Annotated in this window: 58 protein-coding genes and 1 riboswitch (1 of these 59 only partly in view); of the genes, 32 read left to right on the top strand and 26 right to left on the bottom strand. The window is 38.2% G+C overall.

Features of this window, described 5'->3' with window-relative positions; all coding sequences use genetic code 11:
- Positions 1-1186 carry the 3' portion of an outer membrane beta-barrel protein gene (locus R2R28_RS15975; RefSeq protein WP_316826686.1) on the top strand. It extends 1193 nt beyond the left edge of the window, so the window shows 1186 of its 2379 coding nt (coding positions 1194-2379); the start codon falls outside the window, past its left edge; the stop codon is at positions 1184-1186.
- A gap of 9 nt (positions 1187-1195) precedes the next feature.
- Here the strand turns inward: R2R28_RS15975 and R2R28_RS15980 are convergent, their stop codons facing one another.
- The 3 genes from R2R28_RS15980 to panC form a co-directional block, all read right to left on the bottom strand.
- Positions 1196-2176: a lysylphosphatidylglycerol synthase transmembrane domain-containing protein gene (locus tag R2R28_RS15980; RefSeq protein WP_316826687.1), complete on the bottom strand. Its 981-nt coding sequence runs from the start codon at positions 2174-2176 to the stop codon at positions 1196-1198.
- A gap of 3 nt (positions 2177-2179) precedes the next feature.
- The gene (gene panD / locus R2R28_RS15985) at positions 2180-2530 is read right to left on the bottom strand and encodes an aspartate 1-decarboxylase (RefSeq protein ID WP_316762775.1); all 351 of its coding nucleotides are present in this window, start codon (positions 2528-2530) and stop codon (positions 2180-2182) included.
- Positions 2531-2710: 180 nt separating this feature from the next.
- The gene (gene panC / locus R2R28_RS15990) at positions 2711-3556 is read right to left on the bottom strand and encodes a pantoate--beta-alanine ligase (protein ID WP_316826688.1); all 846 of its coding nucleotides are present in this window, start codon (positions 3554-3556) and stop codon (positions 2711-2713) included.
- A 149-nt stretch (positions 3557-3705) separates the two neighbouring features.
- Here panC and R2R28_RS15995 point away from each other — a divergent pair, with 149 nt between their 5' ends.
- Both R2R28_RS15995 and R2R28_RS16000 read left to right on the top strand, forming a co-directional pair.
- On the top strand, positions 3706-4530 hold the full coding sequence (locus tag R2R28_RS15995; protein WP_316826689.1) for a glycogen/starch synthase: 825 nt from the start codon (positions 3706-3708) through the stop codon (positions 4528-4530).
- Between the two features lie 21 nt (positions 4531-4551).
- Entirely contained in the window at positions 4552-5970 is a 1419-nt protein-coding gene (locus tag R2R28_RS16000) for a DUF4270 domain-containing protein (protein ID WP_316826690.1), read from the top strand.
- A 336-nt stretch (positions 5971-6306) separates the two neighbouring features.
- On the opposite strand, the gene R2R28_RS16005 is transcribed toward R2R28_RS16000, so the two are convergent.
- Together R2R28_RS16005 and mutY are read right to left on the bottom strand one after the other, a co-directional pair.
- Positions 6307-6744, bottom strand: coding sequence for a single-stranded DNA-binding protein (locus R2R28_RS16005; RefSeq protein WP_316826691.1), 438 nt, complete (start codon positions 6742-6744; stop codon positions 6307-6309).
- A gap of 62 nt (positions 6745-6806) precedes the next feature.
- Positions 6807-7859, bottom strand: coding sequence for an A/G-specific adenine glycosylase (gene mutY, locus R2R28_RS16010; RefSeq protein WP_316826692.1), 1053 nt, complete (start codon positions 7857-7859; stop codon positions 6807-6809).
- A 169-nt stretch (positions 7860-8028) separates the two neighbouring features.
- Between mutY and R2R28_RS16015 the strand changes: the two genes are divergently transcribed.
- The 6 genes from R2R28_RS16015 (at position 8029) to R2R28_RS16040 (ending at position 13648) form a co-directional block, all read left to right on the top strand.
- Positions 8029-8331, top strand: coding sequence for an HU family DNA-binding protein (locus R2R28_RS16015; protein WP_025143406.1), 303 nt, complete (start codon positions 8029-8031; stop codon positions 8329-8331).
- A gap of 11 nt (positions 8332-8342) precedes the next feature.
- Positions 8343-9221, top strand: a complete 879-nt coding sequence (locus R2R28_RS16020; RefSeq protein ID WP_316826693.1) for a tetratricopeptide repeat protein — start codon at positions 8343-8345, stop codon at positions 9219-9221.
- Between the two features lie 280 nt (positions 9222-9501).
- A complete protein-coding gene (locus R2R28_RS16025; RefSeq protein ID WP_113949101.1) occupies positions 9502-11052 on the top strand; it encodes a ribonuclease E/G in 1551 nt (516 codons plus the stop codon).
- 152 nt (positions 11053-11204) lie between these two features.
- Positions 11205-11333, top strand: coding sequence for a hypothetical protein (locus tag R2R28_RS16030; protein WP_316826694.1), 129 nt, complete (start codon positions 11205-11207; stop codon positions 11331-11333).
- A gap of 137 nt (positions 11334-11470) precedes the next feature.
- Complete coding sequence (gene radA / locus R2R28_RS16035) at positions 11471-12847, top strand: DNA repair protein RadA (protein WP_316826695.1); 1377 nt, start codon at positions 11471-11473, stop codon at positions 12845-12847.
- Positions 12848-13183: 336 nt separating this feature from the next.
- Positions 13184-13648, top strand: a complete 465-nt coding sequence (locus tag R2R28_RS16040) for a DUF4920 domain-containing protein (protein WP_316826696.1) — start codon at positions 13184-13186, stop codon at positions 13646-13648.
- A gap of 187 nt (positions 13649-13835) precedes the next feature.
- On the opposite strand, the gene R2R28_RS16045 is transcribed toward R2R28_RS16040, so the two are convergent.
- Positions 13836-14900 carry a branched-chain amino acid aminotransferase gene (locus R2R28_RS16045; RefSeq protein ID WP_316826697.1) on the bottom strand — a complete coding sequence of 355 codons (1065 nt, stop codon included), beginning with the start codon at positions 14898-14900 and terminating at the stop codon, positions 13836-13838.
- A gap of 145 nt (positions 14901-15045) precedes the next feature.
- Positions 15046-16011 (bottom strand): tryptophan 2,3-dioxygenase family protein, encoded by a 966-nt coding sequence (locus R2R28_RS16050; RefSeq protein WP_316826698.1) that lies wholly within the window; start codon positions 16009-16011, stop codon positions 15046-15048.
- Between the two features lie 64 nt (positions 16012-16075).
- A riboswitch (Fluoride riboswitch) is annotated at positions 16076-16138 on the top strand.
- A gap of 18 nt (positions 16139-16156) precedes the next feature.
- On the opposite strand from R2R28_RS16050, the gene R2R28_RS16055 reads away from it, so the two are divergent.
- Positions 16157-17434, top strand: a complete 1278-nt coding sequence (locus R2R28_RS16055; RefSeq protein ID WP_316826699.1) for a voltage-gated chloride channel family protein — start codon at positions 16157-16159, stop codon at positions 17432-17434.
- Positions 17435-17650: 216 nt separating this feature from the next.
- On the opposite strand, the gene R2R28_RS16060 is transcribed toward R2R28_RS16055, so the two are convergent.
- On the bottom strand, positions 17651-18952 hold the full coding sequence (locus R2R28_RS16060; RefSeq protein WP_316826700.1) for an HAD-IB family phosphatase: 1302 nt from the start codon (positions 18950-18952) through the stop codon (positions 17651-17653).
- On the bottom strand, positions 18952-19914 hold the full coding sequence (locus R2R28_RS16065) for an NAD-dependent epimerase/dehydratase family protein (RefSeq protein ID WP_316826701.1): 963 nt from the start codon (positions 19912-19914) through the stop codon (positions 18952-18954). Before R2R28_RS16065 ends, R2R28_RS16060 begins: the two co-directional genes overlap by 1 nt.
- A 71-nt stretch (positions 19915-19985) precedes the next feature.
- Between R2R28_RS16065 and R2R28_RS16070 the strand changes: the two genes are divergently transcribed.
- The 3 genes from R2R28_RS16070 to R2R28_RS16080 all read left to right on the top strand — a co-directional run bounded on the left by R2R28_RS16070 (position 19986) and on the right by R2R28_RS16080 (position 23732).
- Positions 19986-21167, top strand: a complete 1182-nt coding sequence (locus tag R2R28_RS16070; protein ID WP_316826702.1) for a formimidoylglutamase — start codon at positions 19986-19988, stop codon at positions 21165-21167.
- Between the two features lie 137 nt (positions 21168-21304).
- A complete protein-coding gene (locus R2R28_RS16075; protein ID WP_316826703.1) occupies positions 21305-22465 on the top strand; it encodes an ATP-binding protein in 1161 nt (386 codons plus the stop codon).
- Between the two features lie 121 nt (positions 22466-22586).
- The gene (locus tag R2R28_RS16080; protein WP_316826704.1) at positions 22587-23732 is read left to right on the top strand and encodes a TlpA disulfide reductase family protein; all 1146 of its coding nucleotides are present in this window, start codon (positions 22587-22589) and stop codon (positions 23730-23732) included.
- An 89-nt stretch (positions 23733-23821) separates the two neighbouring features.
- Here the strand turns inward: R2R28_RS16080 and purD are convergent, their stop codons facing one another.
- From purD to dcd, 5 genes are all read right to left on the bottom strand, one after another.
- Positions 23822-25093: a phosphoribosylamine--glycine ligase gene (gene purD / locus R2R28_RS16085; protein ID WP_316826705.1), complete on the bottom strand. Its 1272-nt coding sequence runs from the start codon at positions 25091-25093 to the stop codon at positions 23822-23824.
- A gap of 105 nt (positions 25094-25198) precedes the next feature.
- Positions 25199-26074 (bottom strand): SDR family oxidoreductase, encoded by an 876-nt coding sequence (locus tag R2R28_RS16090; protein WP_316826706.1) that lies wholly within the window; start codon positions 26072-26074, stop codon positions 25199-25201.
- Positions 26075-26149: 75 nt separating this feature from the next.
- The gene (locus R2R28_RS16095; RefSeq protein ID WP_316826707.1) at positions 26150-26911 is read right to left on the bottom strand and encodes an enoyl-CoA hydratase/isomerase family protein; all 762 of its coding nucleotides are present in this window, start codon (positions 26909-26911) and stop codon (positions 26150-26152) included.
- 122 nt (positions 26912-27033) lie between these two features.
- Entirely contained in the window at positions 27034-29724 is a 2691-nt protein-coding gene (locus R2R28_RS16100) for a TonB-dependent receptor plug domain-containing protein (protein WP_316826708.1), read from the bottom strand.
- Positions 29725-29927: 203 nt separating this feature from the next.
- Positions 29928-30464: a dCTP deaminase gene (dcd, locus tag R2R28_RS16105; RefSeq protein ID WP_316826709.1), complete on the bottom strand. Its 537-nt coding sequence runs from the start codon at positions 30462-30464 to the stop codon at positions 29928-29930.
- Between the two features lie 71 nt (positions 30465-30535).
- Between dcd and R2R28_RS16110 the strand changes: the two genes are divergently transcribed.
- The 5 genes from R2R28_RS16110 to R2R28_RS16130 all read left to right on the top strand — a co-directional run bounded on the left by R2R28_RS16110 (position 30536) and on the right by R2R28_RS16130 (position 33603).
- Positions 30536-31183, top strand: a complete 648-nt coding sequence (locus tag R2R28_RS16110) for a 4'-phosphopantetheinyl transferase family protein (protein WP_316826710.1) — start codon at positions 30536-30538, stop codon at positions 31181-31183.
- Between the two features lie 12 nt (positions 31184-31195).
- A complete protein-coding gene (lipB, locus tag R2R28_RS16115; RefSeq protein WP_316826711.1) occupies positions 31196-31924 on the top strand; it encodes a lipoyl(octanoyl) transferase LipB in 729 nt (242 codons plus the stop codon).
- 43 nt (positions 31925-31967) lie between these two features.
- Positions 31968-32693 (top strand): SGNH/GDSL hydrolase family protein, encoded by a 726-nt coding sequence (locus tag R2R28_RS16120; protein ID WP_316826712.1) that lies wholly within the window; start codon positions 31968-31970, stop codon positions 32691-32693.
- Positions 32694-32782: 89 nt separating this feature from the next.
- Positions 32783-33271 carry a DUF5684 domain-containing protein gene (locus R2R28_RS16125; RefSeq protein WP_316826713.1) on the top strand — a complete coding sequence of 163 codons (489 nt, stop codon included), beginning with the start codon at positions 32783-32785 and terminating at the stop codon, positions 33269-33271.
- Positions 33272-33276: 5 nt separating this feature from the next.
- Positions 33277-33603 carry a DUF2752 domain-containing protein gene (locus R2R28_RS16130; protein WP_316826714.1) on the top strand — a complete coding sequence of 109 codons (327 nt, stop codon included), beginning with the start codon at positions 33277-33279 and terminating at the stop codon, positions 33601-33603.
- Positions 33604-33612: 9 nt separating this feature from the next.
- On the opposite strand, the gene R2R28_RS16135 is transcribed toward R2R28_RS16130, so the two are convergent.
- Positions 33613-34356, bottom strand: coding sequence for an RDD family protein (locus R2R28_RS16135; RefSeq protein WP_316826715.1), 744 nt, complete (start codon positions 34354-34356; stop codon positions 33613-33615).
- A gap of 187 nt (positions 34357-34543) precedes the next feature.
- Between R2R28_RS16135 and R2R28_RS16140 the strand changes: the two genes are divergently transcribed.
- The 6 genes from R2R28_RS16140 (at position 34544) to R2R28_RS16165 (ending at position 40767) form a co-directional block, all read left to right on the top strand.
- The gene (locus R2R28_RS16140) at positions 34544-35497 is read left to right on the top strand and encodes a stage II sporulation protein M (RefSeq protein ID WP_316826716.1); all 954 of its coding nucleotides are present in this window, start codon (positions 34544-34546) and stop codon (positions 35495-35497) included.
- 1 nt (position 35498) lies between these two features.
- Positions 35499-36383: a hypothetical protein gene (locus R2R28_RS16145; protein WP_316826717.1), complete on the top strand. Its 885-nt coding sequence runs from the start codon at positions 35499-35501 to the stop codon at positions 36381-36383.
- A gap of 1 nt (position 36384) precedes the next feature.
- Positions 36385-37113: a DUF4129 domain-containing protein gene (locus tag R2R28_RS16150; protein ID WP_316826718.1), complete on the top strand. Its 729-nt coding sequence runs from the start codon at positions 36385-36387 to the stop codon at positions 37111-37113.
- Positions 37110-38300 carry a DUF4350 domain-containing protein gene (locus R2R28_RS16155; RefSeq protein WP_316826719.1) on the top strand — a complete coding sequence of 397 codons (1191 nt, stop codon included), beginning with the start codon at positions 37110-37112 and terminating at the stop codon, positions 38298-38300. Before R2R28_RS16150 ends, R2R28_RS16155 begins: the two co-directional genes overlap by 4 nt.
- Positions 38281-39258, top strand: a complete 978-nt coding sequence (locus R2R28_RS16160) for a MoxR family ATPase (RefSeq protein ID WP_316826720.1) — start codon at positions 38281-38283, stop codon at positions 39256-39258. The genes R2R28_RS16155 and R2R28_RS16160 overlap by 20 nt, the downstream gene beginning before the upstream one ends.
- Positions 39259-39420: 162 nt before the next feature.
- Complete coding sequence (locus R2R28_RS16165) at positions 39421-40767, top strand: DUF58 domain-containing protein (protein WP_316826721.1); 1347 nt, start codon at positions 39421-39423, stop codon at positions 40765-40767.
- Between the two features lie 80 nt (positions 40768-40847).
- On the opposite strand, the gene R2R28_RS16170 is transcribed toward R2R28_RS16165, so the two are convergent.
- From R2R28_RS16170 to R2R28_RS16190, 5 genes are all read right to left on the bottom strand, one after another.
- Positions 40848-41906, bottom strand: coding sequence for a nucleoid-associated protein (locus tag R2R28_RS16170; protein WP_316826722.1), 1059 nt, complete (start codon positions 41904-41906; stop codon positions 40848-40850).
- 78 nt (positions 41907-41984) lie between these two features.
- Entirely contained in the window at positions 41985-42467 is a 483-nt protein-coding gene (locus R2R28_RS16175; RefSeq protein ID WP_316826723.1) for a MarR family winged helix-turn-helix transcriptional regulator, read from the bottom strand.
- Positions 42467-42970 (bottom strand): GNAT family N-acetyltransferase, encoded by a 504-nt coding sequence (locus tag R2R28_RS16180; RefSeq protein ID WP_316826724.1) that lies wholly within the window; start codon positions 42968-42970, stop codon positions 42467-42469. Before R2R28_RS16180 ends, R2R28_RS16175 begins: the two co-directional genes overlap by 1 nt.
- A 182-nt stretch (positions 42971-43152) precedes the next feature.
- Positions 43153-43725, bottom strand: a complete 573-nt coding sequence (locus tag R2R28_RS16185) for a TlpA disulfide reductase family protein (RefSeq protein WP_316826725.1) — start codon at positions 43723-43725, stop codon at positions 43153-43155.
- The gene (locus R2R28_RS16190) at positions 43725-44153 is read right to left on the bottom strand and encodes a hypothetical protein (protein WP_316826726.1); all 429 of its coding nucleotides are present in this window, start codon (positions 44151-44153) and stop codon (positions 43725-43727) included. Before R2R28_RS16190 ends, R2R28_RS16185 begins: the two co-directional genes overlap by 1 nt.
- 150 nt (positions 44154-44303) lie before the next feature.
- Between R2R28_RS16190 and R2R28_RS16195 the strand changes: the two genes are divergently transcribed.
- Together R2R28_RS16195 and R2R28_RS16200 are read left to right on the top strand one after the other, a co-directional pair.
- Positions 44304-44636 carry a hypothetical protein gene (locus R2R28_RS16195; protein WP_316826727.1) on the top strand — a complete coding sequence of 111 codons (333 nt, stop codon included), beginning with the start codon at positions 44304-44306 and terminating at the stop codon, positions 44634-44636.
- A 113-nt stretch (positions 44637-44749) separates the two neighbouring features.
- Entirely contained in the window at positions 44750-47062 is a 2313-nt protein-coding gene (locus tag R2R28_RS16200; RefSeq protein WP_316826728.1) for a TonB-dependent receptor, read from the top strand.
- A gap of 254 nt (positions 47063-47316) precedes the next feature.
- Here the strand turns inward: R2R28_RS16200 and R2R28_RS16205 are convergent, their stop codons facing one another.
- The 3 genes from R2R28_RS16205 to R2R28_RS16215 all read right to left on the bottom strand — a co-directional run bounded on the left by R2R28_RS16205 (position 47317) and on the right by R2R28_RS16215 (position 49886).
- Positions 47317-48396: an NADH:flavin oxidoreductase/NADH oxidase gene (locus R2R28_RS16205; RefSeq protein WP_316826729.1), complete on the bottom strand. Its 1080-nt coding sequence runs from the start codon at positions 48394-48396 to the stop codon at positions 47317-47319.
- A gap of 101 nt (positions 48397-48497) precedes the next feature.
- The gene (locus R2R28_RS16210; protein ID WP_316826730.1) at positions 48498-49487 is read right to left on the bottom strand and encodes an aldo/keto reductase; all 990 of its coding nucleotides are present in this window, start codon (positions 49485-49487) and stop codon (positions 48498-48500) included.
- A gap of 3 nt (positions 49488-49490) precedes the next feature.
- Entirely contained in the window at positions 49491-49886 is a 396-nt protein-coding gene (locus R2R28_RS16215; protein ID WP_316826731.1) for a DoxX family protein, read from the bottom strand.
- A gap of 199 nt (positions 49887-50085) precedes the next feature.
- Here R2R28_RS16215 and R2R28_RS16220 point away from each other — a divergent pair, with 199 nt between their 5' ends.
- From R2R28_RS16220 to R2R28_RS16240, 5 genes are all read left to right on the top strand, one after another.
- The gene (locus R2R28_RS16220; RefSeq protein WP_316826732.1) at positions 50086-50964 is read left to right on the top strand and encodes an ABC transporter ATP-binding protein; all 879 of its coding nucleotides are present in this window, start codon (positions 50086-50088) and stop codon (positions 50962-50964) included.
- Between the two features lie 3 nt (positions 50965-50967).
- On the top strand, positions 50968-51771 hold the full coding sequence (locus tag R2R28_RS16225; protein ID WP_316826733.1) for a hypothetical protein: 804 nt from the start codon (positions 50968-50970) through the stop codon (positions 51769-51771).
- A 17-nt stretch (positions 51772-51788) separates the two neighbouring features.
- A complete protein-coding gene (locus R2R28_RS16230) occupies positions 51789-52163 on the top strand; it encodes a GntR family transcriptional regulator (RefSeq protein ID WP_316826734.1) in 375 nt (124 codons plus the stop codon).
- 4 nt (positions 52164-52167) lie between these two features.
- Positions 52168-53019, top strand: coding sequence for a hypothetical protein (locus R2R28_RS16235; protein ID WP_316826735.1), 852 nt, complete (start codon positions 52168-52170; stop codon positions 53017-53019).
- A gap of 111 nt (positions 53020-53130) precedes the next feature.
- Positions 53131-54117 (top strand): alpha/beta hydrolase, encoded by a 987-nt coding sequence (locus R2R28_RS16240; RefSeq protein ID WP_316826736.1) that lies wholly within the window; start codon positions 53131-53133, stop codon positions 54115-54117.
- Between the two features lie 116 nt (positions 54118-54233).
- Here the strand turns inward: R2R28_RS16240 and R2R28_RS16245 are convergent, their stop codons facing one another.
- From R2R28_RS16245 to R2R28_RS16255, 3 genes are read right to left on the bottom strand one after another with little or no spacing between them, the layout of a single operon-like run.
- Positions 54234-55136, bottom strand: a complete 903-nt coding sequence (locus R2R28_RS16245; protein ID WP_316826737.1) for a DUF6263 family protein — start codon at positions 55134-55136, stop codon at positions 54234-54236.
- A 1-nt stretch (position 55137) separates the two neighbouring features.
- On the bottom strand, positions 55138-55911 hold the full coding sequence (locus R2R28_RS16250) for a zinc-dependent peptidase (RefSeq protein WP_316826738.1): 774 nt from the start codon (positions 55909-55911) through the stop codon (positions 55138-55140).
- 60 nt (positions 55912-55971) lie between these two features.
- Positions 55972-56997: a Gfo/Idh/MocA family oxidoreductase gene (locus R2R28_RS16255; RefSeq protein WP_316826739.1), complete on the bottom strand. Its 1026-nt coding sequence runs from the start codon at positions 56995-56997 to the stop codon at positions 55972-55974.
- A 106-nt stretch (positions 56998-57103) separates the two neighbouring features.
- Between R2R28_RS16255 and R2R28_RS16260 the strand changes: the two genes are divergently transcribed.
- The gene (locus tag R2R28_RS16260) at positions 57104-57454 is read left to right on the top strand and encodes a hypothetical protein (RefSeq protein ID WP_316826740.1); all 351 of its coding nucleotides are present in this window, start codon (positions 57104-57106) and stop codon (positions 57452-57454) included.
- Positions 57455-57671 lie beyond the last annotated feature (217 nt).

Here is a 57671-nt window from a genome sequence, read left to right on the forward strand (position 1 = left end):
TATTCAAAATCGCAATGCGCTCAATGATCAGTTGGTAAATTACTGGAAAACAAACTCCAGAAATGATATACTAACTGGAACTGCACAGGCAGATTATACGCAAAAAACTAGCGCAGGAAAATTAGAATTTGGCGGTAAATTTGCACATACAACCACTCAGAACGACCTCCGTTATGATACATTGGCCAATGATATTTTTAGCCTCGACCAAAACCGAAGTAATCAGTTCCGTTACCAGGAATATATTAGCGCCGGCTACCTTTCTTATAATGCCCAGCGGAGCAAATTTAATTACAGTTTAAGTTTAAGGGCAGAGCACACACGCACAATAGCCAATTCTGTTACTACAGGTAACATTACAGAAAAAACGTATATTAAATGGCTTCCAAGCTTCAATATTACCTATAATATGAACGAAAGTGCACAGCTCAGCTTTAGTTATAGCCGGCGATTAACAAGGCCCACTTTTGCTATGTTAAACCCATTTCGCTTTTATTACAGTCCAAGGCATTATTGGATAGGCAACCCTTATCTACAGCCTTCTACAACCGACCTTTTCGCTTTGTCTTTTAGCAGAAAGAGCCTTAATATTTCATTAAATGCGGGGAAGGAAACTGATCCAATGGGGCGTTATCCAGAATATAACCCAATAAACAATGAACTGATTTTTCTGGGCAGAAACTTACCTTACAGAAAATTTGCGAATCTACAGGTCAGTTCTCCGATAACCATCAACAAGTGGTGGCGAATGAACAACAACATCGGTTTTTATTACAACAAGAAATTAACGCCTTACTTTGGAAATACCTACGAAATACCCATATACAATTATACCGTTAATGGTAGTCAGGTTTTTTCTTTAAAAAACTGGATATTGGATGTAAGTTATACCTATGAATCGAAAAGTGGTAATGGCCTTTATATTTTTGCCCCGGTTTACGGAATCGATTTTGGTGTACAAAAAACCTGGTTAAAAAACAGGCTTAATACTAAACTTACGCTTTACGATGCATTCGACAATATAAAAAGAAGGCTTGTTTTTAGAGAGAAAAGCATTATTAATAACGATTTCTATCATTATTTCGCTTCGCAAAGATTGGTTTTTAGTTTAACTTTTAATTTTGGAAGTTCGACTTATACATCCAGAGAAAACAAAAAAAGTGAAGAAGAAAACAGGGCTAATTAAGAGAATGAGCTATCTACCTTGTTTCTTAAATAAAATTAACATTAAACTTAAACAGCCCAATATCAGTATGAGTAAAACCTGAGAGGAATGAATAATGGTTGAGTAAGCCAACCCATCTTTAAAAGAAATAGAATAAAGCACCAGTGATTGGGCAACCATCCAGTGGAAAACACCGATACCACCCTGTACGGGGGCGGCCATGGCAAAACCAGAAAATACAATTGCTGTAAACGCGGCATTAAAATGTAAACCTGATGTAGCCTGAATGGATGAAAAGGCGAAATACATGGAAAATGAATAAAAAGCCCATATCCCTAACGTATAGGTTAAAAACAAGCCTTTTTGTTTTAGTTTACTGTAGGAGCCAAATCCCTGGCGCAGGCTTACAAAAATGCGCAAGAATTTTTTACTGAATTTTTGACGGAGAAAATATATTGCAATAGCAATGAGCAGCAGTATAACGATACCTAAGCCAACTAACCACAAATAGTTAACCGTACTTAATTTTTTAACAAGATTAACATAAATGGTTTCATAAAGAAAATCGGCCACAATATCATACTGAAAGATCAGCATTGCTAAACTGGTGAGAAAAAGCACCAGTACATCAAAAAGGCGCTCGGTAATTACTGTACCTATAGAAGCAAACATAGGTACTTTTTCGGCCCTGTGAATAACAGAGCAGCGGCCAATTTCTCCAAAACGGGGTAAGGCAAGATTAGCCAGATAGCCAATCATTACGGCATGGTAAGCATTCCAGAAGCTTACTTTGTAGTGGATAGAACGGTATAACATCTGCCAGCGCAGTGCCCGTAAAACATGAGCAATCCATACGGCAAGGGCAGAAGTAATTACCCAAAAATAGTTGGCCGTTTTAATTTCCTGCCAGATCTTTCCTAAATCCTGACCCCGAAACGCTAAATATAATACCCCTATCCCGATCAAAAACAGGATAATGTACTTTAGCGCCGTTTTGAGATCGAAGGTCACAATTTATTTTAGCAAGTGGTTGTTATCGTCAGGAAAAACCAGAATCGGGTTATATTTCTTAGCATCTTCTATCGGCAATGAGCCATACGACATAATAATCAGGATATCGCCAAGCTGCGCCAAACGGGCAGTTGCACCATTTAAACAGATGGTTCCTGTACCACGTTCGCCTTTAATAACATAGGTTTCGAAACGCGCACCGTTGTTATTATTTACGATCTGCACCTTCTCATTAGCGATAATGTTAGCTGCATCCATCAAATCCTCATCTATCGTAATACTGCCAACATAATTCAATTCGGCTTGTGTTACCTTAACACGGTGTATTTTCGATTTTAATATTGTGATAACCATTCGGCAAAGTTAGTAATCAGTTTGGAGTTTTCAGTCATCAGTTTGGAGTTTCGCAAAAGCAATACAAGGCTACGGGTTGATCGTTGATGATTCATGGCAGATAGCTTAGTTCCCCTAGCCATCAACCATAAGATTATGATCCATTAACGATATACTACATCATACCTCTCCCATCTTCCATTATTTAATAATCATATTATCAATCAATCTCGTAGTTCCTACCTTTGCAGCAACCAGAGCAACCAGGTTATTTTCATCTTTCGATTTGGCTGGTTCGAGGTTATCGCCATTGGCAATGATAAAATAATCCAGTTCAACACCATCTATATTATTATAGAAGGATTTTGCTTTACTTTCTAGTTCAGTTAACGAATATTCGTTAAAATGATCGACAACAAACTGTAATGATTTATTTAATACCAATGAATTTTGGCGGTCATCGGCCGATAGGTGGATATTCCGGCTACTCATGGCCAAACCATCTTCTTCGCGGATAATCGGGCAGGTAATGATGGTGATTGGCAACTTAAAATAAGCCAGCATATTTTTAATCATTAATACCTGCTGAAAATCTTTTTGTCCGAACATGGCCACATCGGGCTCAACAGCATCAAATAATTTTTTTACAATTTGCGTTACGCCCTGGTAATGGCCTTTTCTAAACTCGCCTTCCAACAAAAACTCCGCATTACCCAAATCGATATGCCAGGCTTCGCTGGCACCTGCAGGGTACATTTCTTCCACATTGGGCATAAATACGCCGTTACAACCTGCATCTTCAAGCATGGCCAGATCATGTTCAATCGGCCTTGGATATTTTTCCAGATCTTTAGGATCTGTAAACTGTGTAGGGTTTACGAAAATGCTGCAGATGATGATATCGGCATTTTGCTGGGCCAGCTTTATCAATGATATATGGCCATTGTGCAGAGCACCCATGGTAGGTACTAAAGCTATTTTTTTAGCTGATGCTTTTAAAGGCTGCAAAAAAGCCTTAAGCGCTGCTTTGGTTTTAAATATTTCCAATTCGGACAATCTAAATTAAAGCCGTAAAGGTGTAAATTAATCTAAACGAAACCAAACAAATGCTTGCTATATTGATAAATAGTATTATTATGCTTACCTTTGCAGCTCATTATCTTTTATTTAACTTAATATTTTCTTAGAATATGGAGATGGCAAAAACGAAGCTGCTGATTGTTACACACGAGATGTCGCCTTTCCTCGAGCTTACTAAAATTTCTGAAATTACGCGTCAATTACCGCAGGCTATGCAAGAAAAAGGATTTGAAATCCGCATCTTAATGCCAAAGTTTGGTAATATCAACGAAAGAAGAAATCGTTTACACGAAGTAATACGCTTGTCGGGAATGAACATCATTATTGATGACAACGATAATCCCTTAATTATTAAAGTAGCCTCCATCCCAGCTGCACGCATGCAGGTTTATTTCTTAGACAATGAAGAATATTTTCAACGCAAACAGGTATTTAGAGATGCCAGCGGAAAATTCTTCGACGACAATGATGAACGTACAATTTTCTTCTGCAAAGGCGCTTTAGAAACCGTAAAAAAATTAGGTTGGGCACCAGACATCGTTCACTGCCACGGCTGGATGAGTGCATTGGTTCCTGCTTACATTAAAACCACTTATAAAAACGACCCTACTTTCAAAAATTCTAAAGTAGTGTACTCTATATATGAAGATGGCTTTACAGAAAAATTAAACGCCAACTTCGCGACCAAAGCAGTAATGGCCAATATGACTGAGGATGACACTAAAGCATTCTTACCATCTAACTGCGACAGCATGCACATTGGCGCTATAACACACTCAGATGCAGTGGTTTTAGCAGACGAAAACCTAAGTAAAGATGTGTTAAAATTTGTTAAAGATTCCAATAAGCCAACATTAGCTTTTAACTTAACCGAGAATTTTGAAAACTTCTATACTTTTTATGAAGAAATTTCAAATGATGAATTGGTTTCAGTAGCTTAATTAGGTATTATTATTTAAAATATGAAATTTACAAAACAAGACTTATTAACCCTGTTGATAGGTCTTTTTCTTTTTGCATCATGTAAAAACCCCGATAGTGTTGGTTTAGATGTTGATCCGAACAGTGCAATTACGGGAACCTTAGTGGTATCGCCGGTAACCACCCAACTGGTTGAGGAAACCGCTGCAACCACTTTCGGTCAAAGCCGCTATCCATTAGGTTACATGGTTGATCCTGTTTTTGGCAAAACGGAAGCTGGTATAGCAATGACTGTTTATCCTATAAGTACAAGTTATGATTTTGGAACTGCACCTCAACTTGATTCAGCAATTTTAGTCTTGAAGTTCGACGAATCGAGCACCGTGACTAAATTCTACGGCGATACAACCAATTCTAAATACAGTATTGATGTATTTCAATTAACCAATCCGGTAACTAATTATAAGAGTTCTGATGTTCAAGCGATTAACAATACTTTATTAGGAAATTTTACTGGTAAACTGGTTCCGAATACCAAAACTAAAATATACGATATTGTTACTGGTAAGGCTGATACTCTAAAAGTAGTACCTGCGCAAATCAGGATTCCGCTTAACAAATTTTTTATCCAGAACAATATTTTAAACCTGGGTACAGCAGGCACTTCATCAAATGCTAAATTTGTGAATGCTTTTAAAGGTTTGTATGCACAGGTGAACAAATCATCATCAACAGGTACTGGTGGTATTGGGTTTTTCAATTTTTCAGGCGCAGATTCTTACGTACAGCTGGTTTGGAAAAAAACCAATTCATCGAGTGGGGTAGATACGAGCAGTGTGAACTTCCCGATTGGTATATCAACCACCAGTGGATATTCTGGTGTAGCAGCAACTTTTAAACATGATTATGCAGGTACACCTGTACGAGCACAACTTGATGCACCCTCGGCATCAAATAATGTAACTTATTTGCAAGGCCTGGCTGGTGTTAAAACAAAAATCAGCTTTGATGGATTAACAGGCTTTACCGGCACTTACGGAAAAGCAATTATTAATAAAGCTGAATTGGTTGTAGAACTTGGTGGCGGCGCGCCTGCATACCCATTTAATGCTGCACAAAGACTTTCTTTATACCGTTGGGATATTGCACACCAACCTACCAATGTTCCTGATTATACTAATTTTGCAGTAAGCTCTTCTGGCATATCAGCTGCAGGTGAGGCATTGTTTGGTGGTTATTTTGATTCAACAAAAAACCGTTATATTTTTATTGTAACAAGTTATGTTCAAAGTTTGGTTGATGGCAACATAAAAGACGAAGGTACATTTTTGGCGCCAACCTCTTATAATCTTTTCCAAACTGTGCCTACAGCAGCTTCTGCTGAAAGATCAATCATTGGAACAGGTAGTACAGCCACTAATAAAATGAAACTGAACATCTATTATACAAAGATTAATTAGTCTACCATACTCATTATAAAAAATCCTGTTCCCAAAAGAACAGGATTTTTTTTATACGACTAGCCTGCTTAAATTGAAACTTTTAAATGAGCAGGCAATCGTCCCTATAAAACCCCTTACTTCATTCTGAACGCCATGAAGATTCTTTTTAATAATCGAAGGTTTAGACAGCGCCTATTAGCGATTTTTTCCAGGGAAGGTAAAGATTCTTCATTGCATCCGATAACTATCGGATCAGAATGACAAATTTAAATATGACGTTTAAACCGTATTCGCAAAACAAAAGAGCCGCCTCTTATCAGGCAGCTCCTTGTATGTGATCAGTAAAATCCGAATTTAGAATGGAAGGTCTCCATTTTCATCTGATGGACCGATGGTAAATTCATCTTCAATTTTCGATTCTATGCTTTGATGCGTGGGCGCAGCAGGGCTTTGTTCAAAATCACTCTTCCTACCCAACATGGTAAAGTTTTCGGCAACAATTTCGGTTACGTATTTTTTAACTTTTTCTTTGTCTTCAAAAGATCTTGTTCTCAGTTTCCCTTCTATATAAACCAATTTGCCTTTTTGCAGGTATTTCGAAGCTACTTCTGCCAGTCCACGCCACAATACGATGTTGTGCCACTCCGTTTGCTCAACCCTCTTGCCGTCTTTGTTATAGGTTTCTGATGTAGCTAATGGAAAACTGGCTACCGTTACGCCACCGTCTAAATGCCGTACTTCAGGGTCTTTGCCTAAATGGCCTACTAAAATAACTTTGTTAATCCCAGACATAAATATTTTTGGTTAGTTGTTTCGTTATAAATATAATCAGCCAAGATGGTTAGTTACTCCATTTAATCTTTAAAAAAGTATTCCTGTACAAAATCGTGGATTACTTTTGGCTGCGGTAACTCATCTAACTTATCTAAAGAAACCCAATTAAGTTCCTTTTGTTTATTAAAGTTAAATATATAATTTTTTAATGCAAAAAATTGAACGTGGATTATTTGGTGTGTTAATATATGTTTTTTTGCACTAATCAATTCAAAAACGGCATCGTTTCCAAAGGTATTTTTCACCTGATCAACAAAAACAACATCATCCGTATTCTGATGCTGAAGCATTTCTATGCTAGGGAAATCATACAGATGCTGCCAAACATCGCCAGCCTGCCTTTCCCTTATCAATACCTGCCCTTCCTCAAAACAGATAAAATAATTGATATAACGATGCTTCTGTGCTGCCTTTTTAAGCTTTACCGGAAGCTCATTCACCACTTTATGGTTAAAGGCGTAACAGGTTTGATTAAGCGGGCAAATGCCGCAATTTGGCGATTTAGGTTTACACTGCATTGCCCCAAACTCCATAATGGCCTGGTTGTACAGTGCAGGATCGTCCTGATAAAGCAACTCATTTGCCAGCGAATAGAATTCTTTTTTTCCTGCCGGAGAATTGATTGCGGTATCAATACCATAATAACGGGAGAGTACGCGAAATACATTTCCATCAACCACGGCACGCGCTTCTCCTGATGAAAAAGAAGAGATTGCGGCTGCCGTATAGTCGCCAATTCCCTTCAATTTTATCAGCTCATCATGCAGATTTGGGAAGATTCCATGGTAATATTTCACCACAATCTGCGCGGTGGCATGCATATTTCTTCCCCTTGAGTAGTAGCCCAAGCCTTGCCAAAGCTTTAAAACTTTCGCTTCTGTAGCACTGGCAAAATCGTTAACAGTGGGAAAATTTTCTAAAAATTTATTGAAATACGGCAGGCCCTGCTCCACCCTTGTTTGTTGTAAAATAACCTCTGATAACCAGATGGTATAAGCATCATTGGTATGCCTCCAGGGCAGATCTCTCTTGTTTAGCAGGTACCAATTGATGAGTTCATTTTGAAATGTCATTGTTGCAAATTACGGTGTATTTATCCGATTTAAAAAAAAGTTGCAATAGGGTGATAAGTCTGGAGATAAAAAAATCATCTTTTATTTCCCTATCTCATTAAAAAGCAATACTTTTGCAACCCCAAAACAGTAGTAATATTAAAACACATAATATAATAAATAATAAAATATGACTAAGGCAGATATTATTTCAGAAATATCAACAAAAACCGGAATTGAGAAGGTTGATGTACAGGAAACAGTTGAGGCATTTTTCAAGGTTATCAAAACCAGCATGATTGGCGGTGAAAATGTATACGTTAGGGGCTTCGGAAGCTTTGTTGTTAAAAAGAGAGCGCAAAAAACTGCGAGAAATATCTCAAAAAACACTGCAATAATTATCCCGGAACATTTTGTTCCAAGCTTTAAACCAGCAAAAGTATTTGTTGACAAAGTGAAAAGCAATTCAAAAAAAATTAACGTAGAAGCCTAAGTCTTAAACATATGAATAGCAGCATCAGATCAAAACAAACCATCATTATTGGAGCGATTGTATTGCTTGTTGCATTTTTATTTACAAGAGACATTAAGGGTTTAGTAAAACCAACTGAAGAAAACGGCAAAATGCCAGCCAACGGTCCAATGGCCGGGGCAGCAGCAGCGTCTACTTCATCGGCACTAAACATTGAAACATCATCTACTGCTGCAAAAAATGTAATCAATAAAAACCTGGCTACAGATATTACAGCTTTAGAAAACACTTACAAAGGTGCTGATGGTGCAGAAAAGATCGAAGTGGCAAAACAACTGGCCCAGAAATGGGACGATGTTGAGCAAATTACTCCATCTGCACTTTATTTAGAAATTGTAGCCCAGGGCGAACCATCAGCAAAAACATGGTTGGCAGCAGGTAACCAGTTTATAAAAGCCTTCGAAAGTACACAAGATAGTCTGGCACAACCTGCTTTATTGCAGAAAGCCAATACATCTTACAAAAACGCATTAGAGAAAGACGCTACAAACATTGAAGCTAAAACCGGCTTAGGTGTTACGATAGTAAACGGTTTGGGCGCACCAATGCAAGGTATTGCAATGTTGCTCGAAGTGGTGGCTAAAGAACCTAAAAACGTTAAAGCGAATATGAATTTAGGATTATTCTCTATAAAATCAGGTCAGTTCGACAAAGCAATTCCCCGTTTTAAAACGGTAATCGCGGCAGCGCCAACCCCTGAAGCTTATTTCTACTTAGGTACAGCCTTAGAAAATTTAGGCAAAAACAAAGAAGCAGTAGATGCTTATTTAGCAAGCAAAAAATTAGCGGCTAACCCAACCTTATCTTCTTTTATTGATAAGAAGGTGGCTGAACTAAAGAATAAAAATTAATTAACAGATTAATAAAAACATTTAAAACTTAAAACTATGCCAAGCGGTAAAAAAAGAAAAAGACATAAAATGGCTACGCACAAACGTAAAAAACGTTTAAGAAAAAACAGACATAAGAAAAAATAGTTTCTTATTTTGATTAAGCCTATTAAACCTCATAGTAAACACTATGAGGTTTAAACCATTTATATGATTTTTTTATTGTATGATTTTAGGCTACATCAATGTTTTTTATTTACTATCCATTTGTTAATAGGCGAAAGCCTTAAATCTGTAGCTGTTGGTAAAAGAATTAATTATCAATTCGACTCCTGCCGGAGTTACCATAGCGTTGATTGAAGACAAACAACTTGTTGAGCTTCACAAAGAACAAATCAATAATAACTACGCCGTAGGCGATATTTATTTGGGCCGCATTAAAAAAATTATGCCTGGCCTGAATGCTGCTTTCGTGGATGTTGGTTATGAGAAAGATGCATTTTTGCATTATTTTGATTTGGGCCCTCAGGTGCAATCTTTAATTAAGCTAACTAAGATCAAGCGTAATGGCTCGGTTACAGGCACATTATTAGATAATTTAAAGCTAGAAGCCGATATTAATAAGGCAGGCAAAATTTCTGATGTGCTCAGTAAAAACATGCTCCTACCTGTACAAATTGCTAAAGAGCCAATTTCTACAAAAGGACCACGTTTAAGTTCCGACATTTCGATTGCCGGCAGGTATGTGGTACTGGTGCCATTCTCCAATACCATATCTGTATCAAAAAAAATTAAAAGTAATACCGAACGTAATCGTTTAAAAAAGATTATCGAAAGTATTAAACCTCAAAATTTTGGGGTAATTATCAGAACCGTTTCTGAAGGTAGAGGAGTTGCCGAAATGCAGAAAGATCTTTTAGATCTGATTGCTAAATGGGAAAACTTCATTAAAAAAATACCTTCTACCGAACCTTCAAAAAGAGTTTGGGGAGAAATGGACAGATCATCAACGTTAATTCGTGATATTCTGAACCCTGATTTTACAAACGTTTATGTAAGTACGCCAGAGCTGTACGATGATATCCGTTCTTATGTACACGATATTTCTCCGGAAATGGAAAAAATCGTTAAACTGTACAAACAGAAAGAACCGATCTTCGATCACTTCGGAATAGAGAAGCAGATTAAAAATGCTTTCGGAAAAACAGTAAACTTACCCGGTGGCGCTTACTTAGTTGTAGAGCATACCGAAGCACTTCACGTAATAGATGTGAACAGTGGAAACCGTACTGCCAGTAAAGAAAATCAAGAAGAAAACGCTTTACAGGTAAATAAAGAGGCGGCTAAAGAAATTGCCCGTCAATTGCGCTTGCGCGATATGGGTGGTATTGTGGTCATCGATTTTATCGATATGCACAAACCAACAAACCGTAAAATGCTATTCGATTATTTGCGTGAGCTGATGTTATTGGATAGGGCCAAACATACAATTTTGCCTCCGAGCAAATTTGGTTTGGTACAAATTACCCGGCAGCGTGTACGTCCGGAAATGAACATTGTTACGGTAGAAAAATGTCCGGCCTGCGATGGGACCGGAGAAATTAAAGCGAGTATCGTTTTAATGGATGATATTGAAAACAACCTTAATTATATTTTAAGAGAGCAGAATGAAAAAGGCGTAACACTTTGCGTACACCCATACATAGAAGCTTACATTACAAAAGGCATTTTCAACCTTCAGCGCCGCTGGTTCTTTAAATATGGCCAATGGATCAAAGTGAAGGCTCAATCATCTTATTATTTAAACGAGTTTCACTTTATCTCTGCTAAAGACGAAGAGATCAAATTATAACTCAAAAAACATTTAACTTAAAGCCCGGATTTCAAAATCCGGGCTTTTTTTGTTTTGGCTAAGTGGGATTATTACAGAAGGCCGATCCAAGCAATCTAAACCTGACAGCAGCGAAAATACTTTTTGTTTGCAGCAAACCTTAATATACTGTTATGCTGGGGCATGAAGCACCTGCAACCTATGAAACAAAAGCTTCGTGCCTCAGCATGACAGAGCCTAAAAAGATTAAAGGCAAATGGCAGGGCTTGCGGAACAAACATGCAAAGAAACCTGCTTTCTAAAAAAAGAACAACCATTTTAATTACCTAAAACATGATCTCGTTTATTAGAATATGTAATTCTAAACCCTGCAGGTTTTTAAAACCTGCAGGGTTTATCAAAGAGAAAGGTTAAATTCGTAATCTAAAATTTTAATCAATTGGCAAAATCAAAAAGCGCATTTTTCTGTCAGAGCTGTGGTTACGAATCGGCAAAATGGTTGGGTAAATGCCCGTCATGTAACCAGTGGAATACCTTTGTAGAAGAAATTGTAGAAAAAGGTTCTACATCCGTTCCTACCTGGAAAAGCGAAACCACTAGTCGAAAATTAAGTAAGCCGAGTAAGGTTGATGAAATCCAATCATCAACAGAGAGAAGAATATTAACAGGCGATAAGGAATTAGACCGTGTTTTGGGCGGTGGTTTGGTAGAAGGATCGCTGGTATTAATTGGCGGTGAGCCGGGTATCGGAAAATCAACTTTAATGCTGCAATTGGCCTTAAATATAAAAGGGAAAAAGCTGCTTTATATCTCCGGGGAGGAAAGTGAACAACAAATTAAAATGCGGGCAGAAAGGATTCAGGAAAACCCGTCATCCAACTGCTACATTTTAACAGAAACCTCGACACAGAATATTTTTAAGCAGATCGAGATTTTAGAGCCCGAAATTTTAGTGGTCGATTCTATTCAAACCTTACATTCTGCACATATCGATTCCACTCCAGGCAGCGTATCGCAGGTGAGGGAATGCACGGCTGAGTTATTACGTTTCGCCAAAGAAACCGGGGTACCTGTTTTTCTAATTGGCCACATTACCAAAGATGGCGCCATTGCAGGCCCGAAAATCCTCGAGCATATGGTCGATACCGTTTTACAGTTTGAAGGCGACAGGCACCATGTTTACAGGATCTTACGTTCAATCAAAAATCGTTTTGGTGCCGCAGCAGAACTGGGTATTTATGAAATGCAGGGTAGCGGTTTAAGAGAAGTTTCCAATCCGTCAGAGATTCTACTCTCACAGCGTGATGAAGAATTAAGCGGAATTGCCATAGCTGCTACACTAGAGGGTGCCCGGCCTATGTTAATCGAAACCCAGGCATTAGTGAGCTCAGCGGCTTATGGAACGCCCCAGCGCTCGGCTACAGGCTTTGATACCAAAAGAATGAATATGCTTTTGGCTGTTTTAGAAAAACGCTGTGGGTTTAGGTTAAGTACACAAGATGTTTTTTTAAATATTGCAGGAGGAATCAGGGTTGAAGACCCGGCTATTGATTTAGCTGTATTAATTGCTATTATTTCATCACAACAGGACATTGCCGTTTCTTCAAAAAATTGTTTTGCTGCCGAAGTTGGTTTATCAGGCGAAATCAGAGCGGTAAACAGGATTGAACAACGCATTGCCGAGGCGGATAAATTAGGTTTCGAAACCATTTATATCTCCAAATATAATTTAAAAGGCATTGCAATAGAGAAATACAACCTCGAAATTAAAGCGGTTAGTAAAATAGAGGAGGTTTTTAGCCTGGTATTTGGATAAGCATAGAGATGGGGAAAAACATCTACAAATTAATGTGTATTGGCGATAAAATTCCCCACTTCCACAGTATTAATATCATACAACAATATCAGCAAAAACATACAAACACCTGAACCACAAGCAAATACACTCAAATGCAACAAAAATGATACTTTTGGATTCAGGTTTGCCTATTGTATAGTGTTGTACATCATAGGATGTGGTCTACACGAAAATAGGGATGATTTTCCTCGTTAACGGATGTTAACGGGGATTTTTTTTACATTACTATTTAGAAAAATTTTAAATAACTTTGAAAAAGATATTAATCCGGAACATTCATAAATTAATAAAAAGATGAAAAAAATCATTTTAAGCATAGGACTTTGCTTGTTTACAGCATTTGCATTTGCACAAGCTACCTACACCGGCCAAAAATTTGGAGAAGAAGTGAAACCAGGCGATGTAAAACCTGCCGCTAAAATGGAAACTGCTATGGGCGATAAAAAAACCGTAGATATGAAAATCGAGGGTAAGGTAGTAGATGTATGCAAGAAAAAAGGTTGCTGGATGACGCTGGAAATGCCAAATGGCGATCCAATGCGTGTAACTTTTAAAGATTATGCTTTCTTTATGCCAAAAGACATTGTAGGAAAAACAGTGGTTTTAGACGGCCTGGCAAAAAAACAAACGATTTCAGTAGAAACTTTGCGCCATTATGCAGAAGATGCAAGAAAGACCCCAGAAGAAGTTGCAAAAATTACCGATCCTAAAAAAGAACTTGCCTTTGAAGCGAAAGGTGTAGTGATTTTAGATAAATAGGTTTAAAGTCTGGAGACGGGAAGCCCGAGGTCCGAAGATAGAATTTAGAAAAGCCAAAACAGAAAGACGAAAGACTAAGAATCAATCTCTTGATACTTGATCCCCAAATCCTGATACTAAAAACCTTAAACAAAAAATAACCCCGATGCATTACTGTATCGGGGTTTCTTATTTTTATAGGATTCTATTATAAAACCCAGTTCCAACCAAATTCGTCAGGTGCTAAACCGTAACGGATATCGTTTAACTTTTTAGCTATACCGTTTGAAATATGTCTGGTTGATGGATCAGTTAATTTATAGTTCTGACCATTATATCCCATTTCGCCAACATGCGTTACCGTAGCAGCCGTACCAGCAGCAAAAGCTTCTGTTAGGCTTCCGTTTTCGATTCCTTCAATTACTTCTTTAACTGATACCCTACGTTCTTCAACTTCTACACCAGCATCTTTTGCCAGTTTAATGATGGTATCGCGTGTAACACCATCTAAAACTGTGCTGCGTACAGATGGGGTAACCAGTTTACCATCGATCACAAAAAGCAAGTTAGCTGTTCCAGCTTCTTCAATAAACTCATGTGTTACCGAATCTGTCCAGATTAATTGATCGTAACCTTCTTTTTTAGCCTGCTCAAAAGGATATAACGAGCGTGCGTAATTTCCTGCAGTTTTAGCAAAACCGACACCACCTTCATCAGCACGTGTAAACTCGGTTTCAATTTTAACTTTTAAAGCACTGCTGTAATACGGGCCAGTTGGCGTAGTTAATAAAGCAAATTTGTAAGTATCAGAAGCCCTAACACCTAAATATGGATCCATAGCAAACATTACCGGACGGATATACAAAGCATAATCTTCCTGATTTGGCACCCATTTCTCGTCAACATTAATCAATGCAGCCAAACCTTGCATAAAAATTTCTTGAGGAATGGTTGGCATCGACATTCTCGCTGCAGATTTATTAAAACGTTCGAAGTTTTTATCGGCACGGAATACGCTGATCTTTCCATCAGGACGACGGTAAGCTTTTAAGCCCTCGAAAATTGCCTGACCATAATGAAGTGCAGAAATTGCAGGGCTCATCGGAATCGGTCCATAAGGAAGAATCTGTAAATTTTTCCACTCGCCATCTTCGTAGTCGGCAGTAAACATGTGATCGGTAAAAACCTTACCGAACGGTAATTGCGAAAAATCAGTAACAGTTAAACGTGTTTCGTTTGCTTTAGTGATTTTTATATCTAATGTCTCGGTCATATTATTGAATTTTGAATGAGTGATTGATCGAAAGGATTAAGTGTTTTACGCTCCCAGTCTCCAATTCAATAATTCACTCATTCTGTCATTAACTATTTCGCGCAAATTAATAAAAAAGAGGCTTTTTTAATAGCATTTCGTAATATTAATCTTTGTTTTTGAGTGTTTTAAGTACACTAAGCACCCATCCTTTTCCCCACTCCTCCATCTGATCTTCTGTCCATAAGAACGGATAAAAAATTCTTTTCTGAAAACGCGGAGGCAAATATTTCTGCCAGTTCGTTCCACCGGTTGCAGCCACATCAACAGGATCTTTCTCTAAATAACGTACAGCTGATTTGTAATGCGATAAAGGCCACTCTACATTTACGTATAAATCGAGCTTGCGCAATTCTTCTGCCAGGGCTGAAACATCGGCTCCATTAGCCTGTAACTGATGATATAATGCAGAGAAATTAGTTAAAGAACGGTCTTTTGCCAATTGTAAAAACCGGGCTGCATATTTTTTTATAAACTGTTTTAAGGTTAAGGTTTGTTTGCCTGAAGCCAGTTCGGTTGCACCAAATTTCCAATAAATATTTTCGAACTGTTCTTCGATGGTGGCGGTGCTTAACTCTTTACGTCTGGATTTATCTACCAAACGGATAAAATCAGTAGCGCAGATTTCGATCATCCTGTATTGACCGGATTGAAAACCACTGGCAGGCAATAACGACATACGGAACTTTAAAAATTGTTCCTTTTCCATTCCATCAACCATTACCTCGAACGAAGTGGTTAAAGCATTAAAATAGGCATTAATACGTCTTACGCGAGCGGTAAAAAACTCAACAGTTAAATTTTGATGTTCAGCAATCTGTGTGCATTCGTGTAAAGCAAGTTTAAAATAAAGCTCCGTAATCTGGTGGTACATGATGAAAATTTCTTCATCAGGAAAAGGCGTTTTGGGGCTCTGTAAGCTTAATAAAGTATCAAGGTGGATATAATCCCAATAGGTTAGGAAATCGGCGTACAACAATCCATCGAGGTAAGACGCCATATCCTGCCCCATTGCAGTGTATTTTTCTTGTAATTGGTTGAGTTTGTCTTTTATTTCAGGTGTGAAATCCATGGTTTAAAGTTAGTTGCACAAAGGTGATAAAGATTTTGCAACAAATAACTAAATTTTATACATTTGAAACGATGGCGATGGGGTGCCGCCAAAACCGCCAAAACAGGCTGATGACTCCTACGATTTTTATTTAAAATTGATCTAAATGCCTGTTAAAAACTTAACAGAAGGGTTTCTTCTGTCCATCAACCGTTTTATTAAGCTCAACTTCGGATTACTTTTACTCAGCACACTGAAATGGTTATTCATCTCGGCACTATTGGGTGGAATAATCGGCTCTGCCTCTGCCCTGTTTTTAATAACCCTAAGCTGGGCAACCAATTACCGTGAACAACACCTATGGATGATTGCCTTTTTGCCGCTTGCGGGGATAATTATAGGCTTGGCCTACCATTACTGGGGAACCGCCGTGGTAAAGGGAAACAACCTTTTAATAGAAGAGTTACAGTCGCCTAAAAAAGTGATCCCTATTATTATGGCACCGCTTATTTTTGCTGGAACGATTATAACCCATTTATTTGGTGGATCGGCCGGCAGAGAGGGTACAGCCGTTCAGATTGGTGGTGCATTTGCCGATCAGTTTACCAAACTGTTTAAACTAAAAGCTAGAGACAGAAAAGTCATATTAATCTGCGGGATTAGCGCTGGTTTTGCTTCTGTGTTTGGAACACCTTTGGCTGGAGCAGTATTTGGGTTGGAGGTTTTCGTTGTGGGGAGTTTAACTTACAGTGCTATACTACCCTCATTTATTACTGCTGTTATTGCCGATTACGCCTGTAAAGCCTGGGGCGTTGACCATACACATTATTCAATAGCTTCCGTACCAGAAATGAATACTGTTAATCTGTTGTTATCCTTAGGCGCCGGAATCTTATTTGGACTCACCGCCAGAAGTTTTTCGACACTAAACCATGGACTGACCAAACTTTTTGGAAAAATTAAATATCCGCCCTTTAGGCCATTTATTGGAGGCATCATTTTAATAGGGACTATTTATCTCATCGGGAATACACGCTACGTTGGTTTAGGCATCCCTGTTATTTCAGAAGCATTTACTCAACAGGAAGCTTATTATACTTTCGCCATTAAATTATTTTTAACCGCCCTTACCTTAAGCGCTGGTTTTAAAGGTGGAGAGGTTACCCCGCTTTTCTTTATCGGGGCAACACTGGGTAGCTTTTTGAGTTTCTTTATTCCATTACCTTTGGGCTTACTGGCAGGAATGGGGTTTGTAGCTGTTTTTGCGGGAGCAGCAAACACACCATTAGCCTGTATTTTTATGGGTGTAGAATTATTTGGCACGTCATCAGGAATTTATATTGCCTTAGCTTGTGTTACCGCATATCTATTTTCAGGACATACCGGGATTTATAAATCGCAAGCTATTGGGACACCCAAACATTTGTTGTTGAAGAGGCGTTGAGCGGGTGGCGCCAGGTGATTAGCGTAAAGCGTTTTGCGTGGTATCTGCGGTATTTCCTTAAATCAGCAGGAAACATAATTTAGCTGCATCCCGCAGATATAAGCAGCTTCTTGATTAAAAAAACGTCATCTCGACTGAAGCGTAGCCGAATGGAATGTAAAGCTTTGACCACCTTTTAGCACACTGCAAAGAAGGTTATCAAAGCCTTTCAATTTACTAATACAATACCCTAAATTTTATCGTTTGTTCGATCTTTTTAAGCGATTTAAACAACTGTTTATCGTATTGCGCATTAATATCAGTAATGGCGTAACCAATTTCTGGGTTAGTCATTAAAAACTGGCTTACAATATTAATATCGTGTTTGGCAAAAACAGTATTAATTTTGGCCATAATACCCGGAACATTTTTGTGAATATGGATTAAACGGTGCGATTTTTCGATTTTTGGCAATTGAAGGTTCGGGAAATTGGCACTTAAATAAGTGGCTCCGGTATTCATAAAATCGGCAACACGTTTAGGGATAAAATCGATATTACGCGGGTTGTTTTTTGGATCATCAAAAACCACGATGCCCTGTTTGGTACAAAGATCTAGGTCTATTTTATTCTTAGCATTGCCCAGATAACCGATTGTTTTTAATTTAGCGGCATTTTTCAGTTGTTCTTTATCTATTTTTTCGCCATCGGCCAAAAGGATAATCCCAACATCTTTTACATATTTCTCTTCGAAAGAAGTTTTATGACGGATGGATAAACCATCATTTTTAAGGATAGAAATCGTTAGGGGATCAACATCACCAATAACCAGGCAAAGAATCCTGTTTTTAGGGTAAGAAATAGCCCTCGGCAGGTCATTTACGTACAAAAACTCGTCAAAACTTGGTGTTACGTGATCTGCTTTTGAAACAATGCTCTCGCGGGCAATATTTTCGGTAAAAGCAAAAAACTTGTTGATGATACCACTTTCTCGCAGCTGGAAATCAGAATAACCATCACCGATACCAAATAATTCGCCTTCCAGTTTTAAATGCTGAAGCAATTTTACTTTTCCACCTTCTTCGCTTAAAGGGTTTGCATGGTCATAATCGATAATTTTACCATCACCTGTGGTTACAAAGGTATTGGCATAAATATTTTCTTTTTTAATGTGATACTGGCTTACTACCGGGGTAATAAACTCTTTAAATCCGCCCGAAACAATTAAAACTTCATCAGCATGTTTTTTAAAGAAATCAGCATTACGGGAAAAAGAGGTGGATACTTTCTTTTTTAAATGCTTGATGAGCTGTTTTAAATGATCTTCATTTGCTTCGAGCAGTTTAACACGTTGTGCAAGACTCTCAGAGAAGGAAAGTTTTCCTTCCATGGCAAAATTGGTATAGTCTTCAATTTTCTGGAAAATCGCTTCTTTATCTGGGTGGTTCCTGAGCGAAATCCTTGCAAGTTCATCGAGTGCTTCTACCTGGGTAAAGGTGCTATCGAAATCGATGATGTAGTAGGCTTTTTGTTTGGGCATTATCTTAAATGTTGGGTAATTTCTTTTATGCTTTCGGCAACAGGTTTAAAAACAATTCCGGTTTCCGTTTTTACTTTATTGTTATTGTAATAACTTAAGGTTACGCTGCTTTTTGCGGCATCTTTGGTGATGGATGGTTCTTTTCCGGTAAATACAGATACGAACTTTAGCGCCCGCCAGGCTATGCCAAGCATCCATGGTTTGGCTTCTTTTGTGGGCGCCTTAACACCAAAACCCTGCGCAATTTCGTTGAAGAGATTTTTATAATGATAATCATCAGCAGAAATGATATAACGTTCGCCTGAAACTCCGGCATCCATCAGTAAAATCATCGCTTTGGCTACATCCTCTACATCAACAAAACCCGATGCGCCATCTGTATAAAAAGGAAATCCACCTTTTACCAATTTAAAAATAGCACCACTACCTTCAAAACCGGCATTTTTACCAATAATTACAGATGGATTAACAATAATGGCATCTAAACCTTCGGTGATGCCACGCCAAACCTCCATTTCGCCTTCATATTTGGATAATCCATAGGCATGGGCCTTTGCATCATATTCCCAAAAATCCTTCTCTGTAATTTTATTTCCTTTTTTGGCATTGCCGAGTGCAGCAACCGAACTTACATGTAAAAGCCGACAGTTATTTTCGGCACAAAGGTTTACCATATTCGAAGTGCCTTCGATGTTTACATGAAAAAGCTGTTTTTTATCCCTTGGGTTAAAAGATACAAATGCAGCACAATGGTACACTTTAGTAATCCCGTTAAAAGCATCTTCTAAAGCAGAAGGCTCGTTAATATCAGCCTCGAACCATTCGATCAATGGATTATCTTTGATCAGGACAGGGATTTTAGATTTTTCACGCCTGAGCGCCCGAACGGCTAAACCACTATCAGTTAACTGCTTAATTAATTCAGATCCTAAAAATCCAGTTCCTCCGGTTACCAGTATCATTTTATTTTTTTCGGGCTATATGTGGAAATACGCATTCAAAAATAGATATTTGAGCCGAGAGTTTTAAATATATGTCATTAACGGATTTCTTTTCCCCCATAAACCCCGATAGTTTTACACCCAGACAAGGATTTTTTACAAGTCAGTTGGGTTTAAAAGCACAGATCTATACCGAATCGTTTCCCGATTTTGAGGAAAACACTTACGATCTGGCCATTTTTGGGGTGCTTGATGGAAGAGGTGCTGTTAATAACGAAGGTACTGCCCTCGCCCCTGATTATTTTAGGGAGAAATTTTACAAACTCAACGAAGGTGCTTTTAACAGCAGGATTGTTGATTTAGGTAATATTAAACATGGCGCTACCATTGCGGATACTTACATTGCCATTAAAATGGTGGTTGCCGAACTGATTAAAAAAGACATTATCCCTATTATTATTGGCGGCGGACAGGATTTAACCTACGGCCAGTACCTGGGTTATGAAGATTTAGAGCAAAAAGTAGACCTGGTGGTTATTGATAACCAGTTTGATATCGGAGATGATGACCATGAGGGCATCGCTACACGATCGGACTGTTACCTAAACAAAATTTTTCTTCACCAGCCCAATTACCTGTTCAATTTTAGCAATGTTGGCTATCAAACTTATTTTGTAAACCAGGAGAGCTTGAGCGTAATGGATAAGTTATATTTTGATGTGCACCGCTTAGGCGAGTTTGCGCAGGATATTACCTTAACTGAACCCATTATCCGCAATGCAAATATGATCAGTTTTGATATGGGTGCCATCCGCTCTGCCGATGCTGCAGCAAATGCCAATACTACGCCAAACGGTTTTGATGGCGAAGAAGCCTGCCGCATTGCACGTTATGCGGGTATGAACGATAAACTGACCTCAATTGGTTTTTACGAATTTAACCCGGCTTATGATAACAACGGGCAAACAGCTTTCCTCCTTGCCCAAATGGTGTGGTATTTTGTTGAAGGCTTTTATGCCCGTAAAAAAGATTTCCCTTTAACGCCAAAATCGCAGTTTATGATTTACCGTACCAGCTTAAAAGATGGTTCGGGAGAAATGATGTTTGTAAAGAGTAAAAAATCAGACCGCTGGTGGATGCAGGTTCCTTATCCCTCGGGCCAATCGCAAAATGAGCGTTACCACCTGGTGCCTTGCCGGTATGATGATTACCAAACCGCAGTTAATGGCGAAATGCCGGATTTATGGTGGCGAACCTATCAAAAGCTGAATTAGATTTGTGTAATTTCAAAGTAGACGCTGTGTAATTTCAAAGTTGTGTTTGTACAATTTCAAAGTAGAAGCTGTGTAATTTCAAAGTTGAAGTTGTATATACTTGTTTTTTGTTGTATTTTTGATTAAAACAACTAACTATGCAACAATTAGTTAAAAGACATATAAGCAAATACATTGAACAACAAAAAAGCAAATTCCCAATTATTGCCGTTACAGGCCCACGGCAATCTGGAAAAACTACCTTATTAAAAAATATATTTAAAGATTACAGATACATCTCACTAGAAAACCCTGATGTTAGGGCGTTTGCAACTGAAGATCCAAATGGTTTTTTAAACGAATACAACAATAAGGTGATTTTTGACGAGGTGCAAAAAGCTCCATTACTCTTTTCTTACCTACAGGGTATAGTTGATGAATCTAAAATAATGGGCCAATTTATTTTATCGGGCTCTCAAAATTTCCATTTGATGCAGGGTATCACACAAAGCCTTGCTGGTAGAGTAGCCCTATTTAAACTTTTACCTTTCGATTTATCAGAACTTAAAGCCAACAACTTACTTGAAGATTCATTTGCAGAGACTTGCGTTAAAGGTTTTTATCCTGCCATTTACGATCGCGAGATACAGCCCGGTATATATTTTACCAATTATATACAAACCTATGTAGAAAAAGATGTTACTGAACTTTTAAATATCAAAGATTTACGAGCATTCAGGACATTTATTGGGTTATGTGCCAATCAGGCAGGACAATTACTTAACTTAAGTGCGCTGGCAAATGCCTGTAATATATCACAGCCAACGGCAAAAAATTGGCTTTCTGTTTTGGAAAGCAGTTATATTGTATATCTTTTGCAGCCATATTATGAAAATTTTAATAAACGCCTGGTAAAAACACCAAAACTTTACTTTTATGATTCAGGCTTGCTGTGTCATTTACTTAAAATTAAAACCAGCGAAGCCCTGACAAAGAACAGGTTAAAGGGAAATATCTTCGAGAATATGGTCATTACCGAACTTCAAAAACAAAACTATCATAACTACCTAAATAACGAGTATTACTTTTGGCAGGATAATCATGCCAATGAAGTAGATTTGCTTATGTCAACTGATGAGGGCTTCTCTATATTTGAGATTAAAGCTACACAAACAATTACTTCTGATCTCTTTAAAAACATGGATAAGTTTGAGGCTAATGCAAGCCCTAAAAAAGTGGAAAAAACATTAATCTATGGAGGATTAGAAAATCAAAAACGCAGTAAATACAAAATATTAAGCTGGAGAGATCCGAAATAAGGAACAAAAGTTATTTAAATTTTCAAAATGTTAAACGGAACTAATCTATCATAATTTTACACAGCGATTTACGTTTTAGCAGTACAGATTTCTATATTTGAAGAACGATTAACTAACCCGCATGAAAAAAACATTATTAGCTACAATGGCCATATTGCCATTTGCAGCATTAGCACAAAAGCCATTTACAGTTGATGGCAATATTAAAGGTTTAAAAACCGGAGATAAGATTTACCTGGTTTACAGGAGTAACGATAAATCGGTAACCGATTCTACAACGGTAGCAAACGGCGCCTTTATTTTTAAAGGTACACTAACCGATCCGGCTGCCGGAAACCTGTTCTTGAATAAAAATCCTTATATCAACCGTCCGGCCCAGGGCGAAGTTTTGGATTATCTTTCTTTATTCTTAGAACCGGCAACCATTAAAGTAACGGGAGCTGATTCTATAAAAAATGCAGCCATTACTGGATCAGTAATTAACGATGATAACAAAAAACTGAAAGCTTTAACCAAGCCGGTAGATGATCAAATCAGTGCCATTAATACAGAGTATGCTAAACTTACCCCGGAACAACAAAAAGACCCAAAAGTAAGGGAAGATGCCATGAACCGCTACGATAAAGCATCAGCGGCTTTAACACCTATTTTATTAAGTTACGCAGGTAACAATCCAAAATCTTTTATCAGCTTAACAGCACTTAACCAATTGGCTACTGATCCTGACCAGGTGTTGGCTGCAGAGAAAGCTTTTTCAGGACTATCACCTGAACTTAAAGCAACTTCTACAGGTAAAAAAATTGCCAATATATTTGATGCCGGCAGAAAAACAGCTGTAGGTGCAATGGCGATGGACTTTACACAAGCTGATACGGCCGGAAAACCAGTAAAACTATCTGATTTTAAAGGCAAATATGTTTTGGTTGATTTCTGGGCTTCTTGGTGTGGCCCATGCCGTCAGGAGAACCCGAACGTAGTAGTTGCCTACAATAAATTTAAAGATAAAGGCTTTACCGTTTTAGGTGTTTCTTTAGATCGTCCGGGTAAAAAAGATGCCTGGTTAAAAGCAATTTCAGATGATAAATTAACCTGGACTCATGTTTCTGACTTAAAATTCTGGGATAATGAAGTAGCTAAAATGTACGGTATTCAATCCATCCCTGCTAACTTTTTAATTGATCCAAACGGAAAAATTATTGCCAAAGGATTAAGGGAGCAAGCTTTACAGGATAAACTTCAGGAATTATTAGGAAGTAGATCGAAATAAGAATTCCCGATAAACCGGGAAGGTATGACGAAATAAGAAACCCGCAGATTAATTAAAATCTGCGGGTTTCTTTTTATAGGTATTTTGGCTTAAATTAAGTCAAAACCAATATCTTCCCTGAAATATTTACCATCGAAATAAATCCTTCCGGCATCGGCAGTTGCTGATTGTAGGGCTGTAAACAAATCTTTCTGTAAACTGGTAATGGCAATTACCCTCCCACCATTGGTTTTCACTACATCGTTTTCTAAAAGCGTTCCGGCATGGAAAGCATTAGAATGGCGCAGGTTTTCGATTCCGCTAATGGCTTTACCTTTAAGGTAATCGCCAGGATAACCACCTGCAACAATCATTACGGTTGCAGCAGTTTGCTCAGAAATAACAAGATTAATTTGATTTAACTCTTTATTAGCTGTAGCCATGAACAATTCTACTAAATCATTCTCAACTCTAGGGATCACACTCTCTGTTTCAGGATCGCCCATACGTGCATTGTACTCAATTACGAAGGGTTCTTCTCCAACTTTAATTAAGCCGAAAAAGATAAAACCTGTATAATCGATATTATCTTTCTTTAAACCATCTACTGTTGGTTTAATAATACGCTCTTCTACTTTGGCTAAAAACTCAGGGGTGGCAAATGGAACCGGAGAAACCGAACCCATACCCCCTGTATTTAAACCGGTATCGTTTTGACCGATGCGTTTATAATCTTTAGCTGAAGGCAGTGTGATGTAATTTTCACCATCAGTTAAAATAAATACTGAAAGTTCTATACCACTTAAAAATTCTTCGATGACTACTGTTGCACCCGCTGCACCAAATTTGCCGCCAAGCATCAGTTTTAATTCTTCCTGAGCTTCGATGGTTTCGGTACAGATTAACACTCCTTTACCTGCTGCCAAGCCATCGGCCTTTAAAACAACAGGCAGTGCATGGTTTTGAAGGTAAGCTAAACCGTCTTCCAAAGTTTCAGGGGTAAAAGATTTAGAAGCTGCAGTAGGAATACCATGGCGCTCCATAAACTGTTTAGAAAAATCTTTACTGCCTTCTAAGATAGCACCTTCTTTTTTAGGTCCGATAACGGGAATGTGTGCGATAGCTTTATCGGCAAGAAAAAAATCATGAATACCATTTACCAAAGGCTCTTCTGGTCCAACAACAACGAGTTCGATGTTTTCGGTTAGCACTACTTTTTTAATGGCGTCAAAATCGTTCACATTGATGTTGATATTGGTACCATAAGTGCCTGTACCACCGTTTCCTGGAGCAATAATTAGTTTATCGCAGTGCGAAGACTGGCTCATTTTCCAGGCAAATGCACTTTCTCTGCCGCCTGAACCTAAAAGTAAGATATTCATATGTGGCAAAGATAAATAAAAATGTAAGAGGGAAAATGTAATATGGATGATTTATCTGGCGATCGGAAATTTATCCGTTTTCCTTCATCCATTTCATATCTTACTCTATTTCGCGCTTCTCGTCATTTGCTCCAGCATATCCCACATTTCGTTAGGGATTGCTTCCAAACCGTTCATCTGGCCTGCGCCCTGCAACCATTCGCCACCATCAATGGTAATTACTTCGCCATTAATATAACCGGAGAAATCGCTCACCAAGAATGCTGCTAAGTTGGCCAGTTCCTGATGATCGCCAACCCTTTTTAAAGGCACGCGGTTTTTAAAGTCGAATTTTTTGGCCAAATCGCCGGGTAACAAACGTTCCCAGGCACCTTTTGTAGGAAACGGACCTGGTGCAATGGCATTGGTACGGATGCCGTATTTACCCCATTCAACCGCCAAAGATCTGGTTAAAGCTAAAACGCCACCCTTTGCACAGGCCGATGGCACCACATAGGCCGAACCCGTAAAAGCATAAGTAGTAATAATATTTAAAACGGTTGCAGCCTGTTTTTCCTTAATCCAGTGTTTACCAAAAGTAAGGGTACAGTTTACTGTTCCTTTTAATACGATATCGATAATGGATGAAAATGCATTGGCAGATAAACGCTCGGTTGGAGAAATAAAATTACCGGCAGCGTTGTTTAACAAAACATCAACTGAACCAAATTTCTCCAATGTTTTGGCAAGTACATTTTCTACCTGTTCTACCTCTCTTACATCACAAGCTACCGCCAATACTTTACCACCGGTTTTTTCTTCCATTTCATCGGCAGTTTTTTGTAATACCTCCTGCTTACGACTGGTGATCACTAAATTGGCACCCAATTTTAGAAAATAAATGCCCATTGCTTTTCCCAGTCCGGTTCCACCACCTGTAATGACAATGGTTTTTCCTTTTAAAGCATCTTCTCTGAGCATTGGTGAGTTATAACTGAACATCGTGTATTTGGTTAATCGGTTAATTGTTGAAATTGGTTAACTGTTGGTTGCAAATTGTAAACTGCCAACTAAAAACTACTTCCGTTGTAAATTAGCTAAAATGGTCTGCAAAATATGGCGTGTTGCCGGGGACCACCATTGGGCCAGCATTTTTTCTAAAGCTTCAGATTGATCTGCAGAAACAGCAGCAATCAGTTCTTCGCGGATATTCAGTTTACTTTGCGACCAGGTGTTGCTTTCCTGCTCCATATACTTTTTAATTTTACGTTCGGCAGCTGTTAACAAACTTTCGTTCTTTACCAGTTCATCTACCAAACCAACTTTTAAAGCTTCTTCGGGGTTATACAATCTACCAGAAAGCAAGCTTCGGGTTGCTTCAGCTTTACCAATCCAAAAGGCATATAACTGAAAAATGCTATTGGGTACAATAATACCTACCGGAACTTCATTTAAACCAATAATGTACTGCCCTTCGGCCATGATGCGATAATCGCATGCTAAAGCCATTACGCAACCACCTGCAGGACTGTGCCCGCTAATTGCTGCCACCATCGGTTTTTTAAAAGCAACCATGTTTGCGGTGAAACCTAAAAACAACTCCCAGAAAGATTTTGCTTCTTCTTCGTTATAATTATAAAGCTCTACTAAATCCAGGCCAGCAGAAAAAAATGGTGCGGCTCCGGTTAAAATTACACCGCCAATGTTATCATCGGCGGCAATATTTTTAAGCATATCATCAAGTTCGGTAATCAACTCGCGGTTTAAAGCGTTCGATTTTCCTCTGCTTAATGTAATGGTAGCTAAACGGTCTTTAACACTTACTTTTATTGTATTCATATTGTAAATAGTATCAAGATTGAAATATTGAGCAGCAAGATTGCATTGAGTATCGAGATTAAAGTATCAAGACAAACACACAAGCTATGCATGCATACTAATTCAAATTTATCTAATTTTTACTATTTAACATCATAAGTGTACACTTTTCTACCTAAATGCCCTACAGCATCAATTCCCTCAATCACAACACGGTAGTTTCCAGGTTCATCTGCGTTATAAAATTCGAATTTGGCTTTTCCGTCTTTATCTGCAACCACCTGCGGATTCCAGTAAATGGTTGTTCTTAAATCGGCTCTGTTACTTGCTGTTGCTGAATCGTATTTTGGCGAGTAAAATTCTCTGGAAATCGAAAATCCTTTAGGGTTAAAAGTTACAATACCCGGTGCATAACGGTTGCTGCTTCTACCTCCATCGCCACGTTTAGTGGTAATGATGATAACCCCGCCACTTCCCTGCGAACCATAAATGGCCGTGTTGCCTATGCTCTTTAAAAGTTCGATGGTTTCAACATCCGATGGAATAACATTATCCAGAAAGTCGGCTTCCATCTGCATACCATCTACAATAATCTGAACCGGAATATTCTGGCTACGCATTAAGTAAGGCACATTGCTTTTAAAAATCACTCCAGGTAAACGGCCCTGTAAACATTGAGATAGGGTAACGCAGGTAGATAACTGATCAGCCGTCATTACATAATCGGCCCGGCCGGCACCATTTAAATTCGATGAATTTTTAGCCGGATTTTTCTTCTCGGTAATGGTAACTTCTTCTAATTTTATGGTTCTTTCAAGCAGCCCTAAACGGGTCATCTCGTTAAAATAATTATCGCTTTCTTTAATGTACTTCATCAACGTATTGTTTACATTGATGTCGATATCAGCACCGTTTTTGTTTTTGGTTACAATCTGATTGGGAACTACATCTAAATTGATATCCACAAATTTACGCTCAGTTTTTGTCCTCGCCTGCACTACAAACTTTGTACTGTCGCCAAAACTCAGGTTATCAAAAACAAATTTTCCTTCGGCATTGGTTACGGTATCTAAAATATACATGGTTCCCTTTGTAGCCATGAGCATTACTTTGCCGCCAGGTACAGGCTTATTTCCTTTGGTTATGGTTCCACTTATCGTGATAGACTGTTCGGGCTGATAAGTAATATTAGGCCCAACATTATTGACGATATTTTTCCAGATAAACCTTCTCCACCCCTGGGTAAGCATCAGGTTATCCAGTTCTTTTTGAGTTTGAACATCATCTTTTAAAAAGTAGTGATTAGGTTTTTCTACATACCCGATCAAATCAGAAGTGAGCAATAAAGAAGTCAGGATATTTGATTCATTGTCTTCATCTGGCGTAACTTTGGTTGCATTGGTAACGGCAACAGAAAAACTACCCAAAACAGGCTGGCCACCACTGGCTGCATCGAAGGCGAAACTAGCTTTTCCCTTTTTAGTAGCTGAAACCTGAGTTGAATTGAGTGATAAATCAAGCAGACCAGATTTATTGTTTACAAAAATTAAACGTTCTGCAATTGGCTGGTTAGCACCAGAAAACAAGGTAAACTGAACAATGCCCGTAGGTAAATTCTTTTTAGGAATATTAGCCAACAATACTTGCTTATCCATTTTTGCTTTGGAAACATAATATACGTTACCACCATGTTGCGCCACAACCTTTACTTCTTCACCATTAACCATATCGGCACTACCCATAATTTTAAGCACTACTTTACCGGTATCCAAACTATTTACCGAAATGGTATAACCACTTTTAACTGATGCCGGAAGCTTTACTGTTTTTTCTGACCCATCTTTAAATTTAATTTTAGCTGAATATATTTTACCGGCCTGGCTGTTGAACACGAAATTCCCCATCCCAAGGTAACTGGTGGCAAAATTGGTAACCTCGTTACCAGCTTCATCTACTATAACTCCTTCTACATCTTCGCCACGCCCGTTTGAATTAACCGCTTTTATTGCCACTTTTTGAGGCAATTCTTCTATCAGTAATCCTCCTTCAGGCATAAACTGCACGTCTACATCATTGGAGGTTGAAGTAATCGGGATAGATTTGATTACTTTTTGTTTGTTATCAATTGTGATGGTGGCAATGATTTTGCCCGATTTATTCTGGAAAGATTGGCTATTGGTAAAATTGATTACCGCATCGCCGGTTAAGCTGGTTTTTACCCTTCCTTTGGCAACCGAACGATAATCTAACTGTACATCGTAACTCACGTCATTTTCACTATAGGCTACGCCATTTTTATCTTCGAAATGAACGGTAGCGGTTACCTTATCTGCATTGTTTTCTTTTACAAAATTGTAACTTGTTTTTGTAAAAACTTTGTTAGCCCAGCTATTTCCGATCTTAATTGTTTTATCGAAGAAGAATTCTGTGCCAAAATTCCGCATGTAATTGGTGTAAGCCCTGATGCGGTAATTGCCTTCTCCGAGTGAATCTGTAAGCTTAAAATCGCCCCAGGTAATACCACCCATTAAGGGTAATTTGATCGTTTTTTTAAGGGAATCTTTTTCGTTAATCAGCTCTACATAAAGTATTTTACTGATGTTTGATGGTGCTGAGGTTTTGGTATTAACAACATATGCTTTAAACCAAACATCATCTCCAATGGCATAATAAGGCTTATCTAAATGGAGGTGAACTTTTTCCTGGGGGTATTTGCTGGTGTAATCTTCGAATTTTTGTAAGAGTTGGCTAAATGGATCATCGTCCATTTTAAATGCGGTAAAGCCAATTAATAAACAGATGATACTGAGTGCGTAAATAATTCTGGGTTTCATGTGGTTAGGTAAAATAAAATAAGCGTCAAGGTACAAAACCTACTGCATACTTTTATGAAGATCCCATGAAAATTAGTTCGACTTCTAAGTTTTTAGTTAATAGCTTCAAAAACACCTTAATTTACCGAACCGATTAACCCAAAATAGTTAGCCGTTTTCAGTTCACAGTTTGCGCCATTAACCGATTAACCAACTTTTAACTACTAAAACTTATTCTTCCACATCATGCTCTCTACGGGCCTTGTAGTTTTATTATTGTATTTGGCGTTTCCTTTTGAGTTATACAGGGTTTCGATATTACCTTCAACTGCGAAATAGATCAATTGACCAATGGGCATACCTGCATAAATTTTAACAGGTTGCGCAACCGATATCTCGAGGGTCCAGGTGTTGCAGAAACCCACATCACCTTTTCCGGCGGTGGCATGAATATCGATTCCTAAACGCCCCGTACTGCTTTTACCTTCTAAAAAAGGAACATGTTTGTGTGTTTCGGTGTATTCTAAAGTAACACCAAGGTATAAAACACCAGGATGAAGCACAAACCCATCTTTAGGGATTTCGAAATGCTCGATTTCGTTATGCGCCTTAGCATCCAGTACACGGCTTTTATAGGTAGCCAGGTATTTTCCCAAATGAACATCATACGAGTTTGTGCCTAAACATTCGCGTTTAAACGGCTCGATGATGATTGTACCCTTCTCAATTTCTTCTAATATCCTGCTATCAGATAATATCATTTTTATGCGTATTTTTGGCCTAAATTATCATTTATTTAAGATAATTTTGCATGTAATCTCCAATTTAATCAATGCCAATCGTTTACCATAAAAATATTGATCAGCATTCTGTTTTAGCAATCTGGAAAATTGAAGAAACGGAAGAAGAATTGTTGGCCGGACTGCAGCTTAAGCAGCACGAACGTGATATCATATCCTCGCTAAACAGTGGAAAAAGATTGCTGCATTGGCTGAGCACAAGGTTGCTGTTAAGAACGATGCTGAATACAGCAGAATACATCGATTGCCAGTTTGATGAGCATGGAAAACCTTACCTGGTTAATTTCGACTACCATATTTCTTTAAGCCATTCTTACGATTATGCAGCGGTAATGATTAGCAAAGACCACCCTGTTGGTGTAGATATTGAACTAATCAAGCATAAAATAAAAAGCATTAAACATAAGTTTTTGAGCGATGTAGAACTTGCCCAGAAACAGATTGGCGATAATACGGAGGGTTTATATGTAGCCTGGTGCGCCAAAGAGGCCATTTACAAGTGGCATGGCAAAAAAGGACTGGAATTTAAACAGCATATCCACATTAAACCCTTTAAACTAAAAAGTGAAGGCTCTTTAAATGCAATAGTTGAACTCCCAAATGGTACCCGAGAGTTAAGCGTAAACTATTTTAAAACCAAAGATGGTTATATGTTGGGTTACGTGGCAGGCAATTCTTAAAAATATACAGCGATGAACGAAGCAGCAGAAAAAGTAATTGCAACGGATTTAAAACCAACCATATTTACTGATTGGGGTTTAACCGATTACCAGGAAGCATGGGATAAGCAGGAAGATTTACTAAATAAAACGGTCGCCATTAAAACGGAAAACCGTGTAAACAATACCCAAAAACCTACACCCAACCACCTTGTTTTTTGTGAACACCCACATGTTTATACGTTAGGAAAAAGCGGACATCCGGAAAATTTATTGCTTGATGAACAGGGTTTAAAAGAAAAACAGGCCACTTATTATAAAATTAACCGTGGCGGAGACATTACCTACCACGGCCCGGGACAAATTGTGGGTTACCCGATCCTTGACCTTGATAATTTTTTCACCGATATCCATTTATACCTGCGCACTTTAGAAGAGGCCGTAATCCTTACGCTGAAAGATTATGGAATTGAGGCTGGTCGTTACCCTGGTTATACTGGTGTTTGGTTAGATGCCAATAATGAAAAAGCACGTAAAATTTGCGCCATGGGTGTTCGATGCAGCCGTTGGGTTACCATGCATGGTTTCGCTTTTAATGTGAATGTAAACCTTGATTATTTTAAAAACATCGTTCCCTGCGGCATTGATGATAAGGCAGTAACTTCACTGGCAAACGAACTTGGTTATCAACCGGATATGGCAGAAGTAAAAGAAAGATTAAAAAACCATATCGCCAACCTTTTTAAAATGAGGCTTATTTAAAGGGTAATAAAACTAAGTTTAAAGTTACTTCGTAGATTTAAACATGAAAATTTTATTAAACCTCTTTTTATTTTCTTTTTTAACTTCGGGCTGCACAAAACATGCCTCTATGATTAACGATCCGGTTATCAATCAAGCTCCAACTCCATCAAACGGAACAGGAAATTTTACTTACCTCGCCCTTGGCGATTCTTATACCATTGGCGAATCTGTAAAACAGGTTGAATCATTTCCTTACCAACTTCAGAATTTACTAAAAGCTAAAGGCAGTATTGTGGCTAACCCCAAAATTATTGCAACTACGGGTTGGACAACAGACGAGCTCCAGGCAGCCATTAAAAAAGAGAACTTAAAAGGAACTTATAACTTTGTTACGCTTTTGATTGGTGTAAATAACCAGTACCGCGGATATCCGATCGATACTTACAAAAAAGAGTTCGCAGAATTGTTACAAACGGCGACTGCATTTGCAGGGGGCGACAAAAGCAAGGTTTTTGTGGTTTCAATCCCTGATTGGGGCGCTACTCCTTTCGGAAAAAACTCTGGAAGAAATCCGGCAACCATCGCCACCGAAATTGACAACTATAATGCCGCCAGCCAAGCAATCACGCTTGCAGCCGGCATAAGCTATACTGACATTACTCCTGCTTCCAGAAATGCTTCAACAGATAAATCATTGGTTGCCGACGACGGGCTGCACCCAAGTGGTAAAATGTATGGCGAATGGGCCGATGCTTTATTAACAAAAGTAGCCGGTGTGTTGAAATAATTTAACTTCTATTTATTCTGTTTTTAAATTAAAAAAATTACTTTAGTTTAACTATTTAAATTAAATCACCTTAAAAACAGTAAAAAATTATGAATGAGTATGAATCAAGCGGAGTAGCCGCAGGTATTGGCGGTGGAATTGCATTCGTTTACCTTGCGGTAATCGTTATTATGATTGTCGGAATGTGGAAAGTGTTCGAAAAAGCGGGCAAACCAGGTTGGGCAGCCATCATTCCGATCTATAATTTAATCATTTTATTAGAAATTGTTGGTAAACCAATGATCTGGATTTTATGGTTAATTATTCCTTGCGTTAATATTGTATTTGCCATCTGGCTTTATAATTTAGTGAGCAAAAGTTTTGGAAAATCAGAAGGATTTACTGTAGGTATGGTGATCTTCCCATACATCTTTTGGCCTATTTTAGGATTTGGTTCAGCTAAATATTTAGGTCCATCTGCGGCAGAAGCGCAAAATGGCGGTTTTGGAAATAATCCATTTAACAATCAGAATAATCCATTCAACAAACCATCTGATAATCAAAACACGCCAAACGATACCCCTCCACCGGTAGTTTAATCAGGATGTTTATCATATTTATATTTTGCAGCTTAATCAACTTTGTTGATTGGCTGCAAAATCATTTAATAACCTGTCCTTTTAAAGCTTTAACCGGCATAGATTGTCCAGGATGCGGCTTTCAAAGGTCTTTTATTGCACTTATACAGGGCAATTTATCCAAAAGCTGGTCGCTTTACCCACCAACTATCCCATTGTTATTGCTGTTTATTTTAGCTGGCCTGTTGTATAAATTCCAGATGAAACAACGCACCTTAATATTTAGAATACTGGTTATTACAGTCGGTAACTTTGTGATGATTTCCTATATACACAAAATGTTTTTCAGCTAAGCAGCCCGATTAAACACCCATATTAGCCGTTAGGTGGTTATAATCCTTCAGTACTGCCTCTAAAAATTGTAATTCGTTCATTCCGGCAGGTATAGTCACAAAAATATGTTCTTTGGTTTTAGCGGCCATGGTATAAATCAGGTTGGCATTGCCGGTTTGATAATATCCTGTAATTACTTCGTGGATCAATTCTATGTCGCGATCGTTCAAGTGCAAAACCTCCTTAAACTGTGGTTCGTATTCTTCGGGCAATTTGAAACTAAAAGCCACATTGGCAAATTCGGTACGTGGTTTAGTTTTAATTAATGTGGTTTTGGCCAATATATCACCCAGCCGCTGGTGGTTTTTGGTTACCGCAACAGAAACCAGGGCCACTACCCCCCATCCAAAAGGGAAACCAAAATCAATCATTCTGAAAAGCCACCTAAAAATGTACTGTCCGAAGGTTGGTTGCGTTCCATCAATACTGATTACTTTTATCTTAAGCACTTTTTTTCCAAACGTTTGCCCATTCATGGTGATTTCGCAAATCAGATCATAAAAAGCGAATATGGCTATAAAAACAAAAAGCACAACCATACCCGCACCTCCCGAAATCCCTATTGATACCGCCCCCATTACCACAAGGGCAACTATAGCAATGATTATAAAGCCCGCCAAATCAATACACCTTGCGGCAATGCGTTCTCCAAGTCCGGCAATTTCATAATCAATATCAATATTTTGAGCCGTGCTAATCCTGATGCTATCCATATTCAAACATAATTTTTTTTAAAGATAATCGCAGTATATCAACCAGTAATTTTTTCGAACTAAAGTTTTCTTACATTTCGATTTAGATTGCGCTTCTATGTATATTTGTTTTGGAGGTAAGATGAATTGTGATTTCATTTCCATAAAAATTTAACTATTTTAACCCAAGATTTGGTAAGGCCTTTAAATGAGAGAAGCACTATTTGTTAAACAGCATTCGGAAAAGTGGCAACATTACGATTCCATGCAACAAGCCAATCCCGATGAGGTGGCCAATCAGTTTATCGAAATCACCAACGATCTTGCTTACTCAAAAACTTTTTATCCCAATTCTAAAACCACCGCATATTTAAATGGCCTGGCAGCTAAACTGCATCAGTCGGTTTATAAAAATAAAAAAGAGAAGTCGAACAGGTTTATCCATTTCTGGAAAACGGAGTTACCCTTAATCTTTTTGCAACATCGGAAACAAGTATTTTATGCTTTGGGTTTTTTCCTGGTTGCGTGTGCCATTGGCGCCTTATCGGCGAAGTACGATGATACCTTTGTCCGTTTGATTATGGGCGACGCTTATGTAAACATGACCAATGAAAATATTGCCAAAGGTGATCCTTTTGGGGTGTACAAACAGGATAATCCATTCATTATGTTTTTGCAGATAGGCTCGAACAACATCTTTGTAGCACTATATACCTTCGTTTTGGGCATTTTATTTTCATTTGGCACTATCGTTTCCTTATTCAGGAATGGGATTATGCTCGGTTCGTTCCAATATTTCTTTTTCAGCAAAGGCCTGGGCTTTCAGTCTGTTCTGGTGATCTGGATCCATGGAACGCTAGAAATATCGGCCATCGTACTGGCTGGGGCAGCGGGTTTAATTTTAGGCAATAGTTTTTTATTCCCCAAAACCTATACCCGAATGGCTTCAGTGCTTAAGGGGGCAAAAGATGGCTTAAAAATCGTAATCGGGCTGATCCCGATTTTCATTGTAGCTGCATTTTTCGAAAGTTTTGTTACCCGCCATACTGAAATGCCATTATGGTTAAGCATGTTTATTTTAGTATCATCAGCAGCTTTTATTATTTGGTATGTATTTATCTACCCCATTAAAATTCAACATAAACAACCTACACTAGATTAACATGATCGGGAAATTAGAATTTAGAAGAAAAAGAGATTTCGGACAAGTTATAAATGACACATTTACCTTTATGCGGCAAAACTTTAAGCCGTTAATTAAGGTATATTTTACTTTTTGTGGTTTGTTTGTGGTGGCCAGCATGCTAGCCATGCTATTGCAACAATATAAGATGGTCAATATGTTCAATGCCACTGGCATTGAGGGGAACCCAAACAAGTTTGGCCTTTCATCGATATATAATTTAGAGTATTTTTTATCTATTTTATTTTCATTGGCCAGTTATGCCAGCATGAGCGTGGCCGTACTTTCTTATATTGCTGTGTATGTTAAAAAAGGGAACGAAATACCTGGTACTGATGAGGTTTGGGGTTATTTCAAATACTATTTTTTCAGGGTTTTTGGCAGCTCACTTTTATTGATCCTGATGCTGATTATCTCCTTTTTCTTTTGTGTGGTTCCTTTCTTTTGGCTCTTCCCCTATGTGGCCATGATGTTCCCCATTATGGTCATCGAAAATGGTTCGCTGGGTTATTCATTTACCCGAAGTTTTGCAGTAATTAAGGATAATTTCTGGGTTACCTTCGGAACAATAATCGTGGTATGGATTATCGTTTATGCTTGTATGAGCATGGTGGTTTTGCCTACAACCTTATTTAGTATGATCGGTATGTTTACACATAAAACGCCTCACATGTCGTTAACGCTCACCATGATTACTACCGTTTTGCAATCCATTTGCCAGGTGTTTACCATTATACCGATTATTACCATTACACTTGCTTATTTCAGTTTGGTAGAACAGAAAGAAAACCCCGGATTACTGGAACGCATTTCTAATTTTGGCAGTACCGAAAAACCAATAGATACCAGACCTGAAGAATATTAAAATGCAGCTTTTTTTTATCCGATATGTTCTGGTTTCACTTTTGTTTTTTATTCCGGTAATCAGCAATGCACAGGCTGTTAAACCTAAGCCCAATACGCAGGTGGTTAAGATTGATAGTACCAAAATTACGCCGGCAAAATTTGATAAAGATTCGATAAGTAATTATAAAGAACAAAAAGAATTTCAATATGATGAAATTGGCCAGCAACAGTTATCATGGTGGGATAAATTCTGGATGTGGTTTTGGGGTTTAATCGGTTCGTTGATTCAGGGAGCAGCTTCTAATTTAATTTCGAGGTACATTTTTATTGGTCTCGGCGTGGCCATTATCTTATATATTGTAATTAAAACCATTGGAACGGAAAATATATTCAGGAAAAAATCAAAAGAAACCATTCTTCCTTACGATGTAATTACCGAAAATATCCATGAAATTGATTACGAGCAGGAGCTACAAAGATTAGTTGCCGAAAAGAAATTTCGTTTGGCCGTCAGGCTTTTATATTTAAGGGCATTAAAGAAATTAAACGATGCCGAAATCATCAACTGGCAGCCCGATAAAACCAATTACAATTATTTAATGGAAATCGACAAACCTGAGCTCAGAAATGATTTCAGCAAGCTTACCCTGCAGTTCGATTACATCTGGTATGGTGATTTCCCTGTTGATGAAATAAAATTTGAGCCGATTAACCTATCGTTTAACCAGTTTAACAGCCAGATTAAATGAAAGGTTACAAAATCTATCTGAGCATTGGTTCTATCCTGATCCTATTTTATTTAGTTGCACAGTACAATAAACCCAAGCCCACAAACTGGGCACCAACTTATGCCGTAAAAGATAAAATCCCTTATGGAACGTATATCTTATACCATCGGATAAAAGACATTTTACCCAAAGCAACTGTCCAACAATCTAAAACGGCCATTTATAACACCTTAAAGGCTAAAAAATTTAATAAAACAGCATATTTAATTGTTGCACAAAAGGCAGCCATCAGCAAAACAGATTTCGATCAGCTGGTGAAATACATGTATGCGGGCAATGATGCCTTTATTGCCAGTTATGATCTTGGCAAGATAGAAAAAAGCCTTAAACTGCAGGCAGTTAGTGCTATATCGGCAGAAGGTAGCACCTTAAACTTTACCAACCCCAACTTAAAAACGGAGGCTAATTATGGTTTCGAAAGAGGGATCGGCAGTCAGTATTATAATAAAATCGATACGAGCAAAGCTACCGTTCTTGGTGTAAACGGGAACGGGAAACCCAATTTTATCCGCTACCGTTATGGCAAAGGAAACCTCTATTTGGTTGCAGAGCCTGGTTTCTACACCAATTTTAACCTGTTGGATAAATATGGGGCTGAATACGCTGCAAAAACCTTAAGCTACCTGCAGGGAAATAACCGGATTATTTTTGACGAATATTTTGCCGGACAGGAAAACACCACAACCGATATGCTCCGGGTATTTTTTAAACATCCTGAACTGAAATTCGCCTACTACCTAAGCATTTTTAGCCTGATTATTTTTGTACTCTACGATATTAAACGCAGGCAAAGAATTATTCCTATTGCCGATCCGCTTACCAACTCATCCTTAGCTTTTGTTAATGTGGTGGGCAGCGTATATTATCACGAGCGGAACAACCTCGATATAGCCTTAAAAAAAATCAATTATTTTATGGAGTATCTGCGGAGCAGGTATTACCTTAAAACAAACGAAATAGACAGCAACTTTGCTCAGTTATTAACAGAAAAAACTGGCATTAACGAAACACTGGCCAAAACATTAACCAGGTATTTTATCGAAACCCAAAAAATGGGCGATCTGAGCGATACACAATTGATCAATTTAAACGAAAGTATAGAACAGTTTTATAAAATTACGCAAAGCAATGGAACAAGAACAGTTTAACCCACGTACCGATTTAACTGCATTAAATGCGGCCGTAAATCAGATCAGAACGGTACTTGGAAACATCATAGTAGGCCAAAAACAGGTGATAGATTTTTTAATCGTCGGCCTGCTTGCTGATGGACATATATTAATTGAAGGCGTTCCGGGCGTAGCGAAAACGTTAAGTGCCAAGTTGCTAGCCAAATCAATTGATGCACAATTTTCGAGGGTACAGTTTACGCCCGACTTAATGCCATCAGACGTGTTGGGAACACCAATCTTCAATACTAAAACAGGAGATTTTGAATTTAGGAAAGGTCCGGTTTTTGGCAATATTATTTTGGTTGATGAGATTAACCGTGCACCAGCCAAAACCCAGTCGGCTTTGTTTGAGGTGATGGAAGAACGCCAGGTAACCATTGATGGACACACCTATATTATGGATGAGCCTTTTATGGTGCTGGCCACTCAAAACCCCATTGAGCAGGAGGGAACCTATCGTTTACCCGAAGCACAGCTAGATAGGTTTTTGTTTAAAATTGAGGTTAAATACCCTTCACTGGAAGAAGAAACGGCCATTTTAACGGCACAACATACTTTAGTTAATAAAACATTATTAAACGAGGTAAAACCGGTATTATCCGTACAACAGATACAAGAGGCAAGGGCAATTATCCGCAATTTATTTGTGGAGCCAAAATTATTGGAATTTATTGCCAAAATCGTTAACGAAACCCGCAACAATTCATCACTGTATTTAGGTGCTTCGCCAAGGGCTTCTTTAGCAATTGTACACAGTGCAAAAGCTTTCGCTGCTATCCAGGACCGTGATTTTGTTACCCCTGAAGATATTATTGCTGTTGCGGTACCTGTACTGGCCCATAGGATATTATTATCGCCGGAAAAAGAAATGGAAGGATTAACCACAAGCGATATTGTAACCCAGATTATTAAAAAAATTGAAGTACCTAGATAGTTCGGTTTGCGGTTGCCAATTTTCAGTTCACAGTTAACCGAATTAAACAATTACCCATGATCAAATCACATGTTCAAATCTAGGATCAGTTTAGCAATTGCCGTATGCAGTTAACCAGTTTCAACAATTAACCAATTAAACAATCTCTACAATTAACCCGCTTTGAAAAAATTCTTTCAGCAATATTATACCAATCTATTCCTAACCGATCGTTTATTTACGGCCTTAGGGTTTTGTATTGTGCTTTTTTTGCTGAAGTTCTTTTTTGCCTGGCTGGGTGATATCCCCGAAATTGCAACCGGAGTAGTATTCCTTTTATTTTTTATTGATCTTTTTATTTTATACCGGAATAACAAAGGAATCGAAGCCAATCGTTTTACTTCGAAACGTTTAAGCAACGGTGATGAAAACCCCATCCAGATTGAAATTAAAAACCGTTATGGTTTTGGAGTAAACGCAAGAGTAATTGATGAAATCCCTTTTCAGTTTCAGATCCGCGATAAAGACTTTAGACTTCATTTAAAACCTGCAGAAATAAAATCAATCCACTATAATTTACGGCCAACGAAACGTGGCGAATACGATTTCGGATTTATCAGGGTTTATATTAGTTCACCACTGAGTTTAATCAGTCGTCGGTATAATTTTGATGGAGCGAAAATTCTGCCCGTTTATCCTTCATTTATTAATCTTGGTCAATATGAATTAATGGCCGTTTCGCGCTATTTAACCGAATTTGGCATCAAAAAAATCAGAAAAGTTGGACAAAGCAGCGAATTCGACCAGATTAAAAATTATGTGGGTGGCGATGATATCCGTACCATAAACTGGAAAGCTACTGCCAGAAAAGGTGGCCTGATGGTGAATACCTATACGGATGAAAAATCGCAGAACATTTATTGTATTATCGATAAATCGCGGGTAATGCGCATGCCTTTTGAAGGCTTAAGTCTACTCGATTATGCGATTAATGCAAGTGTTGCCCTTTCTAAAGTGGCCATGCTGAAAGAAGATAAGGCTGGCTTAATTACCATATCCGAAAATATTGGCGCTATAGTACCTGCAGATCGTAAAGCATCACAGTTGGGCAGCATTATGAATGTGCTTTATAAAGAAAAAACCAGGTACCTGGAAAGTAATCTCGAAGTTTTATATTCTACAATACGTTCGGTAGTAAAACAACGGGGACTTTTAGTTTTCTTTACCAACTTCGAAAGTTTATCGGCACTCCAACGTCAGCTACCTTACCTTAAAAGAATAGCGAAATACCATTTATTGGTGGTTGTATTTTTCGAAAACACCGAACTAAAGGGCTTAAGTATCGATCCTGCCAAAGATGTAGAAGGCATTTACCATAAAACCATTGCGGAGAAATTTATTTACGAGAAAAAACTCATGGTGAAGGAACTGAACAAACATGGTATTTTGGCTATTCTTACACCACCGCAGAAATTAACGATTAATGTGATTAACCAGTATCTGGCACTGAAGGCACAGCAGCGGATTTAGTCCACGTCTTGAGTCCTTAGTCCAAAAATAAGCGATAGCCAAGAGACTCTCGACTTAAGACTACCGATTCAAGACTAAGCCTACTCTTCTTCTCTAAAATATACCTTATAAAAGTTCATCGATTTATCATCGTCATAACCTTTCTCAATCATATCTTTATTGCCGTGAATATAAATGTGGAAGTTTTTATCCAGCTTTAACACACTTTTGTAAGCACGGGCCTGTTTTTTAACGGCAGATTCTGCGATTTCAAAATGGTCGGCAATCGGGCTTTCGAACTCCTCTTCGTAATTTTTCTTATAGTTTTTAAACGACTCTATGCCTTCGGCGTTACCAATTACTTCATTCCCGAATTCTTCGATATCAAAGGTTTCTTTCTCTTTGAAATATTTCATTGAGCGGTTTAAAAGATCAATTTTATCGGCTTTGCTGATTTCGTAATCATCATCCAGTTTCTGCGTGACGAAGTTTTTATAAACCCCCAAAACGTTATTGGTTTGGTTATAGCTATCGTTCCTGATTTTAAGCTTTAAAAATTCATCTTTCCAGTACACGGCAGAATCGTTGCTGCTTTTCGACTGATCCAGCACCACCACTTTATAACCTTCTTCCTGATCAACGTTAAAAATCAGACAACCCTTATCCAGTTTGTTAATGCTGATGGCTTCTTGTTCGTAACTCATGTTAAAACCGTCCAACTCCGGATACACCTTTAAATAGGTATCTTTTGTTTCAGATTTAAAAATCCCGATCACATCTAGCTGCTCGCCCTCTATCTGCACCTTTTCGAAATAGGCAACATATAATTCACCCGATTTAATTTTGGGGTGGTTAGCCACATCATATAAATACTTGGCCAGTTGCTGCGAATCTTCATGAAAAAGTGCATTGTTCTCAAAAATTTCATGCGCAAAGTGGAATACCTCGTTTAGCTGTAAATTATCGTTGGGGTGATGAAAGCGGTATACTTCATTTACTTTTTCGAAAGGTTTCAAAAAATACTGCATTAGCAGATTACCTAACTGTTCATCCTCGATTTTTAAAGGGGCATCAGATAATTTATAATACTCTTCAACCAGTTTATTACCGGTATGGTGGATAGAAAGTTGCTTAAGTGAAGCCTCGAAAAATGAAATCATAGGGGCAAAAATAGTAAAATCATTGGTTAACCTTGGCCAAAATTTACTCGCCTAATCAGTCATTCAAAATCCAGTCACTCATTCCTTAATATAAACCTCGGCCCTTTGCAAAAAGCTTTTCTCCTGCAGGGTGGCTTCTACTTCATTGATGGCTTTCATCAGGTTATTTTCGGTATTTGTAATTTCTGCAGTAGCTTTAATAATCACTTCCCAAACTGGCTCCATGGTTGATAGCAGCGTTTTGCCCTGCTCTGTCAGCTCAACCAATCGTTTTCTGGTATCTACCTGATCCTTTTTAGAACGGATGAGTTTTTCTTTTTCCAGCTCCTTTAACAAACTGATGGTAGAAGGGTGGGCATATCCAATTTCATCAGAAAGAGAAACCACGCTCATCGTCGATTTTTTATGTAAAGTGTACAGCACCGGGAACCATTTGGGCTGAAAATCGATCCCGAATGCTTTATAAATCAACAGGCCATCCTTACGGATCTGGTCGCTGAGCCTTTGCAAACGTGTTGAAATGGCCAGTAAACCAGAAGCATCAATTACATTTTGTTCCATTAAACAGATTTTAAATCCAGGCCATAAAATACATTATCCACAGCCATACGCGGAAAATATACTGGCAAATTTTCCATTGCCACCTGTTTAAAGCCGTTACGTTCGTAAAAGCGGCAGGCTGCCTGTAATATATCCTTGGTACCCAAATATACTCCATTTAGGTTATTATCCCTGCAATAGTCTAAAAGGGTTTTAAATAAAGCCTGCGCTACGCCCAGCTCTTTTCCCCGGAATTCTTTTTTAACAAACATCTTTCTGATTGCTCCTGAATGGTGTTCGGACTGGGCAATGAGGGCAATGGTACCAATAAGTTCGCCATTTAATTTTGCTCCCCAAAAAGCTCCGCCTGTTCCGTCGTAATTTGTTTCAATATCCAGCAAATCGGGTTGTGCCGCCAGATCGATATCTACATTAAATTCTATTTGCTGGATGGGTAGAATTAACCCGATAATCGCTTCACAATTTTGATTATCTAACCGTTCAATTTTAAATTCGTTTTGCATTGCTAAATTATTACATAACAAATATATGTAGTTAACTACATATATTCAAAATACTAATATCATTTTAACATCAAATTTGATACTGTGGCAATGGTCAGGCAGCCTGGAATATCAGAATCAGCATTTTCCCGTCCATTTAGCCTCTGAAATGAATTCAGGGTGACGATTGGCCGAAGTATGCATTAATTGCTACTTTTTAATTTATTGATGAAATCGACAATCTTTTTATCGGCATAATTTGCTACACCTTCGTGCCTGAAAGAAAGCCTCCCCTGTTTATCAAAAATCACAGTTGTGGGCAAAGCACCGGCAAATACTTTTTCAGGAATATCACTTTCTACTTTATAAACGGGCATAGCATATTTGCGGTCGGCCATAAATTTGGTTGATTTTACAAAGTTCCCATCAGCATCGGCAAAAATAAAAACAATGTCTTTATCGTCTTTAAACTGTGTATAAAGTTTATTAATTGAAGGCATTTCGGCCCTGCACGGTGGGCACCAGGTTGCCCAAAAATTAAGAAAGATCACTTTTCCCTTTAAATCGCCCAAATCAATCAGGTTGCCTTTGACATCTTTAAACTGGATGCCGTTAAGACCGGCGATACTTTCTTTTGGTTTTTCAACATTTGGTTTATAAAACCCGACCTCCATTAATCCTTTAATAAAAAAAGCTTTTGCATCGGGCATAAAAACAATTACTAAAAGAATAATAATGAATAAAGCATTGAATATATTTTTCCTGATAAATTTCATTAGTTGTTCAATCTTCTTGGTGTAAACAATAACGAAAACATGTTTACAATTGGTATGGAAATAATTTTGCCGGGAAGCAATATAATCTGGAAAAACAGCATAAAACGGTTAACATCGTCGGTATATTTAAAAGGATTGTCAATAAAACCCAGAAAGCCCATATTATTATAATCTGGCTTAACATAAATGTAATATGATGCTACCAAATATGCGATGCTAAAAAGTATACCTAAACATGCATTTAGACCTTCAAAAGCTTCTAACCGGTTTAAAGGGATACAATAAATAAAAAAAAGGAATGCAATCAAAGCAGCCGTCCCGGCGATAATAATCCAGATGCGTGGCCAGTACAATTTATGGTGATACGTTTCTACGCTGCCTGTTGGCCCCGGGTTATTCCGTTCAAAAAACCATTCAAATATGGACATGTTGTTAATTTTGATTTAGCGTTTACCTAATTTTCTTTACCTGATATCAAAAATGTTAAACCTTTGATAAAATCGCAGATCATAACACTATAAAAGCAATGTTACTTTTCAAATATATATAATTGCTCAGGAATTACTACTTTTGGCAAGTTGAAAAAGCATAGACAGAACATTCAGAAATATTTATCGGCATTTATGCTGATGGTGTTTGCTATTGCTTTAACTCCGTGGAGTGTGCTTCACCATCACAATGCTGTTCCTGTTGTGCCGAAAGAAGCACATTGTAAACATGTAAGCCATGTACAGGCCCACGGCGATACCTGCTTGATCTGTAATGCCAGTTTTGAAAAAAACTATGTGCAAACGCATCATATTTACAGGATCTTTTTATCTGCTAAAATTTTTAACCGTACTGAACCTACCTTAAAGAATGCCTTTACCGAAATAAAGCGCACCTGCTTACGCGGTCCCCCCCTGGCTTAATTTTTTCTTTTCGGGCGCAACTGCGCTAAACAGTTTTATTACATGAAATCCAAAATCAGCTTCAAAGAGGCTATTTATTGGGCTTTCTGATCATTTTTATTTATACGCAACACATGAAAAAATTACAGCTTATCGGCTTGGTAATTCTATATACATTATTGAGCAGCACAGCTTTTGCTGCCGTTTTAAAAGATATAAAAGGTAAGGTTATTGATGCCAGCACAAAACAAACATTGCCGGGTGCAACCATTTTTATTCCTGATTTAAAGGTTTCGGCCGTAACCAACAATGATGGAGAATTTACTTTAAACAATCTTCCTTCAAAAGGAAGTTATTTGGTAGAGGTACATTACGTAGGCTATAAAACCGCTACACAGGTAGTAAATTTTGCCAATGCCCCGGGATTAGAGTTTGCTTTACAGCCCACAGCAATCGAAACAAAAGAAATTGTAATCACCGGAAGTTTGATTAGCAGTACCAGCAAAAGGAACAGCGCCTCATCAGCAGTGGTGGGCAAAGACCAGCTTTTACAGCCCTCAACCAATTTAATTGATGCATTGACCAAAATTCCGGGTGTATCGCAGATCACTACCGGACCATCAATATCTAAGCCGGTGATCAGGGGTTTAGGTTATAACAGGATTGTAACTTTAGATGACGGGATTAAACAACAAGGCCAACAATGGGGCGACGAGCACGGGATCGAAATCGATCAGTTTAAATCAGATCGCATCGAGGTTTTACGTGGTGCAGCATCATTAATGTATGGTTCTGATGCATTAGGTGGTGTAATTAATTTATTAGAGCCAAGCTCGGCACCTGAAGGACAAATTAAAGGCGAATTTATTACCAATTACTCTACCAACAACGGCCTTACCGCAAACTCTTTGATGTTAAACGGCAACGAAAACGGATTTGTTTGGAGAGCCCGCGGAACCTATAAAAATGCTTATTCTTTTAAAACACCAACCGGTTATTTCCCTAATTCGGGCTTTAACGAAACCGATTTAAGCGGTATGGTAGGTTTAAACAAAAGCTGGGGTTATACGCACTTAAACATTTCTAACTTTCATAATAACATTGGTTTTTACGAACCTAACTTAGATGATAATGGAAATTTTGTAAAAGATGATGGTAGTGCTTTCAGCAATAGCGATTACAAAAACCGTACTTTGGAGTTTCCGCGTCAGGATATTCGTCACTTTAAAATTGCATTGAACAATAACTTCATTATCGGTAATGGCAATTTAAAAGCAGATTTTGGCTATCAGCAAAATCAACGTCGCGAGTTGGACGAACCTACCCCGGCTTTGTTTTTCGATCTTAAAACTTATAATGCCGATTTAAAATACTATATCCACGAAACCAATGGATGGCAGCCCGTTTTTGGCGTAAGTGTAGATGATGCGCACAGCCAAAATAAAGGCACAGAATTTTTAATTCCTGCTTACGATACTTTCGGTTTAGGCGTTTTTGCTTATGCAAAGAAAAACTGGGAAAACAGTACTTTTAGCATTGGTGCCCGTTACGATTTCAGAAAAAACAATGGAAAACAACTTTTTGAAGAAGATGTAGAAAGATTTGCACCTTTTCAAAACAAGTTTTCTAATGTGAGCGGTGCTTTAGGTTTTACACATCAATTTAATGATGAGTTGAACTTTAAAGCTAATGCAGGTTCTGCTTTCCGTGCACCTAACCCGGCTGAGTTGGGCTCAAATGGTGTACACGAAGGTACTTTTAGATATGAGGTTGGTAATTCGGGCTTAAATCCTGAACGCAGTTACCAGATAGATGCTGCTTTAGAATACGAAGGAAAAATTGTGAGTGCAAGTGCCAGCATTTACAACAACTATATCCACAATTACATTTATGCATCAACCAATGGCGAACAAAGAATAGCTGATGGTACACTTTACGATGTTTACCGTTACGGACAGGTAAATGCCAACCTTTATGGTGCTGAAGCCAGTTTAACCATTCACCCGGTTCCATTTATCCATTTCGAAAATACCTTTGGCTATGTTCACGCACAGAACAATACGTTAAACAGACCATTATCATTTATTCCGGCAGGAACTTTGAGAAATGAATTACGTTTCGAGCCCAAACTTAAAGGTACAAATGATGCTTACCTTTCGGTAGGTATCAACTCGGCCTTTAAACAAACCCGTGTTGATGATGTTTTCGAAACGCCAACCAGTGGTTATACTTTGCTAAATGCAGGCGTTGGTGCTACCTTTAACTTAGGAAAACAACCAGTTAAACTATCGGTATCGGCTAGTAATTTGTTAAACCAGAAATATTATGATGCTTTAAGCAGGTTTAAACCAGGTCGTTTTGATCAGGAAAATCCTAATTTAGGAGTTTACAATACCGGCAGGAACATCACTTTCGGATTGTATATTCCATTTACGGTGGTTAAGTAAAATCCATTAATTTAATTATAAAAAAAAGCGGAGTTGATTGATGAGATCTCTCTGCTTTTTAGTTAAGTATATGTAAGATTAATCGTCATTTTGCTATCATTGACGGGTTCTAATAGAAAGGTCGTCATCTCGACCGAAGCAACGCGGAGTGGAGAGATCTTTGAACCATGTTTAAAGATTTCTCCGTTACGCAACCGATGAAAGATCGGAAGCTTTAGTCGAAATGACGATTTATGGCAATTTATTACTTCCTGTTACTTCTTAAAAGTCTCTCTTTTAGCCCTCACATATTGATTTGGCCATTCGCTATCATCACCCAATACCTGTGCGGCATGTGTAGGGAAATAAGCATCTCGCAGCGATTCGCGGGCAATAAAAATTAAATCTGCTTTTTCTTGCTCCAGAATTTCTTCGGCTTGATGTGCTTCTACAATTACGCCAACAGCGCCCGTATAAATACCAATTTCATTCCTGATTTTATCTGCAAAAGGAACCTGGTAGTTTGGTCCGGCAGGGATAAAGGCATCAGGAACATTTCCACCTGATGAAGTATCAATTAAATCAACACCACGATCTTTTAACACTGCGGCCAATTGTAGTGAGTCATTTTCGTTCCAGCCACCTTCTGTCCAGTCCGTTGCAGAGATCCGTACAAATAAAGGCAGGTTTTCAGGCCAAACTGATTGTACGGCTTCAACAACATCAATTACCAAACGGATCCGGTTTTCGAAACTTCCGCCGTAAACATCATTGCGTTTATTACTCAGCGGACTGAAAAACTCATGCAATAAATAACCATGTGCGGCATGTATTTCTACCACCTTATAGCCTGCATCTAAAGCGCGTTTTGCGGCTGCCCTAAAGGCGAAAACTATATCCTGGATTTCTGATATGGTTAACTCATGTGGTTCAACCTGTCCGGGTTTAAAAGGAATTGGTGATGGACCAACAGGCAACCAGCTATTTTCGCCGGCGGCAATCTGCTCTCCACCATTCCATGGCACCTCACAGCTGGCTTTTCTGCCCGCATGCGCCAATTGAATCCCGGCAATGGCACCATTTTCGTGGATAAAAGAAACAATCTGTTTCAATTTTTCTACGTGCTCATCCTTCCAGATGCCCAGATCGGCGTAGGTAATTCTTCCATCAGCGGTTACTGCAGAAGCTTCCTGGATAATTAAACCAGCACCACCAACGGCACGGCTACCCAGATGTACCAAATGCCAATCGGTAGCAAAACCATCAACAGCAGAATACTGGCACATAGGTGAAATAACAATTCTATTTTTTAAGGTTACGTCCTTTATGGTAAAAGGAGAAAATAATTTCGACATATTTTTTTAATATTTTAACAACGAAGGGCACAGAGAAATACACAGAGTACACCGATTTTTCTCTGTGAAAAACTCCGTGTGCTCTGTGGTTAATATTACGATTAAAAACCTGCGTGCTGCAATTCCGTATTGATGAACTGAATTTCTTCAGCGTTTAATTTTACGTTTATGGATTCCGCATTTTGTATGGCTTGTTTCTCATTCCTTGCACCAACCAAAGCAATGGTAATGCCCGGGCGCTCCACCGTCCAACGTAAAACCAATTGAGATAAGGTTGCATTTTTTTCGTCGGCCAGCGGTTTAATTCTCGCTAAAAATGCATTTGTTTTTTCAATACTTTCTGGAGTGAAAAATTTATTCCCCTGACGGTGATCGCCTTCCTCAAATTGATGGCCGGGTTTTAATTTACCCGTTAATAAACCTCTTTCCATCGGACTATAAGCCAAAACAGATTTATTTTTTTCGATACAACAAGGAACAATATCTTCTTCTACACCACGGTTTACCATACTGAATGGAATCTGGTTAGAAATAATTTCTACATTCTGATCAGCTTCTTTTAACTGTGCTACATTGTAATTACACACACCTGCATAACGCACTTTACCCTGCTCAATTAACCGGCTTACCGCTTCAAAGGTTTCGCTGATTGGTGTAGTGACATCAGGCCAGTGGATCTGGTAAAGATCGATATAATCGGTTCCCAAACGTTTTAACGATTGTTCGCACTCATAAATTACACTTTCTTTCCCGGCATATTTATAAATATCAATCGCTGCACCCTCATTATTTTTGCTCTTAAAACCGAAATCACCTTTGGCCAGATCCCAGCGCATTCCAAATTTGGTTACCAGCTGTAATTTATCGCGTGAAATGCCTTTTATCGCATCGCCAACAATTTCTTCACTGTCTCCCTGTCCGTAAATAGGTGCTGTATCAATTGAAGTAACCCCTAAATCGTAACCTGCTTTAATTGCATTTATCGCATCATTTCTATCGGTACTCCCCCACATCCAGCCACCTGCCGCCCAGGCGCCAAAAGTGATTACCGAAAGGGCTAAATCTGAGTTTCCAATTTTTCTGTATTCCATAAATTATTTTTTAATGAGTTTATCAACCGCATAACTGTTACGTGGCAGGTAAGCGAGTAACACCGATAAAAATGCCACATGGATAAGCTGAGAGGGCAAAGCTTCCCAGTTTTCGATCACTGTTGTACCGAAAATTAATGCTAAAGAAATCAAACCGGCAAATAATAATCCCTGTTTGGTAAATAAGCCTAAAATAATTATTAAGCCCGCTATAAATTCTGCAAAAGGCAAAATATAACTGAAGGGGATAACCAAGGCATCGGGCAAATACGATTTTGAAAATTGTCCGGCCATCCAGTTGCTAAAACCCGCAAGTTTTGGTAAACGTGCCAAACCATGTCCGAAAAAACTTAAACCCACTGCTAAACGGCTAAGTAGGTATGCCCATTTTGTATCCATATACTATCGATGTATTACAAACATACAATCTCCTGTTAAGGAAGTTTTAATGCAACAATTATTAAACGGAGATTTTACCGTTCCGTGGCGGAGCCAGGTATTTAGCGCCTAGCGCAAGGCGGTTGGCGTTGCACGTATCGCATTAAAACGCCAACCACTAAACGCTCTCCGCCAAACATTTTTTCGAAATAATTTGGAGATGACCAAACAACATCATACTTTAGTGTATTATTTAACTAATACAGTAGATATGATCAACGTTAACAATCTTAATTTTGGCTACAGTAAACACAAGCCATTGTTTAAAAATATGAGCATGCGCTTAAGCAATGGCCATATTTATGGTTTGCTTGGAAAAAACGGTGCGGGTAAATCCACCTTGTTAAAAAACCTGGCGGGTTTGGTTTATGCACAAAGCGGCACTTTGGATGTTATGGGCTACAATCCTGCTAAAAGGCAACCTGCGCTTTTAGAACAGATATGTTTTATACCAGAGGAGTTTTATTTGCCAGCGGTAAAAATTGATGCTTATCTAAAAGCAAATGCCCCATTTTACAAAAACTTCGACCACAAATATTTTACGGATCTGATTAAAGAATTTGATGTACCGGTTGAACAGAAACTCATCAATATGAGCTATGGACAAAAGAAAAAGGTAATTATCGCATTCGGACTGGCCACAAAAGCAAAACTGGTGATTATGGATGAACCTACCAATGGTTTAGATATTCCATCAAAGGCACAATTCAGAAAAATTATGGCTTCTGCCATGACAGATGAACGCTGCATCATCATTTCTACCCACCAGGTTAGGGATTTGGATAACCTGATCGACACCGTAATTATGCTTGATGAAAATGATATTGCGCTAAAAGCTTCTGTAGAAGAAATTACGGCAAAATTGACCTTTAAAAAAGTAAAGGAAATTGATGACAGCATTATTTATGCTGAGCCATCCCTCTCTGGTTATAACGCTGTAATGCCGAACTATCACCAGGAAGAAAGCAAATTAGATATGGAGCTACTTTTTAATGCCATACTCGCAGAAAAAATCAAATTTAAACCTCTATTCAGTTAAGCGATGAACAACACATTTAATATTAATCGATTTGGCTTATTGCTTAAAAGACAATGGCTTGATTTTGGAAAAATTTACCTGATCAGTCTTGTGGTACTGTTAGGAATTGTAGTTGGCTTTTATGGCTATAATATCCCTTCGCCATTAAAAGATAATTATTTAGACTACGACGGCAACCTCGATATGCGTTTCCGTTATCCCCTTTTCCTTATTTTGGGTTTTGTTTTCATCAGCATAGTTGCCAATAGTTACTTCAACATCCTTGGACAGAAATCGAGGGCTATTTTAGAGCTGATGACACCTGCTTCGGTATTCGAAAAATTCATGGCAGGTGTTGTATACACTGCTGTTATAAGCCTGTTTAGCTATTTATTGATTTTTTATCTAACAGACCTTGCCTTTGTAAAATACCTGAACGGCCATCTTAGTGCTTTTAACCGTGCCGGGCTTAAGGCAGTAGAGTCTATTACCCAAGAGGTATTTAATGATGTGGGTTACAGAAAATATTGCGGGTACTTTTTCGCCTTTCCATTTCTTGTTACCAGCGTATTCCTTTTAGGCTCGATTTATTTTAACCGTTTCCATTACATCAAAACAGCATTGTCTCTAATGGTTTTTATCGGACTCGCATCTTATCTGGTGGTTAAGTTTTCGATGTGGATAATGGAAGGTAAGGTTCCCTATCATCACAGCTATAGGAAAGATGACAAAGATGGAATCCTGCTGGCACTTTTATTGGTAACAAGCATCATCACCATCATCACCTGGGCGATTACCTACATCCGCTTTAAAGAAAAAGAAGTTTAAATTTAAACGGTATCGACATGGAATTTAGAGATAATAAGGCAATATACCTTCAGATTGCAGAATATGTTTGTGAACATATCCTGCTCGGAAAATGGAAAGCCGAAGAAAAAGTACCCTCAGTTAGGGAATTGGCCGTTGAACTTGAGGTAAACCCCAACACGGTAATGCGCACTTACGAACTGCTGCAGAATAAAAATATCATCAACAATAAAAGGGGCATCGGATTTTTCATCACTGATGATGCGATAGAGCATGTAAAAAGCTACCGGAAGGTACAATTTATGGAAGATGAACTTCCTGTGGTATTCAGGAACATTTATTTATTGAATATCGGTTTTGATGAATTAGAGGGCAAATACAAAACATTTGTAAAAGAAAATTTTAACGCTTAAGAAGATGAAAACAAGTAATAAATTATTAATCAGCCTCGCGGTACTACTAATCGCAATACCGATTATAGTTGTGGCCATAAATGCAAAGGTAAATTATAAAGAAAAAGGACCTGATGACACCTATTTCGGAACACAAATCATCAATAATGAAACTTTTGAACAGAAATCGAAAGATAGGTTAACTATTCCTTTACAAACACCATTTAAAGCCATCCAGTTTAAAGATGCCAAACATTTTAATGTGCAGCTTTATATAAAACAGGATAGCAAATATGGCATTAAAATTCAGGACAAATTTAAAAATGATTTAAAGTATGAGGTAGATGCGAATGGTGTACTCCAGCTTTCGATTAAAAATTTTACCGAAGATAATGGCATCGAAAAAATTGTTATTGTGATTTACTGCCCGGCTATTAACGAGGTTTCGGTTGCAAATTCGAACATTTTAGAATTTAGTGCCCATTCAGATTCTATAACATTGAACGTGGATAACACTGAAGACCTATTTTTAACCGGCGACATTACTAATAACGATGCAACTGGAAAAATCACAAGTGCAATCAACCCAACTAAAATCGGGAAACTTTATCTTAACCTGAATAAAACCAAATTTAGTGGTTTTACCAATGGCTTTAAAGACCTGTACATTATTGCAGATAAATCAGAAATTGAAATCGGAAACATGGACGAGAACGAACAAAAACCTTTCCCTTTTGATAACCTGAGTATCAAAACAACCGATACATCAAGGGTAAAACTGCAAAATGTTAATCTAAAAACCTTTACGGCTGATTTTTCGGATGCTACAACATTACAAATCCCGACGCCTCTGCTTAAGCAGCTTTTCAAGAAATAAATAAAATCTTTGGTTCCGCTTTTGTAAAAAGGGCATGATTTTTAAGCTAACTAATTGGCAAAGGTTTAACTTGGGCCAATTAGTTTTTTAGTTTTACATCATTACCCATCAATGAAAAAATATTTCTTCCTATTTGCCCTCAGCTTATTCGTTCTTAGCCAGGTACAAGCTCAAAAAACAGACACTCTTTCCATCACTTTAGATAATGTAAAATATCCCTATCCGGTTAAATATTTCCCCATCAATACCGAGGGACAAGATCTTAAAATGGCCTATATGGATGTGGCGCCAACATCAGCGGCGAATGGAAAAACAGCGATCCTTTTTCATGGTAAAAATTTTGGCGGTTATTATTGGGGCAATGTAATTAAAGCCTTAACCAGTATCGGTTATCGTGTTATTGTACCCGATCAGATTGGTTTTGGCAAATCATCCAAAGCATTTATTCACTACAGTTTCCATCAAATGGCCGCGTGGAATAAAAAATTACTGGATACCCTCGGCGTGCAAAAAACAGTGGTTTTAGGTCATAGCATGGGTGGTATGCTGGCTACCCGTTTTGCTTTAATGTATCCCGAAGCCACAGAAAAACTGTTGCTCGAAAATCCGATAGGCCTTGAAGATTATAAAACTTTTATCCCTTACATCACTACAACACAGCAATACCAAACCGAACTTAAAACCACTGCAGAAAGCATTCGAAAATATTATCAGGGTTCTTATTTTACATACTGGAAACCTGAATACGAATACCTGGTGAATATTGCCGGAGGCGTAACCAATAGTTCTGATTACCCACGTTGGGCTAAAGTTGCAGCGTTAACCTATACCATGATTTATGAACAGCCTGTGGTATATGAATTTCAGAATTTAAAGGTTCCTACTGTTTTGTTCATTGGAAAAGAAGATAAAACCATTGTGGGTAAAGGATTGCTTACACCAGATCAACAGGCACTTCATGGCCAATACAAGCTTTTAGGAAAGCAGACTGCAGCCAAAATTATTGGGGCTAAAATAATTGAATTTGATGCCTGCGGACATATTCCGCATATCGAAATTCCGACGGAATTTCTGGTGGCTTTAACAGGTAGTTTGTAATGTAAATATTTTTGAGCAATCGTCATTCTCGCGCATGCGGGAATCCTAAAGCCTATAACGAACACTGTAAAGTATTAAGATTCCCAATCAAGTTGGGAATGACGACAACGCTAAATCTAATTTACCTCCTTCCCTACAATTTTATTAATCCCCTGCATTTCGAAATCAATGTCTTTTCCCATCGATTTCATTTTGCCATACAACTCTATACGGAGGTGACTGTTCAGCACAATCCCGGTTTTAATATCAAGCGAGGTTTCTCCTGAATTGGTCCCTTGTAAATCGGTTTCCATTTGGTTTCCCATCACTTCAAAACTTCCTTTTGATAACAAGGTACCTTTAACACTGAGGATCGCAATTCCATCTTTTACTTCCTTCAAAGTATATTGCGTAAGGGTTTCAATCGGCATACTCATCTGCAATTTTGTATCAACCGTCCAACTATCGCCAATTTTAACTTGTTTACCGGGATAAATTTTAAAGGACGATTCCATGGTCTGTTTCACCACATCCGTGCTAAATTGTTTGCTTAACTCATTTTTGATCTGTTTTACCTCGCTGGTATCGTTGCTCATCTTTGCTGCCATGTTATCGAGCATTTTATCAATCCCGGCAACCGTTTTAATTCCACCGTTTGGTGTTACCGTCATAAAAAAAGAAGCACCTTTTAATCCGCTGAAGGGGTTTTTCTTCGTACTGTCTTGTTCATCCGAATTATAGGTCATGGTGGTACCCATGGCAACCGATTTCATAAAAATCTTATTATAGGTTACTTTAACATCTTTTTCGCCATTATGACCATCGGTAATATCAAAAGTATAATCCGTACCAATATTCTGGGTCAGGTGTATCTCATGACCATCAATTTTCTGGTTGATAATCTGATCGGAATTGATAGAGAAATCGTATTTATAACCCGTTGGATAGTTTTGCCGAAGCACATAAGTTTTCTGCGCAAATGCACTGACCGAAATTACGCTGCAGATTAGTGCAGCAAATATTTTCTTTGAATGTTTCATACTAACCGGCAGGTTGTTGTGCAAAAATTCGGCTTAACTGAAAATACAATTCAGGATGTTTATTTTTTAACAACTCTGGTTTTTCGAAAAAATATTCAGAAACCACGGCAAAAAATTCGGCCTCATTGGTAATGGCGTAAGGATTAATATCCGATTTATTGTCTTCAATTTTTGCAATTTCCTCATGCATCATTTTAACCCATGGCAAAGTATATTCATGTGCCATTAAATTCTCCGGAACACCGTCAGTTGCCCCGTCCGATTTATCTAAAAGGTGCACAAATTCGTGTATGGCTGTATTTTCTTTCCCGGCGCTTTTAGAAAAACCATGGCGCAATGCTGAACGCGATAAAATCATCTGTCCGTTCATATAACCTGTACCTACCATGCCCATAATGTTTCGTTCTCCTCCTTCAAACTCAAAATCTTTGTTAAAAGTATCCGGATACAATAAAACGCTGGTCAGGTTTTTGTATTGCCAGTCGTCAAAACCAAAAATCGGAATTACTGCGCTCGAGGCAATCAGCAGTTCATCTAAAGTGGTCATTTCTAAACCTACAGCTTCAATTTTAACGGCGCTGAAAAATGCAGCTATTTTTTGCTCAAATTTAAGTTTATCTGTCGAATCGAGATTATGGTAATAACCTACATAATCATCCAGTATTTTCCTGTCTACCTCAGTTAAAGGCTCAATTGCGACCTTCTTTTTCTTTAAGATAAGATAAAGGGCAATCAAAAAAATCGGGATTAAATAAGCAAATGGTAGCGAGTTCATAATAAAGATTACACAGATTTAGGGTGATTATACCAATTTAAAGGATTACACAGATGGACGTTAGCTTTCGATAATTTCTAGCTGGGCCAATACATCTTCGCGGGTAACAGGATATGGTTTATTATTTGTAATTGATTGATAAATGGCTTCGAAAAGCGGCAAATAATTCCCAACTTCTGATTTGATAATTTCTTCGGTTTTATTCCCATCGGCATCAATGGTAGTTAACAAACCATCTTTACCTTCGGCTTCGATACCATAACCTGCATCAGTTAGTTTCATGCCAGCCAGCAATTGTTCTTCCTGGATATCGGCCCTTTGTTTGATAAAACTTCCGTTAACGCCATGCAAAACAAAAGCCGCTTGCGGATCTACCACCAACATGCTCGAGGTTACAAAAACATTCACACTGTTAGGATAACTTAATTGAATCGTGAAATAATCATCAACCAAAGTACCTACCCTATTTTTACCCAAAATTTTATGAAAATGTAATGGTTTGCCAAATAAACTGATCACCTGATCTAAAAGGTGCGGACCTAAATCATATAGCAGTCCGCTGGCTTCGACCGGGTTTTCTTTAAATGCCTTTGGCCCGATTACATTACGGTAACGATCGTAACGCAGGTGCATTTCATTTAATTTGCCCAGCTTACCACTTGCTAATACTTTTTTAACAGCCGTAAAATCGCTGTCCCAACGGCGGTTCTGGTAAAAGAAAATCTGTTTGCCAACGCTATCAGCCAGTTCAAAAAGTTCTTTTGCCTGCGCAGTGGTAGCAGTAAAAGGTTTTTCAACCAAAATATTTTTATGTGCATTTAATGCCGCTTTCGAATGTTCGTAATGAAGGTTATTTGGGGTATTAATCACCACCAGTTCTATTTCCACATTATTCAAAAGTTCATCAATGCTATTATAACTTGTAATATTGGGGTAATCGTTTACTGCATTTTTATTGCTCCGCTCAACCACGGCTTTTAAATTGAAACCATCGTGTGCATTTAGAAAAGGTGCATGAAAAACCTTTCCAGACATGCCATAAGCTAATAAACCTGCATTAATTGTTTTATTGATATTCGTATTCATAGGTTATAAATGTAACCAAAAATACCATTACCATTCAAGCTTAAGTGTTAAAAAGCCTAAACGTTTTACTTAAGGCTTACACGTTTTTACACTATCTTTGCAGGATATGAAACCGTCGGAGATTAATGCTAAATGGAAAATTTTACAGGAAAGGATTTCGAATGAATTTGATTCGGATTTTCCTGATTTAAAGGTAATGCTTTTTCTCATCGGCGTGCAGGAACTGGGCAAAGGGCCTAAGAAATACAGTAAGCGCCAAAAGGAAGAACTGATGCACATCGCTACCTGTCGTTTATTGAGCGAAATGGGTTTCTACGAACTGGAAGGTTTAGACCAGGACGGCTGGCCGCACTGGAAATTAATAAAAGCCATTCCGCCTTATACCATGCTGGAACAGGAAATGCTGATGAAATCGCTCGTGGTGAGCTACTTTGAAGATATTTATTCTACGGAGTAAATTTGTATCGTGCTATCCGTGGTGTCAGATATTTCTATCTGACACAGATCTACTCAGTCAGATGGTAACATCAGACTACACGGTATCCATAGTGGTATTGGGTATTCCTATCCAACACAAATCTATTCGAAGATTTATTTAAAGGTTTTGAAAAGCAGGATCATCTGCTTTTTTTAATGTTAGTCGGGCTTTTCGCTGTATCTCCCAATCCGATGAA

The sequence above is a fragment of the Pedobacter miscanthi genome (assembly GCF_032678605.1).
In the GTDB taxonomy this organism is placed as follows: Bacteria; Bacteroidota; Bacteroidia; order Sphingobacteriales; family Sphingobacteriaceae; genus Pedobacter; species Pedobacter miscanthi_A.

Excerpts from the sequence above, each read along its gene's own strand:
- R2R28_RS16125 (WP_316826713.1), top strand. The coding sequence starts at position 32,783 with ATGAATGAGTATGAATCAAGCGGAGTAGCCGCAGGTATTGGCGGTGGA.
- panD (WP_316762775.1), bottom strand. The coding sequence starts at position 2,530 with ATGGTTATCACAATATTAAAATCGAAAATACACCGTGTTAAGGTAACA.
- dcd (WP_316826709.1), bottom strand. The coding sequence starts at position 30,464 with ATGATATTATCTGATAGCAGGATATTAGAAGAAATTGAGAAGGGTACA.
- R2R28_RS16130 (WP_316826714.1), top strand. The coding sequence starts at position 33,277 with ATGTTTATCATATTTATATTTTGCAGCTTAATCAACTTTGTTGATTGG.
- R2R28_RS16145 (WP_316826717.1), top strand. The coding sequence starts at position 35,499 with ATGATCGGGAAATTAGAATTTAGAAGAAAAAGAGATTTCGGACAAGTT.
- R2R28_RS16135 (WP_316826715.1), bottom strand. The coding sequence starts at position 34,356 with ATGGATAGCATCAGGATTAGCACGGCTCAAAATATTGATATTGATTAT.
- R2R28_RS16015 (WP_025143406.1), top strand. The coding sequence starts at position 8,029 with ATGACTAAGGCAGATATTATTTCAGAAATATCAACAAAAACCGGAATT.
- mutY (WP_316826692.1), bottom strand. The coding sequence starts at position 7,859 with ATGACATTTCAAAATGAACTCATCAATTGGTACCTGCTAAACAAGAGA.
- R2R28_RS16040 (WP_316826696.1), top strand. The coding sequence starts at position 13,184 with ATGAAAAAAATCATTTTAAGCATAGGACTTTGCTTGTTTACAGCATTT.
- R2R28_RS16065 (WP_316826701.1), bottom strand. The coding sequence starts at position 19,914 with ATGATACTGGTAACCGGAGGAACTGGATTTTTAGGATCTGAATTAATT.
- R2R28_RS16200 (WP_316826728.1), top strand. The coding sequence starts at position 44,750 with ATGAAAAAATTACAGCTTATCGGCTTGGTAATTCTATATACATTATTG.
- R2R28_RS16005 (WP_316826691.1), bottom strand. The coding sequence starts at position 6,744 with ATGTCTGGGATTAACAAAGTTATTTTAGTAGGCCATTTAGGCAAAGAC.
- R2R28_RS16110 (WP_316826710.1), top strand. The coding sequence starts at position 30,536 with ATGCCAATCGTTTACCATAAAAATATTGATCAGCATTCTGTTTTAGCA.
- R2R28_RS16230 (WP_316826734.1), top strand. The coding sequence starts at position 51,789 with ATGGAATTTAGAGATAATAAGGCAATATACCTTCAGATTGCAGAATAT.
- R2R28_RS16140 (WP_316826716.1), top strand. The coding sequence starts at position 34,544 with ATGAGAGAAGCACTATTTGTTAAACAGCATTCGGAAAAGTGGCAACAT.
- R2R28_RS16060 (WP_316826700.1), bottom strand. The coding sequence starts at position 18,952 with ATGCCCAAACAAAAAGCCTACTACATCATCGATTTCGATAGCACCTTT.
- R2R28_RS16045 (WP_316826697.1), bottom strand. The coding sequence starts at position 14,900 with ATGACCGAGACATTAGATATAAAAATCACTAAAGCAAACGAAACACGT.
- lipB (WP_316826711.1), top strand. The coding sequence starts at position 31,196 with ATGAACGAAGCAGCAGAAAAAGTAATTGCAACGGATTTAAAACCAACC.
- R2R28_RS16180 (WP_316826724.1), bottom strand. The coding sequence starts at position 42,970 with ATGCAAAACGAATTTAAAATTGAACGGTTAGATAATCAAAATTGTGAA.
- R2R28_RS16155 (WP_316826719.1), top strand. The coding sequence starts at position 37,110 with ATGAAAGGTTACAAAATCTATCTGAGCATTGGTTCTATCCTGATCCTA.
- R2R28_RS16255 (WP_316826739.1), bottom strand. The coding sequence starts at position 56,997 with ATGAATACGAATATCAATAAAACAATTAATGCAGGTTTATTAGCTTAT.
- R2R28_RS16190 (WP_316826726.1), bottom strand. The coding sequence starts at position 44,153 with ATGTCCATATTTGAATGGTTTTTTGAACGGAATAACCCGGGGCCAACA.
- R2R28_RS16250 (WP_316826738.1), bottom strand. The coding sequence starts at position 55,911 with ATGAACTCGCTACCATTTGCTTATTTAATCCCGATTTTTTTGATTGCC.
- R2R28_RS16050 (WP_316826698.1), bottom strand. The coding sequence starts at position 16,011 with ATGGATTTCACACCTGAAATAAAAGACAAACTCAACCAATTACAAGAA.
- R2R28_RS16100 (WP_316826708.1), bottom strand. The coding sequence starts at position 29,724 with ATGAAACCCAGAATTATTTACGCACTCAGTATCATCTGTTTATTAATT.
- R2R28_RS16095 (WP_316826707.1), bottom strand. The coding sequence starts at position 26,911 with ATGAATACAATAAAAGTAAGTGTTAAAGACCGTTTAGCTACCATTACA.
- R2R28_RS16030 (WP_316826694.1), top strand. The coding sequence starts at position 11,205 with ATGCTGGGGCATGAAGCACCTGCAACCTATGAAACAAAAGCTTCGTGC.
- R2R28_RS16245 (WP_316826737.1), bottom strand. The coding sequence starts at position 55,136 with ATGAAACATTCAAAGAAAATATTTGCTGCACTAATCTGCAGCGTAATT.
- R2R28_RS16225 (WP_316826733.1), top strand. The coding sequence starts at position 50,968 with ATGAACAACACATTTAATATTAATCGATTTGGCTTATTGCTTAAAAGA.
- R2R28_RS16205 (WP_316826729.1), bottom strand. The coding sequence starts at position 48,396 with ATGTCGAAATTATTTTCTCCTTTTACCATAAAGGACGTAACCTTAAAA.
- R2R28_RS16090 (WP_316826706.1), bottom strand. The coding sequence starts at position 26,074 with ATGTTCAGTTATAACTCACCAATGCTCAGAGAAGATGCTTTAAAAGGA.
- purD (WP_316826705.1), bottom strand. The coding sequence starts at position 25,093 with ATGAATATCTTACTTTTAGGTTCAGGCGGCAGAGAAAGTGCATTTGCC.
- R2R28_RS16240 (WP_316826736.1), top strand. The coding sequence starts at position 53,131 with ATGAAAAAATATTTCTTCCTATTTGCCCTCAGCTTATTCGTTCTTAGC.
- R2R28_RS16185 (WP_316826725.1), bottom strand. The coding sequence starts at position 43,725 with ATGAAATTTATCAGGAAAAATATATTCAATGCTTTATTCATTATTATT.
- R2R28_RS16220 (WP_316826732.1), top strand. The coding sequence starts at position 50,086 with ATGACCAAACAACATCATACTTTAGTGTATTATTTAACTAATACAGTA.
- R2R28_RS16055 (WP_316826699.1), top strand. The coding sequence starts at position 16,157 with ATGCCTGTTAAAAACTTAACAGAAGGGTTTCTTCTGTCCATCAACCGT.
- R2R28_RS16070 (WP_316826702.1), top strand. The coding sequence starts at position 19,986 with ATGTCATTAACGGATTTCTTTTCCCCCATAAACCCCGATAGTTTTACA.
- R2R28_RS16210 (WP_316826730.1), bottom strand. The coding sequence starts at position 49,487 with ATGGAATACAGAAAAATTGGAAACTCAGATTTAGCCCTTTCGGTAATC.
- R2R28_RS16175 (WP_316826723.1), bottom strand. The coding sequence starts at position 42,467 with ATGGAACAAAATGTAATTGATGCTTCTGGTTTACTGGCCATTTCAACA.
- R2R28_RS16020 (WP_316826693.1), top strand. The coding sequence starts at position 8,343 with ATGAATAGCAGCATCAGATCAAAACAAACCATCATTATTGGAGCGATT.
- R2R28_RS16075 (WP_316826703.1), top strand. The coding sequence starts at position 21,305 with ATGCAACAATTAGTTAAAAGACATATAAGCAAATACATTGAACAACAA.
- R2R28_RS16150 (WP_316826718.1), top strand. The coding sequence starts at position 36,385 with ATGCAGCTTTTTTTTATCCGATATGTTCTGGTTTCACTTTTGTTTTTT.
- R2R28_RS16160 (WP_316826720.1), top strand. The coding sequence starts at position 38,281 with ATGGAACAAGAACAGTTTAACCCACGTACCGATTTAACTGCATTAAAT.
- R2R28_RS15995 (WP_316826689.1), top strand. The coding sequence starts at position 3,706 with ATGGCAAAAACGAAGCTGCTGATTGTTACACACGAGATGTCGCCTTTC.
- R2R28_RS16080 (WP_316826704.1), top strand. The coding sequence starts at position 22,587 with ATGAAAAAAACATTATTAGCTACAATGGCCATATTGCCATTTGCAGCA.
- R2R28_RS16215 (WP_316826731.1), bottom strand. The coding sequence starts at position 49,886 with ATGGATACAAAATGGGCATACCTACTTAGCCGTTTAGCAGTGGGTTTA.
- R2R28_RS16120 (WP_316826712.1), top strand. The coding sequence starts at position 31,968 with ATGAAAATTTTATTAAACCTCTTTTTATTTTCTTTTTTAACTTCGGGC.
- R2R28_RS16170 (WP_316826722.1), bottom strand. The coding sequence starts at position 41,906 with ATGATTTCATTTTTCGAGGCTTCACTTAAGCAACTTTCTATCCACCAT.
- R2R28_RS16000 (WP_316826690.1), top strand. The coding sequence starts at position 4,552 with ATGAAATTTACAAAACAAGACTTATTAACCCTGTTGATAGGTCTTTTT.
- R2R28_RS16235 (WP_316826735.1), top strand. The coding sequence starts at position 52,168 with ATGAAAACAAGTAATAAATTATTAATCAGCCTCGCGGTACTACTAATC.
- R2R28_RS16260 (WP_316826740.1), top strand. The coding sequence starts at position 57,104 with ATGAAACCGTCGGAGATTAATGCTAAATGGAAAATTTTACAGGAAAGG.